Raw genomic sequence first — 57,671 nt, forward strand, 5'->3', positions numbered from 1 at the left:
CCTTTTCCCCAAATCCAATGCCGAGTTAAAAATGCACAAAGCGAGCAGTATTGGGTAGGGGGGGTTTTGACAACCCCTTTCCGGTTATTGCATGAATGCTATCCCTTATAGGACGCTGTTTCAGCGGTCATACATTACATTCCAGGATTTTTCGCTATTCAAACAGATGTAGAGACGTTGCATTGCAACGTCTCTATCAACCATTTTGTGGATAAACGAGGGATCAAAGGGGGTGGGTCAAGAGGCTGCCTCAGCTTCTATCTCAGCAGCAGCGTTGATTTGCGGTGGCAAAACGCTGACAAGAACTCGCTCTGATTCAGCTAGAGGTGTCACACCCTCAGGAAAAGATATATCACTGATATGTAAGTTGTCTCCAATATTCAGGTTAGAGACATCAATGTCAATGAATTCTGGGATGTTCTCAGGCGCACAACTCACCTGCAATTCGGTAACAACGGTGTCTAACACGCCACCTTCTTGCTTAACACCAACAGGTTCTCCCACGAAACGCAGCCGTACTTCTACATTTGTGTCGCCGTGACCCGCAACAGCAAAAAAGCTGAGGTGGTAAGGTGTACCCTTTGCTGGATGAATTTGAAGTTCCCGTATTAGAGCTTTGCCTCGCCAAGGTATATCGGTAATGTTTAAATCAATCAAAGTATTATTGACTGAAGCTCTTTTGAGCAAGCGCTCAACAGTTTTGGCATTAATGGTCAAAGAGATAGATTCTGTACCCTTGTGACCGTATAAATTTGCCGGGATTGCTCCAGAACGGCGCAAGGCTTTGGGCTTGCTACCTTCTGGTCGCTTTTGACATTCGACTGTAATCGCCATAGAAATTGTCCTTTGTCAGTTGTCATTTGTCATTGGGCATGGGGCATCGGGCATTGGGCATTAGGAAGGGGGAAAGGGAAAGGGGTAAGGGGAAAAGGTTAAATTTATCCCTTTACCCTTTACCCTTTACCCTTTAACCTTTTCCCCTACCTCCCCATCTCCCTCATCTCCCCACTCCCCACTCCCTACGCACTGAGTAAGGAAGCGGGTGTGCCGTCGGCGTGCAATAAAGCGCGTTTGGGGCCGTGGATGGGGTCTTCTACGATTATGGTTTGATCGCGGCTGGCTCCTAGTGAAACGATCGCGATCGGGACTTCCATCAATTCTGCTAAGAATTTTAGATAATCCAGTGCCTGTTGTGGCAAGTCTTCCAAGGTGCGGCAGTGACTTGTTGACACTTGCCATCCTGGTAAGGTTTTATAGATGGGGCGACATCTGGCAAATTGACGGGAACTGGTGGGGAAGTGTTGGCTGCGATCGCCATCTATTTCATAGGCGACACAAACTTGGATTTCTGCTAATTCATCGAGGACATCCAGTTTGGTAAGTGCCATACAGTCCATGCCGTTAATTCGCACGGCATAACGACCGATGACGGCATCAAACCAGCCGCAGCGCCGCTTGCGTCCGGTGGTTGTGCCAAATTCGGCACCGCGATCGCACAGTAATTCTCCCAACTCTCCATGCAGTTCTGTGGGAAATGGCCCTTCTCCAACTCTTGTGGTATACGCTTTCGATACCCCAATCACTCGGTCTATCATTGTCGGCCCTAGCCCTGTACCAACGCAAGCCCCCCCGGCTACGGGGTTGGAGGAGGTAACATAGGGATAAGTTCCGTGATCTAAGTCTAGGAGTGTGCCTTGTGCGCCTTCAAACAGAATATTCCGCCGTCGCAGAACTGCATCGTATATTTTTAATGATGTATCAACGACGTAAGGCCGCAAGCGTTCTGCATACCCCAAATACTCCTCTATCACCTCTTGTGGATTTAGAGGCGGTAAGTTGTAAAGCTTTTCTAAAATGACGTTTTTATAATTGATCGTCCACTCTAACTGCTCGCGTAGCCCATTGGGGTCCATCAAATCTAAAACCCGAATGCCTGTACGTTCAGATTTGTCAGCATAAGTCGGACCAATGCCCCGACCTGTTGTGCCGATCTTATGGCTTCCCCGTCGTTCTTCTGATGCCTGGTCTATCAACCGATGATAAGGCATCGTTACGTGGGCTGTCTCAGATATCAGCAGGTGGTCAGTGGAAATATTTAATTCTTTTAGTTGGTCGAGTTCTGCTATCAAAATCTGTGGATCGATGACTGTGCCACAGCCGATAATGCAATCGGTATCTGGATACAAAATACCAGAAGGGATTAGGTGCAGCTTAAAGGTTTGACCTTTAACTACAATTGTGTGTCCAGCATTGACACCCCCTTGGTAACGTACCACAACATCTGCCGAACGGCTGAGCAAGTCTGTTATTTTACCTTTTCCTTCATCGCCCCATTGGGCACCTATGACAATTACGTTAGCCAAGCGTTTATATTATGAGGTAAAGTTTCCACAAACTATAATTATCAACATATTTTGAAAAAAATGTCAAGCTTTTGCAAAATAATCTAGCTGAACTGCCGATTGGATAGTCGCTTTTTTTGCGCGTATTCCACATAGTAAAGCCAGTTTTCACCAAAACGTTTTATCCTACCAGAAAATAATTTTGCAATAGCTCTATTATTTTAGATAGTTGCTCATAAATCTTCTTCAGTTTTTTAGCCCGCACCTACTTTAGAGGATGTTTGAAAAGTATTTTGCTGTGATTTATGCACTTTTTAGATTCCTCTTAGTCTCCTTTTTCAGGAGGATTTAGGGGAATCTAAAACATTTTGCTACCAACAATAGAACTTTTCAAATATCCTCTTATACTGGTGTAAATAAGTAAAGGCAAAAAAAATGTTTTGCACTTTTCCGGATTGTTATAAAATTAAGATGTAGCTCATACGTAGTTAAATTTCTATTATTTGCTATTTCATGCTAAAAAAAAGTATTTATAGATTACCCTATCCGTGTATCACTAAATTATTTGAGAAGTTTTCGGTACATTTAAAAAAAAATTATAACATGACAGTAACTTAACTCAAATACTTAATTCTTTCGTAACAATTCTGTGCCAGCTTTGTCTCACCAAAAGCAAACTAAGCAAAGATAATTTATAAAAAACTAATAGCTAAAAAGCTTATATAGTAATCCTTCCACTTTATCTTATACCTTTATATCAGCTATGCTATATCTACACCGACTTAAGCAGTTATGTTTGAGTTGAGAAGCTTAAATGATGCACCTTATCGAGTTGTAATAACATGGAAGATAAATCGGTTAAACTTTTTATTTCCTACTCACATAGAGATGAAGAACTTAGGCAGCAATTAGATAAGCACTTAGCTTCCCTGAAACGGCAAAAAGTGATAGAAGCTTGGCACGATCGCAAAATTGAAGCAGGAATGGAATGGGCAAAGCAAATCGATAATAATCTGAACAAAGCTGACATAATCTTGCTGTTAATTAGCCCTGATTTTATTTTCTCAAATTATTGCTCTGAAATTGAAATGGAACAGGCAATTAAGCGGCATGAGGCTGGAGAAGCGATAGTCGTCCCTATTATCATAGAACCTTGTGACTGGACATGGCTTGTTTTCAGCAAATACCAAGCTTTTCCTAAGAATGCAAAGCCGATAACTACTTGGACAAATGTAAACGAAGCCTTTTTGGATGTGATTCAGGGGATTCGTACAGTAGCAGAACGTTTATTTGAGCAGCACCAGCAAAAATTAAAGGCGAAGGAAACAGCAAAAGCTCGATATCTAAAAAAGGTTGAGGAAATTTTATCTTTTGATGGAGAAATATCTATCCCTGGACAAGATACTTTAGAAGAACTTCGAGAAGAATTGAGATTGACTCTTGAAGAAGCTAGCGAATTAAAAACCCGCGCTTTTGAGCCTTACAAAACATATAAGGAAAATCTGCAAAGATACAATAAAACTTTTCTGAAGATAATTCAACATGAGTATCCCCTTAGCGATAAAAACAAACAGGCTTTGAAGCTTCGCCAAAGAGATTTAGGAATAAAATCTGAGGATGCAGAGCAAATTGAAAAACAGATTCTTACTCAGGTAAAAGCTAAACATCTAGATAAAGTCGAACAAGAGGATTTCCAAAAACAGCGACAAGGAAAAGCCGAAATAGATAAACAGTTAGATCTAGAAAGAAAACGAGAAAAAGCCAATACTTCTCAGCAGTATTTAGAAGTTAAAGACGAAGATGTAGTCTCCATCCCAGTGAGGGCTATCCAAGAGTCGCAGCAACAGCCAGAGGTTATTTCAAAAAGTATTGAAACTGCTGCCAAATCTCAACCAGCAAGCGAAGTATCTACTCTCTTAGACTCAGCATTTTTACAGAATTGTCAACGAGAACTCGCCCGTTATATTGGGCCAATAGCACGTTTTATTCTTGAGGATACTCTGGCTGAATATCCTCGAATACTACCACAAGAACTGGTTGAGCTACTATCTGCCGAAATCCCCAATCCTCAAAATGCAAAACAGTTCAAGGAACATCTATTATAACTGATTTTGATTGCGATCTACTTTTTTGACAAGCCTCTTGAGCGCAATTTCTAAACTAGTTTTCATGCGCGTAAAAGCATCGGCTAAATGCCCTATTTCATCATTTGAGTGTTTCTTGAATTCAATATCCATTTCGCCTAAACTTACTGCCTCTGCAACTTGGGTGATTTGATTAAGAGGTTGAACAACATATTGTTTCAGCCAGAGGGTTGCTAAGAAGATAGTCACAGCAAAAATTGCGGTAAAAATTCCTATAATCAAGATAAAATTTTCATTGGTAATTTTATATACTTGTTCGGCAGGGATATAAATCATCTTAGTACCGATAATTTTGTTTAATTCCCAGCCAAACCCTTGATTGGCTCCATATTTACCTTGTTCGTATAAAATCTGTAATGATTTAGGAGATTTCTCTAGACTAGTATGACAGATCAAGCAACTACTTTGAGTAATTTTGATAGGACGAGAAGTATAAAATTTCTTTTTTCCATCAATCGTGAGAAAACCCTGAGCTATATTTTGCCCCCCTAATTTATCTTGTTCGCTTAATCTCTCTATAATCTTTATCTCTTCCTCTGTAGCTAGATCGTTGGAATTAGTCGGGTTAATCATCGCATCTTTATAACTATATTCTCCGTACTTATCTTTGTAACTATTAGTCAGAATATTAAATACTTCACTTACAGCATAGGAAGGAATAGACTCTAATAATAATTTCTGTTCTGATTGCTTTTCTAACAGAGGATTCACTTTATCCTGGTTATATTTCCGAATAGAGTCCATAGTTGAGATAAGTACATTAGCTTGTCTATTTAATTCATGCTCTGTATTACTACGAAGAATGTTATAATAAAAAATACTACTAACAATAATCCCTAACAAAAAAATTGCGAACATTAGAGTGGTCAGCTTTTTGCTTAGGTTAAAATTCCTCGGTATTAGTGCAAATATTTTCATTATTTTGAGCCTATCCTTAATTTAATTTGTACTGAATTTGTTTGATGTTTTTAATCAAACTCTAGCCGTGGTTCAATGATAGGTAAGATTCTGATAACAAATTCCCTTTCTTATACATTCTCCTCACGCATAAAAGTATTACGTAAAAAGAAGTAGTAAATTAGCAAACCTAAGTAAGATAATTTTTTTCAGCTTTAAGTTCTGAATGTGCAGGCATTCTGGCTCAATGTTTCTAAATTTTGCTCAGAGGAAATTAGTCTTTTTCCACTTACTGTAAGAGGACGTTTGAAAAGTTGTCTTGTTCAGTATCGAAAAGTTCTAGATCCCGCTAAATCCACTTACTTCCTCATGCTTGAAACCCTGAAGATTGAAGGGGTTTCCTTAAAACATGGGAGCTAAAAGCCCCTAAAATCACAGCAAAACACTTTTCAAACAACCTCAAACCACATTCAGTAAATCAACTGCCCGTTTATTTGTTATCTCTCTACACTTATCATACAGTTATTTTTAGCGATCGCAATATTGTTCACAATTTGTTTGTGATTCAAAACATTAGTTAAATTTTGACAATTTGTTTAACGCTCTAAGCTTGACACAAAAATTTTTTGAAAAGACACTCCACGAGTACAATTCTCTGCGAAGGAATGAAAATATATCTTTCCTAGTGGCCAGCCCCCAATATCCAATCCCTATTTTACAGGCAGGTCTATTGGCGTTAATTCTCTTTTATAAAATTCTGAGTCTGGTTTCCTTGACTCATACTTTGCACTGTCTCATTTACTGAGACAATTAACTACTGAGGAAAAATAATATCAAAAATTAATATCTATTAAAAACTAGCGGTTTTATTTCTAGTTATTGTGTATTGATGATTATAACCAAAAATCAATCAATATGTTTACAACTTGAACAGATTATATTCTCTACTTGTGTTGTGAAAAATTTTCAGATATTTTCAGCATTTATTTTAGTTTTTAATTAATTGTAATTAATGTATGGTAGATGGGCCAACAAGGGTGATCGCATGATAAAAAAATGGTCTGGAGTCCAAAAGCACAAAGCAATATTCATCTTGGCGTTGTCAATTGTATTTACTAATACTCTAATTTCCTATGACAACACTATTAAGTTGATTTATAACCGTCAATTTGTGATACACTCTCACAAATTTATTACTCAATTACAAATTATACAAAGTACACTACAATATACTGAAAATACACAACGTAATTATATAATTACATTTGATATAGAAGCTCTCAAAGCATATAATCGGGGATATGAAGAAAGCGATCGCCATCTCCAAAACCTGAGTAAATTAATTGGTAATAATCCCCAAAAGCAGCAGTGGTTTTCTCTATTGAAGCAAAAAATTAGTAACAGATTCAACACGCTACGGCAAGAAATATACTTAAAAGAAAATCAGGGATTGCCAGCAACTCAAGAGCTAATTTTGTCTAAACAAGACAAAAAAATTGGTAAAGAAATTCAACAGCTAATTGAGGATTCTTTAAAGACAGAACAAAATTTATTACAGCAAGAGTTACAAAAGTCACAAGCAATTTACCAAAAAGCTGTAATTAGATTTTTGATGACCGTTGTTTTACATTTGCTGTTAGTAGCTTTACTGTATAAATTATTGTGTAATTACGTTAAACAACTTCAGCAAGCAGATGAGAAAATTCGCGAACAAAATTTGCTGCTAGATGTAGCGAAAGATGCAATTATAGTGCAAAATATCGACAACAAAATTTTATTTTGGAATCAAGCCGCCCAGAGTCTCTACGGCTGGAAAGTTGAGGAAGCTGTGGGTAAAAATATTAAGCAACTTTTGTATCAAGGTTCGCCACAGATAGAAGATGCTTACTTAAGCGTGATGAATACTGGTGAGTGGCGGGGTGAATTGTATCAAATGACAAAAGAAGGTAAGGAAATTATCGTTGAAAGTCGGTGGGTATTGTTACCAGATGATAATGGACAACTCAAATCTATTTTGAGCGTGAATACGGAAATTACACAGCAGAAACAATTAGAAACTCAACTTTTGCGATCGCAACGTTTGGAGAGTATTGGTAGTCTAACTAGCGGTATTGTCCATGACCTGAATAATCTACTATCGCCGATTTTGATGTCAGTTCAGTTTTTACAGAAAAAATTTCCTGACCCCCAAAGCCAGAAAGTACTACAAACCCTAGAAAATAATGTTAAACGCAGTGCTAATTTGCTCAAGCAAATCTTGACCTTTGCACGCGGTATTGAAAGCAAACGCAGAATTTTTGAAATTCAGCCTCTAATGGCAGAAATTGAGGAAATTATCGTTCAAACATTCCCTGAATCTATTATCTGCCAGATAGATATTCCTAAAAATCTTTGGCACGTGCGGGGAGACGCAACTCAAGTACATCAAGTGCTGATGAATTTAGTAGTCAATGCCCGCGATGCCATGCCTGATGGCGGAATCTTGAGAATCATAGCGGAAAATGTCGTAATTGGCGAACATTCTGCCGAGATTAATATTGATGCGAAAGTCGGTTCTTATATTGCGATCGTGGTGACGGATACTGGTATGGGTATCTCTCCGGAAGTCCAAGAACGGATTTTTGAACCATTTTTCACCACCAAAGACGTAAGCAAAGGTACAGGTTTAGGACTTTCCACCACACTGGGCATCATTAAGAATCATGGTGGTTTTGTCAATCTTTATAGTCAGGTAGGCAGAGGTAGTCAATTCACAGTGTACTTGCCAGCTTTAACATCTAGGGAAACCCCTTCATTTTCCCTAGAACTCGAATCAGTGACAGGAGAGGGTTAATTAATTTTGGTGGTTAAAGTATCACAGACGACAAAAATCCTATCGACCAAAACTTTTTGCCCACGTTGGGTATTCGTTATGAATCCACCATACTTTTACCCTATTAGACTGTGCAGGTGCGCTACCTGACATTGAATACCTGCGGGAGAAAGTGTTTTGCAACTCCTCATCTTATTCTACTAAGCGTATACCACAAATAGTTGTCAATCCCTTATGAGGGAGAAAGTGTTTTGCAACTCTTTTGTTGTAATGCAGCAACAAATTTTAACATCAGCTGGAGAGGGTGAATTGGGGAGTGGGGGGGATGAGAAAGATGGAATTTGGAAGAAATGTTTAGAAAAAATGGTAAAAATTAACGTCAGTAGTTTGCTGTTGTCAGACCAAAATATTGCGGTATTTGCTGACAGTGATATCAGAGGATTTTGTTTGAAACCCTGACTAGAAAAGAGTTTTTACAGGAATAACTACAATATTTAGAATGAATTAAGGTAGAACTACAGAATTTTGCTGGGAGTAGAGATTTTTTTCTCGATGTTTTTGTTACAATTAGTGAAATTTTTTCCCTAAAAATACCACTATGTCGTTATACGCAGAATTACATAGACATCTAGGCGGTTCGGTCGTCCCCCGAGTTTTGTGGCGATATTTCGAGCGACATTCTTCGGAGTTGATTTCCCGCTTTGCTGACTATTCAGAATTTGAAGATTTTTACACTCGCCCACGCAATACTCTAGATGAGTATCTAGAATTGCACACCCTGGTAGAAAGTGTGCAAACTGTAGAAACTTTGCCTTACTTTATCTATCGCTTGCTGCGGGGTGCTTACATTTTTGAAAATTTGGCTTATCTGGAACTGCGCTACACTCCCTATTTACGGACACCTGAGCATCTGAGTCAATCAGACAGAATTGACAAGATGGCAGAAATTGTCCAAGTAGTAGGACAAGCTAGCCACTTGCCAGAATATCCAATTGTTACTAGCCAAATTCTCTGTATGCACACGCGTTTACCCTATGAGGTGAACAAAGCGATTATTGATTTGGCGGCGCAAAATAAGCAGTATGTCTGTGGAGTAGATGTAGCGGGGGGTGATAGCTATTATGCCGATCGCCTCCAAGAATGGATTAGTCTATATGATTATGCGCGATCGCAGGGCGTTAATACCACCGGACATTTATTTGAAACTACCGCTGGTTGTTACCCCCAAATGTTACCCTACCTAATGCGAATTGGTCACGGCATCCAAATTCCTTTACTGTATCCAGAATTACTTAACGATTTAGCTAGACGCGGGCAGTGTTTAGAGGTTTGCCCCACAACTTATTTGAAAACTGGTACTTTACAGGATATACGTCAACTCAAAATAGTTTTTGACCGTTGTTTTGATGCTGGGGTCGATATCGCTATTTGTACTGATAATGCTGGGTTGCATAATGTACGTTTGCCTTGGGAATATGAAAATCTTTTGACTTACGACATTATTAGTTTTGACCAACTCCAAGCTTGTCAGGATGCAGCTTTTCGCCATGCTTTTGCTTGGCCTTACAGGCAACGTCCGGCATCGTTATTGAATAGGTTGCTGAAAATTGAATCACCTAAAGTTTTGGTATTGAGCGAAAATAATTAGAAAACAAGTCAGAATTCAGCAATGCTTGAAGTGGCGATTAACACCTGTTAGTGATTGTTCACTTTTGACCGAAAACGCAAAGGATACAGAGCAACTAAATTTATTTATGGGGATCAAAAATGTTTGAATTTTGAATTTTGAATTTTGAATTTTGAATTCGGAGCGTTCGCCTAGCGTCTCGTAGAGAAGCGACGTGACGTTATAGATATGGCGTTCTGTATGTAAGGCAGATTTGGCTCTGGATGCCAAATCTGCTAATGGAATGGAATTGCCCCAGCGATTCGACCTTGCTTGTAAGTCTGGCGATGGCGCACATCAACAATTATTAAATTTGGTTGACCCCAATCCAAGAGAGGCTTTAAATCATGAGCATTAGCCGCTAATTTAATACTCATCAGCTTTTTTTGCTTAGAATCTCACAAGCGATTTATCAAAAATCTGACTTTTCACGGTATCTGGAAAACCCCTCTCCAAACCTCTCCCCTGCAAGGAGAGAGGCTTTGATTTCTCCCCCTTCCCTAGTAGGGAAGGGGGCTGGGGGGTTAGGTTTTGCGTTAGCTTTTCCACATGACGTGAAAAGTCAGATCAAAAATCGCTTTTTAATTGAGCTTTCTTCATACTTAATCAAAATTTCTGCCAAATTTACTCTCCTAATACCTCTGCCGCCAGAAGCTATAAACTATAACTTATGGCATCTACTATTCAAGCTCTACCAAAAGAAGTTGTATATCTAATTACAGCGGGAGAAGTCATCGACTCTTTAGCCTCTGTAGTGCGGGAATTGGTGGAAAATTCCCTAGACTCAGATGCAACACGAATTGTGGTTTCCCTATGGCCGCAGCAATGGCGAATTCGGGTTGCAGACAATGGTTGTGGAATGAACTTAGGCGATTTGCAACAAGCAGCCACAGCCCACAGCACCAGTAAGATTCGTTCTAGTGCCGATTTGTGGAAAATTAACAGTTTGGGTTTTCGTGGTGAGGCGTTACACAGTCTAACGAATCTGGCAGATTTGGAAATTTTGAGCCGTGCTGTAGGTGGAAAATTAGGATGGCGAGTTGTGTATGGGTATGGCGGCAAAGTTCTGGAAGTTGAAGTAACTGCGATCGCACCTGGTACAGTAGTCACAGTTTCCAATCTTTTCGGTAACTGTTCATCTCGTCGTCAGGGACTGCCCACAACAGCACAGCAAATGAAAGCCGTGCAAGCAACAATTCACCAAATTGCCCTATGTCATCCCCGCGTCACCTGGCAGATTTGGCAAAATGACCGTCAATGGTTCACCATCTCCCCCGCTACCACAACTGGACAACTACTACCGCAGATTTTACCCCAAGTCCGACAGGGCGATTTGCAAGAAGTCAAACTCGAAGTACCCAACCCTCCAAATTCCTCTACAGACGCGATGAATCGCGTCTCTACGGACTCTTGTACAGACGCGATTCATCGCGTCTCTCCCCACTCAGCACTAAACTTAGTAGTAGGATTACCCGATCGCTGTCATCGTCATCGTCCAGATTGGGTGCGTGTGGCGATTAACGGACGGATGGTAAAATCAGCAGAACTAGAGCAAACAATATTATCTGCATTTCACAAAACATTACCACGCGATCGCTATCCAATTTGTTTTCTGCATCTTGCCGTTTCCCCGGATCAAATTAACTGGAATCGTAACCCAGCAAAAACAGAAATTTATCTCAATGAAATCACTTATTGGCAAGAGCAAATTATCGCAGGAATTAACCAAGCACTGCAAATTTCTGCTGCTAATCTCAAAGAAACTGTCCACACAACACGAGTTAGTAAATTACTCAAAGCCGCAGAAGCTAAAGGCGGCTACAATTTCAATCCTCAAAATCCCAATGGGGATGACAAAATTCCTAACTCTTGTACAGACGCGATTAATGGCGTCTCTCCTAACTCCCTGAAAGCTGTGGCGCAAGTGAGTAATACTTATATTGTTGCCGAACATCCTGCTGGGATGTGGTTAGTGGAACAGCACATTGCCCATGAACGGGTTTTGTATGAGCGATTATGCAATAATTGGCAACTAATTCCCGTCGAACCGCCAATTATTCTTTATCAATTGTCGCCAGTGCAAGTGTCGCAATTGCAACGCATCGGTTTAGATATAGAACCCTTTGGCGAACAACTTTGGGCAGTTCGTAACTTACCTTCAATGTTGCAGCAGCGCGAAGATTGTGCAGAAGCAATTTTAGAATTGAGTTTGGGAGGTGACTTGCAAACAGCACAAGTAGCTGTCGCTTGTCGTAGCGCGATTCGTAACGGTACACCAATGAATCTACAAGAAATGCAGACACTTTTAGATGATTGGCAACGCACTCGCAACCCCCGCACCTGTCCCCACGGACGCCCAATTTATTTATCGCTAGAAGAGTCAGCTTTAGCCCGATTTTTCCGGCGTAATTGGGTAATTGGCAAAAGTCATGGAATTTGAATTATTTTGCAACTAGTTAATGTATAGGAATCCGGTTTGATTACTGAAATTATTGGCGTAGATAGGCAAGAGGCAAAAGGCAACAGGCAGAAGGATTCTAGAAGATTAAGTGTACCTAGCTTCTCAAAAATCAAATAGGAGTCCTATATATATTTAAAGTATTAATATGCTAAATATAAATTTAAATAAAGTAGTTCTATTAATGACTGGTAGAAACTTACTTAGATGAAACCTCACTGATTATTTATGCTTGCGAATACGATTCAAATATAATTCCAATTTATGACTCTGAAGGAAATGAGATGGAATTGCTTTGTGATTCTCGAGGGACGAGAATAGATGATAATCGTAGGGTACTTCTCAAAGATGAAAGTTCTTTATCCAATGTTTTAGTAACAAATTTAGGTACTCGGTTTAAATATTCCGAAAAATTAAGTGGAGAGAAAACTTTCAAAGGTCAAATTAATGGTGTTTGGATCTACCAAAATACTATAGGCTAAATTATCTTCAATCAAATTTTTAACACCTCTAGGTCTTGACAGGAATTATCATCATATAGCCATCCTAAATCATTCATGAAAAGTTAGATACCCAGCTTATTAAATAAGTCGGGTATCCGGACACCATAAATTTCATAAATCAAATAGAATTGCTATAACAACGAGTAGCTCAAAACTATATAGCCCATCAAAACCGTATTAAGTCGATATACCTAGAGAGTGATCTTTTTTCTAACTGTAGATAACAACAACTTCATTCTACAGATTGATGTATGCCTTATGGTTTTCAAAGTAAAAATAAAGTCAGTTCGACATCAAATGAAGAACTTGCCAAGAGTACTTGTTCATTAAGCATTTCTCAGTTAATGCACAAATACAATGGTATTTCCTTCAATTTGATTTTTCAGTAGCTTCAAGATTGGAGCATCGCTTACTAGTTTTATTGGTAAAGTTTACCAAATTAAGATCGTAAGCTTTGCCCCTAGAGTAAATGTCTTGCGTAGTTAACGCTGTTATCGAGGATTTCAAATGAAAGTTATTGCTTCTGTTTTATCTATCTTGCGCCCAGTACGTTTTTTAGTTGTGGCTTTTACTTGCGCTTTACTATTGTTATCTAGTGCTTTTCCTGCTTTTGCAATCAGTGGCTCTCCAAGTAGTCCTACCGAAGGTGAAACACAACTGCTTGATATTCAGCGCGAAACTGACAAAGCCGCTAAAGAACCACCAATTGGACTTAAAGAGACTCAAGAGAAGACTCAGGGAGGACTCAATGAAGTTCAAGGAACTGCTGACATTGACAAACAAAAGCGTCCTGAAAATTCACAGAATGCAACCACAGTAGAAGAAAAAGCAAAGAATTTGTTGGACAAAATTACAGGGAAGTAATAAAGTTAATACTTTGCTTTGGTAATTTTTACTTAATAATGGGTGATTCGTAAAAGCAATCACCCATTATTATTTCGTAATTACATAAGTTTGCGGCTGAGTTATGGGTTTGTAGATTTTTGAGCACAAATTTCTTCATAATAGTACCTATTAAGGCATAGGCATAATTACAAATATGGTAATTAATCTCAACTGACAATGCACCCTTTGGTTGATGTAGATGATGTTGAAAATTTGAGATGTTAATAAATAATAAGTTTGTCTAGGGATGAAAAACAATGCGTGCGATCAATATTGGTTTGACACAAGAACAGCGTCAAGGTGTGATTAATCTGTTGAATCAAGATTTGGCAGATGCCTATTTACTGTTAGTAAAAACCAAAAAGTACCATTGGGATGTTGTTGGCCCTCAATTTCGCTCTTTACACCAGCTTTGGGAAGAACACTACGAAAAGCTGACTCTAAATATTGATGCGTTAGCAGAGCGGATTCGTGCTTTGGGTGGTTATCCAGTTGGTTCAATGGAGGGGTTTCTCAAAATTGCTACCCTCAAGGAACATGCTGGTAATGTCCCCACTGCAACAGGAATGGTAACTAATTTAGTAGAAGATCACGAGCAAGTGATTCGCAATCTCAGAGATCATGTCGATCAGTCTGGTGAACAGTTCCACGACCAAGGAACTGCTGACTTTCTGACTGGATTGATGGAAGAACATGAGGAAATAGCTTGGATGTTGCGCTCATTTATTGAAGGGCAAGCACTTGAGGGAGACGGTACACAGCCAGCAAAAGAAACTAAAACTCCTGTAGGTGTGTAACCAATGACGAATTTTAGATTTTAGATTTTGGATTTTTCAGGCAAAACTTAAAATCTAGAAAAGTCTTTTTGCGTAGTTTTTGATGGAATTGTCCGCCAATTTCTTTGTAGAACCAATCCAAAATCTACAATTCTTTACTCAGCGCCATGTATCAAAGTATGGCGCTGAGTAAAATTAAAAATCCAAAATTCTTTAACTATATCTACAGCAAAAACAACATAATCCAAGATAATCCCAGGAGTATTTAAATGCCAGAAGTGTATAAGGCAGAACGTACTATTTCTGTTGTATTCAAAGAACAAAAGCAAATTGATGATGTTATTAGACGTTTATTAGACAGAGGTGTGCCCAGAGATCACATTTCTGTCCTGGGTAGAAATTTTCAGTCGGAAACTCGAATTTCTGGCTTTATTAGTAAAAAGGATGTGATCCTCGGCGGTTTGAGAACAGGGGCAGTTTTTGGTTCCTTATTTGGTTCCTTTCTCAGCTTGCTCACAGGTGTGGGTGTACTATTTATTCCTTTTCTTGGCTCAATTGTGGCAGCAGGGCCAATTGGTGCAGTGTTGTTAGGGGCTGCTAGCGGAGCGATCGCAGGTAGCGCAGGTGCTGGTCTAGTATCGGTTCTGACTACTTTGGGAATGCCAGAAGACAAGGCCGCTATTTACCAAACCCGCTTACAGGCTGGTGAGTTTTTATTGATGGCGGAAGTTCCAAGCGATCGCACCGGCGAATTTCAATTGCTCCTCGAAAGTGCTGGTGGCGAAGAAATTGAGGTAATTGAAAAAACCCTGGCTCGTCCTTGTCCAGGGCTATGCAACAGCCCAGAGGACTTGTCACCTGAAGTTCGCGCTCATCTTTCTAATGAAGCTCAACGTACATTCATTGAGCGCTATAACGCTGTCATCAATGAAAAAAATGACGAGTTTAACGCTGAGCAAGCTGCCTGGGAAGCTGTTCACCAGCAATATGATGAAGATGAAAATGGTGTATGGTCAAAAGCTAAGGTAAGAGCTTAATAGCAATTCACAAAAATTCCATACATATACACTTTTTTGGGGGCACAGCATTGCTGTGCCCCTATGCACGTAATGACCTCTGACAATACGGTTTGGTTAAGGCAAGAGACGCGATAAATCGCCGTCTCTACAATAATTGCTGTAAACACGGCGCCACAATTGAAATAAATCTTCATAAAACTTCTATTCCGATATATCGCGATATATTCCGATATATCGTATAGTAGAGAAAGTTGATTAGAAATTTAGTTATGTTTAGACACTTTCGGTCACGCATTGGGGTACCTGCATGGGCAGGAGTTAGCGAAGATGATTTTTTGTTTGTCAAGTCTCGGTTTGAGCATCGCCAGGAGCATGGTAAACATCATGGCAAACACTCTCGTGATCAAGTCTTTGGTCGTGGTTGGCCAGATGAATATCGGACTCGTCGGGGTGACATCAAGTTCATCTTGCTGGAATTGTTATCCGAACATCCTAGTCATGGTTACGACCTGATTAAAGAGATGGAAAATCGTTATGGTGGTTTCCGTCGTCTCAGTCCTGGCTCAGTCTATCCAACACTCCAATTGTTGGAAGAAGGTGGTTATTTAACCAGCTCGCAAGAAGGCGGTAAGCGGATTTACACCATCACAGATGAAGGTAGACAACTTTTGGCAGAACGTACCCAACAAGAAACTTCAGATTCTCCTTGGGATACCTTCAAAAGTTTCATTACAGGTAAGCCCCAAGAGTTGATTGAGTTGCGGAATGCTGCAACAGAATTAGCTGGTGTGGTAGTGCAGGTTGCCCGCAGTGGCAATGTGGAGCGAATAAATCGAGTGCGTGAGCTTTTAGAGCAAGTTAAACGGGAAATTTACGCGATTTTGGCTGAAAAATAAATAGAGACACCTAATTAGGCGTCTCTAATCTCAAAATTATCAGTTTTGTTTCTACTCAAAAATTAGCAGCGATCGCGGTTAAATCTGTTTCAATAAACGAGTTGAGCAATGTCCACAATTGCAAATCAGTAAAATCTGGAATCGCCATAAATGCGCCGACTTCCCGTAACAGTTGGGGATTGTGGGTAGACGCTATACCGATGGTGCGGATATTTGCGCCTACCGCAGCTCTAATTCCAGAAGGAGAATCTTCTAGAGCGATCGCTTCCTCTGCTTGAATTTCCAACTTGTTTAAGGCAACTTGGTAGGGTGCGGGGTCGGGTTTACCTGCGATACAATCGTCCGCTAAAACAATTGTATGGAAAGCTTCTTTTATCCCCAAAACTTCTAGCATATATTCTGCATTTAATCTAGGGGCATTAGTTACTAATGCACGTTTTAATTGATGTGTATCTGTCCATGCTAGTAGTTCCGAAAATCCACTAAGCGGTTGTAGATTGGAGGCAAGTCTGCGGAAAAGTGCCTCTTTTTCGTCTGCAAATTTTTCTCTTTCTGCTAGTGATAATTGTGGCAGGATATCTTGAACAATTTCTGGATTTAATCGTCCACTAATTTTTGATTTATAAAATGTTTCATCAATTTCTATGCTGAAATTTAGCAGCATTTCTTTCCAAGCTCGGTAGTGTATGGGATCGCTGTTGACAATAGTGCCGTCTAAGTCAAAGAGAATTGCAGCCAGCATAATTTTTGGAGACTATGTAAATAATTGTTAACTTTATTTACATAGTTTACATTGTTTTTGTCCTTTAGTGATTGTTCCGTCAATATAGGGGACTGAGAACTAGGGATTAGGGGCTGGGGAAGAAATTCGCTTACGAAGGTTAGTATCTTAACAAATCTTAAGAGTCATAAATTAATCTGCTAAATCCTAAAATCTATCCTCTATAACTGGATAAGGCATTAAGCTCATCCCACCCGTAAAAGGGTATGGAATTTAACGTTAACTGCCAACAGTATTGATAACCTTCTGTGTAAGAAAATGGTAGCCACTAGAAACTTTTTGCGCGTTGACGATTTATTAGTGCAGATTTACAACTCTGAAGTCGAAATGGCCTTCTCAGTTGCAGAAATCACCCAACAATATTTACAGCAGGTTCTCAACGAACAGGATACAGCGGCTGTATTGTTAGCCACAGGTAACTCCCAGTTGAAATTTCTTGATGCTTTAATTAAATTGGGTGGTGTAGATTGGTCACGGATTACTCTGTTGCATCTAGATGAATATTTGGGAATTAGTGCCGATCATTCTGCAAGTTTCCGCCGTTATATGCGAGAACGTGTAGAGAAACGAATTACTCCTAAGCAATTTCACTATATAGAAGGTGATGCACTGCAACCAGTGGCAGAATGCGATCGCTACACCAAATTATTGCAAGCACAATCAATTGACTTGTGCTGCCTTGGTGTTGGCGAAAATGGACATTTAGCCTTTAACGATCCGGCGGTTGCAAATTTTCAAGATCCTTACAGCGTAAAACTAGTAAAACTAGATAAAGTCAACCGCCAGCAACAAGTAAACACAGGTCAGTTTCCAAATCTTGAAACTGTTCCACAATACGCTTTTACTGTTACTATTCCCGCAATTTGTTCAGCCAAAAAAATTATTTGCCTTGCTCCAGAAACACGTAAAGCAAATGTGGTAAAACAAATGTTGCAAGGAGCTATAACCACAGAATGTCCGGCTTCTATTCTCCGTCAACAACCCCAAGCAACGTTATTTTTGGATGTAAATTCTGCTAGTTTGCTTTAAGTTGTCAGCTCATCTAATACCAATTTGATTAATGATTGCAACACATCCTTGGATGAAGAGGCGATTCATCGCGTCTCTACAGATCTGACTTTTCACGGTATCTGGAAAACCCCTCTCCAAACCTCTCCCCTGCAAGGAGAGAGGCTTTGATTTCTCCCCCTTCCCTACTAGGGAAGGGGGCTGGGGGGGTTAGGTTTTGCGTTAGCTTTTCCACATGACGTGAAAAGTCAGCTGATTAGCTTATTTATAGCGAGAACCTGCTACTTCATTAGGATCGCTATAAGCTCTGGGTTTTTCCCGATTACGAGCCAGGCCTGCTAAACCAGCTAGACCAAGCAAACCTAGCCAACCCCAATTGGAACCGCGATCGCTATTTTCTTGGTAAGTTGTGACACCTGTATTCCGGTTAGTACCTGTGGTGTCAGTGCCATCTGTAGTAGTGCCAGTACCATCACTACCTGTAATCCCAGTACCAGTCCCATCTGTAGTAGTGCCAGTACCAGTACCAGTTGTACCAGTACCAGTTGGGTCGATACCAGTTGTACCAGTACCACCAGTACCAGTTGTGCCAGTGCCAGTACCACCAGTGCCTGTTGTGCCAGTGCCTGTTGGGTCGATACCACTTGTACCAGTACCGCCAGTACCAGTTGTGCCAGTGCCAGTGCCTGTTGTACCAGCGCCTGTTGGGTCGATACCAGTTGTACCAGTACCACCAGTACCAGTTGTGCCAGTGCCAGTGCCAGTGCCAGTTATGCCAGTGCCAGTACCAGTTGTTCCAGTGCCAGTTGTACCAGTTGTGCCAGTACTTGTTGTGCCGGTGCCAGTTGTCCCAGTACCTGTACTACCAGTACCAGAAGTAGTTCCTGAGCTAGTGCCACTACCAGAACTTCCGCTTTGGGCAGAAACAGAAACAGGTAAGGATGCAGAAGCAAAACTGATGGCAAAGAGACTAGCTAAAACAGTTTTAGATAAATCAAAAGGTCTCATGATTATGGTTCCTTGTATGTTCTAGATTGCTGTGGTTTGTTGATTTAGAAAACCGATATTTCCTACTTAACTGCTACTTATGAAGTAGATTTAGACAATGCGATTGATCGGCTTTTCACCTACATAGAAAATGTTAAAAAACATTTAATTGGTATAAATGAAACTCAAAAAAAGCTGTAAAACTTTTTAACGTCATTTTACAGAAAATTTGTAGCTCTATTTTTAAGCATGTTATTTTCTGCGAAAAACCATGCTTTGCTTTTGGCATGATATTATTTCTTGAAAAAATGACGGTAATGCCAAAAAATCATTGTCTTGAGACCCCCGTACCTTTAAATTTACACAACACTTGCTATCGGTTTAATTCATTCTTATTTAGAATATATGCAGTTTTTTTAAAAAACTTCTATCATCAGAATAAAAACAGCTATATCGAAGGAGCTAATTTATTACTAAGTTTACTTGTATTAATGATGAGAACGGAAAAGATTACCGCTTAAAATTAGATAAACATGCCTCAAGATAGACACAATCTTCACATTGGATATTTTGTCCTGGATTCATACATCCACAAGGTGGATTCATGTAACACTCAGAAACATCTTTGGGTGTTGAAGACTTGTCAAATATGAAGTGTAAAGCTGCTTCTCGCAGACAAAAAATTAAATCTTCTACCATATATTTTTTTTAATTTTGTAGTTAATATGACAAATTGGTAGTTACTTTTTATCAAAAGTAGAAAGTTGAAACAACCGAATACTCTTGAAAGTTTATTAATACTACTTTTATATCTTCTTCGATTTAAAAACTTATAACTTCATACTCCAGGGGTGTCTGACTTGAGACTCAAGGAATATTCTTATTTTTGGTTAGGTTGTAACCAAGGATATATGACAATCTACAGAGATTACCAACTTCTTATAGAAATGGGGAATCTTGGTGTTTAATTCTGTTGAATTTAAGCTATTGCAAAACTTCTTTGACTAGATGACCATCTTCCATATGGATTATGCGATCGGCAATATCTAAAATTCTGTTGTCGTGAGTAACCATTAAAATAGCACAATTCTGTTCCTTAGCTAGTTTCTGCATCAGGGTGACAACATCTCGGCCAGTCTTGCTGTCTAAAGCAGCAGTAGGTTCATCGGCTAAAACCAATTTAGGATGACTTACTAAAGCACGCGCAATGGCTACCCGTTGTTTTTGTCCTCCTGAGAGATCGGATGGGTAATAATTAATTCTATTTTCTAATTTAACGGCGTTGAGAATAGCTTCTGATTTGTTGCGAGCTTCCTGTTCAGAAATATTTTTGTGTAATTCAAGCGACATCTGAACATTTTGTCTAGCTGTTAAAAAATCTAATAAGTTGTGAGCTTGGAAAATATAGCCAATATGACGACGTACTTTAACTAATTGCTCATTACTAGCTCCAAAAAGCTCATGACCTAGAAATTTAAGACTTCCCTCTTGAATAGAGCGTAATCCACCAATTAAAGTTAGTAAAGTTGTTTTTCCTGAGCCTGATGGGCCAGTCATAATCACAATTTCACCAAATTTGATATGAAAATTAATATCAAATAATGTTTGGGTACGAATTCTTTTTTCACCAAAATAGTGATTGAGATTTGTGATATCAACAATATATTTTGTTTTCATTTTTTATAAATATACATAATTTAGAAAATATCTGCTGGATCTACTTTTCTGAGTTTATTTGTAGACAAAAAGGCAGAAGTTAAGCACATGAATGTTGCTGATACTAATACTAATATCGCTTTATCAGTACTCATGATAACTGGTAATTTAGTAGCATTTTTGGAAATATCATAGAGACCTATAGATATAATAAAACCTGGGACATAACCTAGAGATGCTAAAATTAGAGCTTGTCTAAAAACCACACTTAATAAGTAGTTGTTTTTGAACCCCATTGCTTTTAAGGTTGCATATTCAGTTAAATGAGTTGAAATATTACTATAAAGAATTTGATAGACAACGATTACACCAACAACAAACCCCATTAACACCATCAAATTAAACACGAATCCAATGGGTGTTCTGAGAGACCAATAGCTTTTTTCAAGAGCAATAAATTCTTTGCTAGTAATAAGTCTTACATCTGGGGGTAAGTTAACTGATAACTCTGCCAAAACTTTTTCGGGATTGGCATTAGGTTTAAGCTTAATTAAGCCTATATCTATCTTTTGTACCGAACGATCTTGAAATATTCTCAAAAAAGTTGAAGAACTAACAATTAAATTTCCATCAACTCCAAAGGAGGGGCCTAGATTAAATAAACCACCAATTTTAACTTTGTAACCAATTAATCCAGAATAGCTATATATTTCAACTTTTACAGTTTTTCCTTGCTCAAAATCTTTAGCGATCGCCCCGAATTCTGGTCGAGAATCGCGGTCAAATAAAACAATATTAGGAATTTTAACTACGTTGAGTTTTTCTTGAATATGGGGAAATTTGAAAATTGATTTAACTGGATCAAAACCAAGCACATAGAGTGGATATTTTAAACCAGTATCTGGATTTTTAAATTTGGCAAATTGCACATATAAAGGGCTGACTGATTCTACACTTTCAAAACCCAGCAATTGATATAAATACGCGCGAGAAAAGCTTTGATTGGATGTCAGAGATTTATATTGGGAACTGATTAAAAATAAATCTCCTTCTAAATTGTTATGTAATTGTGTAGCGCTGTCATAGAGAGCATCTTGGAAACCAATTTGCATAAACATCAGAACTGCAACAAAAGCAATTCCAGCCAAAGCTACAAAAAAGCGAATCTTTTGTCGTGCTAGTTGTAGCCAAGCCAGAGGTATATTGAGAATCATGTAGTCAACCTCAACAAAGATAGGAATGATTCATTAGTCATTTCTTTATATACTCTCTCATCTCCTCCAATCCCATTCGCATTTATCACCAGATAATTAGCAACTTACGTTAATAATTTAAAAGTAAACAGTCAGAATCCAGCTTGAGATGTGAAAATAAACCTACTATAAACAAACTCTTGATTTTCTTATTGACTATTAAGCTTGGTTATCAAAGTATTCTGAATTCTGAATTCTTACGTCAAAGATAAATCATCACTTCTACTTGTAAATCAGTAAAATTAGCGACTTGCTGATTATCTACTGGGTTATCAATACGAATTTTGACATCAACTATTTTGTTATCAGTGTCTGCTTGGATAGTGTTGTTAAAGATATTTTGTTTACCGACTTGCAAACCAATATCTGCGACTTTTCCTCGTAATTTTCCTGGAAAAGCGTCGCTAGTAATAGTTGCTGATTGACCTAGACGCACTTTTTGAATATCAGTTTCATAGACTTCTGCAACGACATACATTTGTTGTGTGCGACCTAAATCAGCTATTCCTGTAGTGCCGATAATTTCTCCAGGCCAAGTATTAATTTTCATGACTTGCCCAGTTATGGGCGATCGCACTACGCTTAAATCCCATTCTGTCTGAGCCTGTTTAACTGAGGCGATCGCACTGTCAACATCAGCTTGTGCTGCTGCCACATCGGTAGGACGAATTTCAGCAATACTCTTGAGTCTGGCTTTACCCTCGATTAACTGCTTTTGCAGAGTTTCGATAGTGCGCTTGAGAGAAGCTTTCGCTTCATTGATCTGCTGTTGAACAGTATCGACTCGCAAACGTTTAGTATCTGCATCGGAAGAGGAAATCGCACCATCTTTATATAACTGCTGATATCGCTGATTTTCGCTTTCAGCATTACGCCACTCTGCCTCTAAGCGGGCAATGGTTGCTTGTTGTGCTGAAGTTTCTCCTTCCAATTCAGCTTCTAAACGAGCGATGGTTGCTTGTTGTGCAGAGATATCTCCGTCTTTTGCCCCCGCCTTTACCTGGTTGAGACTAGCCTGGGCAACTAAGACTTGTCGTTGAGCTTTTTCTAGGGCTGCAAGACGAGGAAAGTAAGTGTCAAGAAGTGCAACTATTTGCCCTTCCCGCACCATATCTCCTTTATTTACCAACAGTTTTGTGACTCGAACACCGGCTTGAGATTCGGGCGCAGACAGACGAATAACTTCTCCTTGGGGTTCTAAACGTCCTAAGGCAGAAACAGCAGTCATTTTGGGAGGACTACTTTGAGTAGGTACAGGCTCTACTTTAGAAGACAACTGAAATTGTGAAAACGTATAAAATGAAACTGCACCAGTAGCTACAGCCATAATCGCTGCCAACATGACCGATGACCAACCTACAACAGGTTTGATGAATGGTTTGATAAATGACTGTTTTTGTTTTGGTACCATAACTATCTTTTCAAGTTACCGAATAAGGTAAAAGAATTGAGAACTCAGAATTCTTATCTATAGGACTAGTATTTGATTTTTGAAATTACTCGTAGAGGCAGGGAACAGGCAATAGGCAATAGGTAATACTGAAAAAGGGGATTAGAACTGTACGGTTTTTTTTCAGAAATCAAACCGGATTCCTATATTTATTTTTATGCATTGGAAAAATTCAGAATTCATAATCAGTGAATTTATGAGGTTTGGATTCACCAATTTCATAATTTACAGAAAATCAAGTAGTTATAATACCCTTGATATTGCGGTGGAGTATCTCCGGCTTTACTCATGAATTGTAAGTCATGAATTCTGATTACTGAATTCTGAATTCTGAATTCTGACTATGCATTTAGCCAGACCTATTTTTATTTGTTTAGGACTGCCTCTTTTTTACTTTTAACGATCGCTAAGTATTCGCTGCGAGTTCCATCTATTCGATAGTGGTCGCAAATTTGGCAGAGTTTCAATATATCCAATCTGCTGAATACTTTTTGATGCTCAATTCCGTTGTCATTTCTCCACCGCCAGAAAGTTGTTCGATCAATGCGGCGATTGCTTTCAGGCCATCTTCGTCGGGATAAAAAATCTACCAGTTCTTCTTCATAAAACGAATAACCTTTTGGTAACTTCAAGAGTTCTTCTCTTAACTCAGTTAGCGGTATGAGTGGATCTAGCTCAGATAGTCTCATGCCAGCAAGCCCTTATATTTTCATGACAGTTCAGTTATGCAGAGCGCTTCATACAACACGGTTCATCGTATAAATCATATTGTAATACTGTCGAGTTAGGAATTTATAGAATGATTGAATAATCAAAGAAATTTATATTTTAATTCTTCCCATTTTCATATCTCTTCTATTTCCTGAACAAACAGCATTGAATTTCACTATTTAATTACATACGATAAACTGAGTGATCCTCAATTGCAATCCATATGCAACACTTTTATTAAGCAATTAGTAACAATATGTTGCATATGTTGAGGCAAGATAGTTAATTGTAACTCTCGATAATTTTTAGATATTTTGATGTAATTGGTGTTACTCAGCATGTGAAAATATGTATTTGTTTTGTGATAGATTTGTTTTTGATCGAGATTTGTCATTCTTTAGATATAGTTGCTAGTGGCTAATTTTACTTAGCGGTAAAATTCATTGTTTGGCAACAAAAATTTATCCAGAAATTAACTGATTGATTAAGACATAAAAATTCTTCAAATAAATCAACTTGTGGATAGATGTAAAAGCTATAGTAGTGATAAAGTATTCTTTCAAAAGAATATACCGACTCATTTGAGAAGTTGGATACAGAACTACTATTTGATTGTTGAAAAAATTATGTATACCTTGAACAGGCTGATTCCTGATTTTTGATTGCCTACTCCCTACCGCCAGCCTATCGGGCTTGCGCTACGCTTCTGTGCGAGACGCTTCTCTACGAGAGGCTTTGCCAACGCGAACACGAACCATGCAAATCATCTCAAAATTAAAGCAGATTAGTATTTTATTTGCTAATTTATTAGTTAACAGTCTAGAGATTGATAACTGATAACTATTAACTGTTAAATTTAGAGATATGCAATTTGTATGCAATTACGGCAAGGTATTTTTGCGATATGAGATACTAATTGAAAAGAGTTTTAATAGTTATGTGAGTGATAGCGATCGCCCTCGAAAAACCCTGGATAAAATGAAACTACAGCGATTCATGCTCTCATTGCCAAGCTTTGATAACCAGCGACTGATTTTTCATGCAGCTCGCCAGACGCTTCGCAAAGCTGAGATGGCCCGCCTTGCGGTGCGTGAATGGCTCAATCAACATGATTGTGAGCTAGAAGAGTGGAAACGTAAAACAGCTTCTGAACTTGGAATTAGTATTAGTAGGCTTGAGCAAAAACTCTTAGCATCTGCTCAGCATCAGGCGATAACGAGTAAAGGAGATGATGATGCTAATTCAGAAGACAATTCTGTATAGTTTTAGGTGTTATTTCTAATGAATTTACAGATTTTTAGTTGTAAATTTACAACCAAACATGCAGTATTGTTAATTGGCAATTACCTAAAAACTATGCACAAAGAACATTTCATCTGGGAATACATCCTTAATTGGATCTAAGTTGCATATCAATTGTCATGAAGACATAATCAGTCTACCATTAACTGTAAACCACAATTTAATACGAATTCAGACTCGGAGAATTCTTACCTACATCTGAATTAACAATTTATGTTGCCAGGTTGAGGCCAAGCTAATGTACTTAAATATTCCACGATTTTCTGTAAAAAACGTCATTAGTCTGAAATCTCAACTAACCTTATTTTTAGAGGTATTAAATTGTAAAGGTTTAAAATCTAGAATTCAAAATTCATAAAAGTTTGATACCGAAGCTTAATCAGTTGAAGAGAACAAGAAGTCATCACACGCTTAATTTAACAATTCCAAGCTGAACTCTGACAATTGACTCTCGGAAGTTTCAATCCCTACGGCAAGCTGCGTCACAGTACCCCTTCTCTACGATACGTTACGCGAATAGAGAACCTCTAAGGTAGTCAGCGCTGGGACTTATTTCTGAATTTTGAGATTAAATCTATCAATACCTCTATATTTCATTAATCCATTAGTGAAGATAAAGTCATGACTGCTTCTAGCATTGAAGCTGTTTTAGCACAATTGCAAGAGGAAGTGAGCAATTGTGAACAGGCTGTACTCAAGCTCATACAGGAGAAAAAAATTATGGTTGAGAATGCACCATTAAATACCAAAATAAATACACAGCGCCAACAAGTTGACATCGCCATCATTGGGATGGCTTCTATATTCCCGCAATCAAAAAATTTACAGGAATACTGGGAAAAAATCATTCATAAAGTTGATTGTATTACTGATGTTCCTCCTTCACGTTGGAACATAGATGATTATTACGATCCTAACCCCAGAACACCCGATAAAACCTACTGCAAAAGAGGCGGATTTATCCCGGATGTTAATTTCAATCCGATGGAATTTGGGTTACCACCCAACATTTTAGAAGTCACAGATATTTCACAATTGCTAGGTTTGATTGTTGCCAAAGCCGCAATGGAAGATGCAGGTTACGGCGAATCTCGGCAGTTTAATCATCAGGCGACTGGCGTAATCTTAGGTGTAGCACTAGGTAGGCAGTTGGGGGTACCACTAACTGCGAGAATGCAGTACCCGGTTTGGGAAAAAGCCCTCAAAAGCAGTGGTTTATCCGATGAGGATACACAAAAAATTATCGAGAAAATCAAAAGTGCATATGTGCAGTGGGAGGAAAACGCCTTCCCTGGTATGCTGGCAAACGTTGTTTCTGGACGAATTGCTAACCGTCTAGATTTTGGAGGGACTAACTGTGTTGTAGATGCTGCCTGTGCTAGTTCATTAGGTGCCCTAAAAATGGCAATTAGTGAGCTAGTTGAACATCGCGCTGACATGATGCTGACTGGTGGAGTTGATACTGACAACTCAATTTTGGCGTATATGTGTTTCAGTAAAACTCCTGCTGTTTCGCCTAGTCAAAATGTCAAACCTTTCGATGCAGAATCCGATGGGATGATGTTGGGTGAAGGCGTCGGGATGTTAGTACTCAAGCGCCTTGCAGATGCCGAACGAGATGGCGATCGCGTTTATGCAGTCATCAAAGGCATTGGTACTTCTAGCGATGGCCGTTATAAAAGCATTTATGCACCGCGTCCAGAAGGTCAAGTCAGAGCATTACGCCGTGCTTACGAAGATGCGGGATTTTCCCCTGCGAGTGTCGGTTTGATTGAAGCCCACGGCACTGGTACTATGGCTGGAGATCCAGCGGAATTTACCTCAATCAAAGAAGTTTTTGGCGAAAACAATCCCAAAAAACAATATATTGCCCTGGGAACCGTCAAATCACAAATCGGGCATACAAAAGCGGCTGCGGGTGCGGCGAGTCTAATCAAAACAGCTTTAGCTTTGCACCACAAAGTATTACCACCCACAATTAACGTCACCAAACCCCATCCTAAATTAGATATTGAAAATTCCCCATTTTATTTAAATACCGAAACCAGACCTTGGATTACTAGTGATGAGCAGCCAAGGCGGGCAGGGGTGAGTTCTTTTGGCTTTGGTGGCACAAATTATCACGTGATTTTAGAAGAATACAAAACCGCAGGCGATCGCCCTTATCGTTTACACAAACCTGCTCAATCAGTATTGTTATTTGCTTCAACACCTGAAGAATTGTTATCCCGTTGTCAAGAAACCAAACATCAATTGCAATTGGATACGGGAGAGCAGCATTATGCAGAATTGATTGCAGCATCTGAATCTTTAGAAATTCCCGTCACAAATGCCAGAGTTGGATTTGTAGCTGATTCTCTCACCCAAGCTTGCAACTTATTGCAAACAACTATTGACTTGCTGAAAAACAAACTGCAAGCAGAGTCTTGGGAGCATCCCCAAGGAATTTACTATCGTAAAACAGGCATAGCCACAGAAGGGAAAGTGGTTGCCCTATTTTCCGGACAAGGTTCCCAATATATAGAGATGGGTCGGGATCTGACGATTAATTTCCCTTCCTTGGGACAGACTTATGCTCAAATTGATAGTCTTTTGGGCGAAGATGGTTTGCAGCCTGTTTCAGAGGTTGTTTTCCCCGCGCCTGTGTTCGATTTGGATCGAAAGACTGCTCAGATGAAACTGTTGCAGCAAACAGAGTATGCACAGCCAGCAATTGGGGCTTTTAGCGCTGGTTTGTACAAGATATTGCAACAAGCTGGGTTCAAGCCGGATTTTGTCGCCGGACATAGCTTCGGAGAAATCACTGCTTTATGGGCTGCGGGGGTTTTGAGTGAGGAAGATTACTTTTTGTTGGTGAAAGCTAGGGGTCAAGCGATGGCGACACCAACAGATTCCCAGTTTGATGCGGGAGCCATGTTAGCCGTGAAAGGGAATGTCAATCAAGTTACAGAATTAATTAGGAGTTTCCCCGAAATCAGCATTGCTAACTTGAATTCCCAAAATCAAATGGTGTTAGCTGGGACAAAAGCTGAAATTGTGAATGTGCAAGAAGCTCTCAAAACTCAAGGATTCTCTACAGTTTTGTTGCCAGTTTCAGCAGCTTTTCACACTTCACTAGTGGCTCATGCACAGCAACCCTTTGCCAAAGCAATTGAGAAAGTTACTTTCAAGGAGCCGCAAATCCCGGTTTACACTAACGTCACCGGCAATCGTTACCCAAATGAAGCGCAGGTTCTTCAAAAAGTCCTCAAAGAACACTTAATTTCTCAAGTATTGTTCAAGCAGGAAATTGAAAATATTTATACTGAAGGCGGTTACTGCTTTGTTGAATTTGGCCCGCGGAGCGTTCTCACCAACTTAGTAAAAGATATTCTTAGCGATCGCCCTCATTTAGCGGTAGCCTTAAATCCCAGTCATCTCAAAGATAGCGATCGCTCTTTGAGAGAAGCCGTTGTCCAGTTGCGCGTTGCTGGATTACCTTTACAAAACTTAGACCCATATCAACTTGAGCAGAAAATCCCGGAAGTTTCCCCGAATAAAGTTTTGAATGTCCGCTTAAATAGCACTAACTATGTGTCAGAAAAAACTAAGCAGTCATTTGAAAAAGCTATCCAAAATGGGCATCAAGTGAAATTTACTGTTCCTAACGGCAATCCACCAAACTCACCAGCACTTTCCCACACAACAGAGAAAGTAGCAGTTAATGGTCAATCCACTGTTAATAATGGCAATAACTATAACTCAGTAACATATAGTCCCTCTCTACCAACAGAGAAAGTAACAGTTAATGGTGGAGTAAAATCTGTGCAGAACGGGCAATCAGAACAACTCGATCTCAAGTCTTTACAAACTAGCGCAGAATTACCTCTGAATTACCTAACGGCTATAGATAATTTAGAGTACACCCTAATAGAAATCAATCGCCATCAACATGACATCTTGCAAGTTCACGAACAATCTTTAAAACATCAAACAGAATATACCAAAACCTTCTTCCAACTCATGGAACAACAACATGAGTTGTGGGGAAATAATAAATTTAACGAATCACCAACGCCAACAAAGGAACTAATAGTCTCTAGTTCAGAGCGTAGCATCATGCGGTTTCACGACCATCAAGGTGAAAGTCTCCGCATCCATGAGCAATATCTCAACTATCAGCAAGAATACACTAATAACTTTTTCCAATTACTTCATCGGCATTACCAACTGCCGTCTTCTCACAATACCGCTCAACAAAGTCTAATCGCACCAGTCAACTATCAAAATAGTCCTACAGTTTCACCATCCCCAGAAGATAATCTGATTCTGAATAATGTGCCTGTTGTTGCACACAATAACGGATTTACCAGCAAATCTGAACCAGTTTTAACTAATGGTAACGGCACAAGTAACGGTGCAAATCATCAAGCAATAGCAGTTCTAGATATTACTGCACCAAACGAAAATCAGACTGCACCAGTAATTCCAGATATTACTCCAGCAATCGAAAATCAGACTGCAACCGTAACGGTAACACCCGCAGCACCAGTAGTTATCGACCAAGTTACCCTGAGTCAAACTCTGCTCAACGTCGTTAGTGATAAAACAGGCTATCCGACCGAGATGTTAGAACTAACGATGGATATTGAAGCAGATTTGGGGATTGATTCCATCAAACGCGTGGAAATTTTGGGAACATTACTAGAACTCTACCCCGATTTGCCCAGGCCCAATCCCGAAGAAGTGGGACAGCTACGCACCCTCGCCCAAATAGCTGAGTATATGGCGAAAATCGCCTTAGAAATCTCAGCTGGGCTTGCACCAGTGATCGCAGTAGACGCTCTGACGCAGGGACAGGGGGACGTGGAGACACGGGGACGCGGGGACGTTTCATCGATTGACTCAGCAGAACCAGAACTCACTAACAATTTCCTTAAGGTCGTTAGCGATAAAACAGGTTACCCAACCACGACGTTAGATCTGTCAATGGATATCGAGACAGATTTGGGAATTGATGGCGTCAAACTTGTGGAAATTCAGGGAGCATTGTTAGAACTCTACCCCGATTTGCCGAAGTTAAATGCAGAAACATTAGCTCAAGTGCATACCCTGGGACAACTTCTTGGATATGTAGAAGAGGGACTGGGGACTGGGGAAGAAGCAGGGGAGCAGGGGAGCGACTGCGGTGTTGGGGTCTCCCCAAGTCGAGCAAGTGGCGTAGCAGGGAGCAGGGGAGAAGAGTTTTCCCCAATCCCCAATGCCCAACCCCAAATTCTTCGCAGTCCCGTCAGACTGAAATATCTTCCCGAACCTGATGTTTTAGATTTCACTTTGCCTAATGAGCATATCGCTTTGCTTACCGATGATGGTTCTCTGACGACGGGGAAACTTGCCCAGATTTTGTACAAGCGTGGTTGGAAAATTGTTGTCTTAACTTTTCCCCAAAGTCTGGTTGCTCAACAATCGCCTTTACCCGAAGGGATTAATCGCGTGGTGCTTGCAGATTTGAGCGAGGAGCATTTGCAAGAACAGTTAGCAGCGATCGCTACTAACTATGGTAAAGTTGCTGCATTTATCCATCTCAATCCCTCAAGTCATGAAGTTACAAGTAATCAAGTCCGCTATCTGGAATCAGAAAAAGCTATTCTTCGCCACGTCTTTTTGATTGCCAAATATCTCAAAGAACCACTCAATCAAGCAGCGACTCAAGGACGCAGTTGTTTTGTAACTGTGGCTCGTCTTGATGGCGAGTTCGGACTGGGACAAAAAACTAACTTTGGTGCAATTGGCGCTGGATTATTTGGACTGACCAAAACTTTGAACCAGGAATGGGAAAGTGTATTTTGTCGAGCCATCGACCTCAGTCCTAATTTAGATCCTCAAACATCAGCACAACATATCTTCGCTGAACTTCACGACCCGAATTTATTAGTCGTGGAAGCCGGATATAGTTCACAAGGACGAGCGACGTTAGTACAGGGACTGGGGACTAGGGACTGGGGACTAGGGACTGGGGAAAAGTTTTCCCAATCCCCAGTACCCAATCCCCAATCCCAAGTTTTTCTAGTCAGCGGTGGTGCCAAAGGGATAACAGCTAAGTGCGCCATCGAGCTAGCGCAGCGTTATCAATGCAAATTTATTCTGCTAGGTCGTTCTGCTCCCGATCCTCAACCTGTGTGGGCAGAAAACTACTTGAGTGAAGCAGATTTGAAAAAGCAGATTATGGAGGATTTCCTCGCTAGAGGTGAAAAGCCGACACCTGCAATGGTGCAGAAAAAGTTTAACGCTATTTCATCGAGTCGGGAAATTGCCGCAACCTTACAAGCTATTGAGCAGGCGGGTGGACAAGCTGAATATTTGAGCGTTGATGTAACTGATGCGATCGCTGTTTCTGAAAAAGTTGCTAGTGTAGTTGAGCGTTTTGGTGCGGTAACAGGAATTATTCACGGGGCTGGTAACCTCGCTGATAAGCGGATTGAGAAAAAATCAATCCAAGATTTTGAAACAGTTTACACTGCCAAAGTTAAAGGTTTAGAAAACCTATTGCGGTGCGTATCACCGAATCAATTGAATCATTTAGTCCTGTTTTCTTCTGTAGTTGGTTTCTACGGAAATGTTGGACAATCTGATTATGCGATCGCTAATGAAATCCTCAACAAATCAGCCCACCTTTTCAAACTCAATTATCCCCATTGTCATGCTGTAGCAATTAATTGGGGCCCTTGGGACAGTGGTATGGTTTCTCCAGAATTAAAACAAGCTTTTGCTGAACGCAATATCGAGACTATTCCGGTTGAAATTGGCACAAAAATCTTAGCTGATGAACTAGCTAACGCCAATAAAGAAACAGCGCAAATCTTAATCGGTAGTCCACTGGTATACATACCAGATAAATTACCAAGCGAGTTGAAAACTTTTCGTATCCATAGGCATCTAACATTAGCAGCAAATCCATTTTTACAAGACCACGTAATTGCCGGTTATCCAGTTTTACCAGCAACTTGTGGACTACTATGGATAGCTAATGCTTGCGAACAACTCTATCCTGGTTTCAAAGCCTTCAGTTGTACAAACTATAAAGTTTTGAAGGGACTAATTTTTGATGAAAATTTACAAAACGAATACACTTTAGATTTGCAAGAAATTGCTAAAAATGGTATCTCTGAAATAGACTTTGATGCCAAAATTTGGAGTAAAACCCCCGAAGGTAAAATTCGTTATCATTTCAGTAGCCAAATGAAAATAAAGCGGCAAATTCCTGATGCTCTAGTACACGAATTTATTAACTTAAGCCAGGATCATAAAATTACCGCCACCGCTTCATCACTTTATCAAAACGGGGCAACTACTTTATTTCACGGAGCGACTTTTCAAGGTGTAAAATCCGTCTTAAATGCCAATCTGGACAAGATCGCTATAGAATGCTACTTGCCAGAACCTACAGAAAGACAACAAGGACAATTCCCAGTCCAAACATTTAATCCCTATATTGCAGATGTGGAGATTCATGCATTCTGGATTTGGGCGCAACACTTTTATCAGGTAGCTTGTTTACCTTCAGAAATTACAACCTTTGAGCAGTTTGTACCTGTCCCATTTGATGAAACATTTTACGTTTCTTGTCAAATCAAATCCAAGACAGAATCGAGTTTAGTTGTGGATGTCATTGCCCATAATCAGCAAGGAAAAATATATACCCGAATGCTAGGAGCCAAAGGAACTATTTTGCCCAAGCAGTTAGATGAAATTTAAATAGAATCTGCAACTAAAAAACGGAGGTTGCTGAATCTCTCTCCCTCTGCGTGACCGATTCAGCAACACCAAAAAATCTATAAATCAGCTTGAGGAGGTAGGTGATGGAAGAATTTGCCAAAAATAAAGCTCCTAAAATAGCAATTGTGGGAATGGATTGCTATTTGGGTGGCGGTTGTAAAGGATTAGATACCTTTGAACGCAGTATTTATGAGGGAACTCAGCATTTTACTTCCATACCTCCTGAGCGATGGCAAGGAATAGAAACACAAGAACACTTGCTGAAAAACTCTGATTTTGACCAAAATTTAGCACCATTAGGCGCATACATCAAAGATTTTCAAATTGATGCTTTACGTTTACAAATTCCACCAGAACAAGTAGAGAATTTTAACCCTCAAGAATTGTTAATGCTTGAGGTAGCCGATCGCACTTTGAAAGATGCACCACTTCCTCAAGGAACAAGAATAGCAATTATTATTGTTACTGCTACAGAATTGACTCTAGATCGACCTCCAAAAACAAACATTCAAAAAGACAGTGAATATTCAAGTTCCATAGAAAAGGATTTGGCTAATTATATTTCCAAATTGTGGAATTTTGCTGGCCCTGCGTTTACATTAAATGCCAAAGAAAACTCTGTTTTCACAGCCTTGGAACTTGCACAAAAACTACTCGCCATTAGAGAAGTAGACGCTGTTTTAGTTGGTGCAGTCGAGCTTGCTGGGGATGGCGCTAGTGTATTATTAAGAAATCAAATCACAAAAGTCAACACAGGCGTCAATACTCTCAGTTACGATGAAAATGCCAATGGCTGGATAGTAGGCGAAGGTGCAGCGGCTGTAGTATTGAAGCTCCACGAAACAGCAAAACAAGAAAACGATCGCATTTATGCAACGATTGATGCCCTCAGTCTCGTAGAGAATTCAAAATTTGAAATTGATGCTTTGAATTTGCCAATTTCTGAAGCAGTAACACAAGCTTGTCAGGTGGCTTTTGAGCTAGCAAATATCAAACCAACAGATATCAATTATTTAGAAGTTGTTGGTAGTGGAATTGCAAAGGAAGATGAATCAGAAATTCAAGGTTTGATTGAGGCATATCGCACATCTGAAGTCAATTTAACTTGTGCGATCGGAAGTGTCAAAGCCAATATTGGTCATACCTATGCTGTATCGGGAATAGTTAGTTTAATTAAAACAGCATTATGTTTATATCACCGCTATATTCCCGCAGTTCCCCAATGGTCTAAACCAAAAATGCCAGAGGTTTGGCAAGATAGTCCATTTTATGTTGCTACTGAATCAAAACCTTGGTTTTTAGAAAAAGGCGGTATTAAAAGAATAGCTGCCATTAATGGGATGGAGCTAGATGGAACTTATGCACATGTAATTTTGTCCGAAGAACTATATCACAAACATCACAGCAGCAAATATTTAGAGCAAATGCCTTATTATTTATTTGCGATCGCTGCTGATAATCAATCAAATCTATTAGAAGAAATCCGCAATCTTCAAGAAATTATTAAAAATTGTTCTTCTCTATCTACTGCTGCAAGCCAGACTTTTGCAACTTTTCAACAGCGTCAACAGGCTACTTATGCAGTAGCAATTCTCGGACACAATCAAGATGAATTGCAGCGGGAAATTCAGCATTCCCTCAAAGGTATTACGAATGCTTTCGAGACAGGAAAAGATTGGCAAAGTCCTTTAGGCAGTTATTTTACAGCAAAACCACTGGGACAAAGAAGTAAAATCGCTTTTGCTTACCCAGGTGCTTTTAGTACTTATCTGGGACTTTGCCGAAATCTGTTTCGTTTGTTTCCTCAACTTTATGACGATCCGTTTATCAGCACCATTTATAAGCGTGTCGCCAACGTAGAAAAACTTATTTATCCCCGGAGTTTAGAAAAATTATCAAACAGGCAACTAGAAGTTCTTGAAAAGCAATTGCTCAATGATTCAGTAGCAGTACTTGAATCAGAAATGGCCTGCGCTGGACTGATGACAGCAATTTTGAAAAATTATTTTCAAGTCAAGGCTCAATGTGCTTTTGGTTATAGCTTGGGCGAAATTAGTATGATGTTGGCTCAAGGTATTTGGACTCAGTTTCAAGAAGGTAGTGACGGCTTTAATTCATCATCTTTACTGAAGACAAGGCTATCTGGCCCGAAAAATGCTGTGCGGGAGTATTGGGGATTATCTCAAACAGAAGATGATAAAGGTGAAGATTTTTGGCGTAACTATATTGTTATGTCTCCAGTATCTCGGGTGAGAGAAGCAATTAAATATGAAAAGCGAGTTTATTTGCCTTTAATTAATACTACAGAAGAAGTGGCGATCGCTGGTGATATCCAAGCCTGCCAACGGGTAATTACTAATCTAAATTGCGATGCTTTTTCTGCTCCCTTCACCCATGTTATTCATTGCGAACCAATGTGTTCTGAGTACGATGAACTTGTGAGATTAAATACATTACCTACTCAAAACGTACCAGAAACTATTTTTTATTCCGCAGCTGAGTATAAACCCATTAAACTAGACAGCCATTCTGTTGCTCACAATATTGCTAAAAATCTCTGTCAGCAGCTTAATTTTCCTCAGTTAATTAACCGGGTTTATCAAGATGGCTTCAACATATTTATCGAAGTAGGTGCAGGTAGTAACTGTTCTAGATGGATTGATAAAGTCCTCAACCAGAAAGAACACGTTACAGTAACTCTTAATAAAAGAGGTGTAGACGATCATACTTCTTTGATTAAAGCTTTAGCAAAACTACTTAGTTATAGGGTTAATCTAAATTTATCGCCACTATTTTCTCAGATAAAAGAAGTTGACCACGACACTGAGTCTCGAGTTAAAAATATAACTTTAGACAGCAATAAGATTAATTACACATCTTTGAGTAAGAACAATCCAAAAATTACTCAAGATATATCTTTACATCCCATCAAAAATCTGAATCAACAGGAATTTACACCAATGAATTCTACTTTTACAGAATCTAATATCCAAAATTCTGAACAAGTCTCTAACAAACTAGAGAATATCCCAGAGCAAATCAATCTTCAAAATACCAGCAAAACCGCTCACTTATTGCTAAAGGAACGCAGTTTTAAAACTATAGAGCAATCACAACCTAACGAAAGTTGGACAACAGAACAAGAAAAAAATCAATCCAATTTGACAACTTACAGTGTTGCTGAAAAATCGCATTTGCTTAACTTACACAGTCCTTTTTATCAAAAACTGAGTGAGAATGCTTCCCGCATGACCAAAGCCCATGCTGTTTTTTTACAAACGCGACAGGAGTCGCTCAAGCAAATCAGCGCCATGATTCAGCTACAAATAGCTTATTACCAAAAGCTATTTGAATAATCAAATTTGCATACTTTTATTCAGCTACATTATCTGACCAGAGGGCTAAAAATATGATTGGCACAAACAATATACTAAATAAAAGTAGTAATTACCTAAGATTTTCAGATAATTACTATCACCATCAAATTTGGGAAGGTGTTTTAGATTCTGTATCCTTTAACGAAACAGGCATAAAATCTAAATTGCTAAATTTAGATAAACCTTGTTATATTATTAGAGTCGAAGGAAAAATTGGCGCAACTAACGAAGGTTATCCGTATTCTTATAACCAGGAAAAAGCTCAACAAGCAGAAATACTAATAGCTGTTCCACCAATATCAACTCAGCAGTTAGGCGATCCAAATTTTATCAATTTTCATGGTGTAAAATATGCTTATGCCACGGGAGCAATGGCTCAAGGTATTGCTTCCGAAGAACTGGTAATAGCTCTTGGCAAAGAAAGAATATTAAGTTCATTTGGGGCTGGTGGTTTGTCTCCTGCTCGCGTTGAAGCAGCCATTAACCGTATTCAACAAGCTTTACCTCAGGGCCCTTATGCTTTTAACCTACTCCATAGTCCCAGTGAACCTGCAATTGAGCGTGGTGTAGTTGATTTGTATCTTAAATATCAGGTAAGAACAATAGAAGCTTCTGCTTTCTTAGATTTGACTGATAACATCATCTATTATCGGGCTGCTGGACTGAGTTTGAATGCAGCTAATCAAATCGAAATCAAAAATAAAATTATTGCCAAAATTTCTCGCAGAGAAGTTGCAATTAAATTTCTTCAGCCTGCTCCCACAAAAATATTAAAACAATTAGTTGACGAAGGTCTAATCAGTGAATTACAAGCAAGGCTAGCTGAAAAAATTCCTGTAGCTGATGATATTACTGTAGAAGCTGATTCTGGTGGTCATACAGATAATCGTCCTCTGGTTTGTCTGTTACCTTCTATCTTGGAATTGAGAGATGAAATTCAAAAAAAATATTCTTATGAAAAACCAGTTAGAGTCGGAGTAGCAGGGGGAATTGCTACACCACAATCAGCCTTAGCTGCCTTTATGATGGGGGCTGCTTATATTGTGACCGGCTCAATTAATCAGTCTTGCGTTGAAGCTGGAACTTCTGAACATACTAAACATTTGTTGGCTCAAGCCGAGATGGCTGATGTGATGATGGCTCCAGCAGCAGATATGTTTGAAATGGGGGTAAAACTCCAAGTTCTTAAAAGAGGGACTCTCTTTCCTTTACGAGCGCAAAAATTGTTTGAATTATACAAAAACTATGAGTCAATTGAAGATATTCCATTAGCAGAAAGAGAGAAATTAGAAAAACAAATTTTGAGAAAAAGCTTAGAAGCAGTTTGGGAAGAAACAGTTACTTATTTGTCTCAACGCAATCCTGAGAAATTAAGCAAAGCTGTTAACAATCCCAAACTAAAGATGGCTTTAATTTTCCGCTGGTATCTGGGATTATCATCTCGTTGGTCTAACTTTGGTGAAAAAGGTAGAGAAATGGATTATCAAATCTGGTGTGGTCCAGCGATGGGCAGCTTCAATGACTGGGCTAGAGGTTCTTATTTATCTGATTCAAAAAATCGCTATGTAGTTGATGTTGCTAACCACATTATGACTGGAGCAGTATTTTTATACCGGATTCAAAGTTTTAAAATTCAGGGTTTACAAATGCCAGCTTCTTATAGTGAATATCGCCCATTTAATTTTCAATAAAGGAGAAAAATCACATGAATAGTGTCCAAATCGATAGCAGAATCCCTAAGATTCAAAACAAGCTTTTTGAACAAGCACATACTCATTCCTTAGAATTAAAGCCTGTTGCTATAGCTATGAGCAAGCAGGGGATTAAAGGAGAAAAGCTCTACTCTCATCCTGGAATGCTTCCGTTACCTGTACCCATTTGTGAGTATTTATTTTCTTTCAATGCTCGTCAAATGTCAATTTTATCTGCGACATTCTTTGCTAACTTTTATAAGTATGTTGCCAATAGCGAATATCAATCCTTGATATCCAATATGAGCATTGCTGAAAAAGTTTTTGCTCCCTACTCAGACGAATTTATGATTCTTCATCAGGAAACTAATGAAGAAATGGATCATATTTGGTCTTTTAGAACCGTATATAGTATGGTCTGCCGAGAAATAGGAATTCAAAGCTCCTTTGATGAACCTAGCTTTTTCTATGGAACTGTTGGTGCAGTAACCCAGTCAGATTTTGAAAAATTCGATACCCGTTTTAGTTTTGATGAAAACCTGAATACAATTCTGTCTCATCTCCAGAAGGGGAAAAGCTTTTTCAAAAAGATAGTGGAACAGACTCAGCAGCAAGATACAAATTCCACATATCGAACTTTACGGTTTATGATTGGGGATGCTATGAGAATGCTACCCGCCGAAAAAGTTCAAGAAAGTGGCTTGGGTAGTTTGGCTTTACTGTATCGGTACATGGCTAATATAGAGTTAAAAAAAAGCGAAGCATTTTTATTTGATTCTCCGGAAAACTTTGATTATGAACCATTAGCTTTTGAATTGAATCAGGGTCACTTAACAGATGAAGCACGTCACTACACAACATCTTTTGAATTAGGAGTAGAACTGTATAAAGCAGCTCCTCCAGAAGCTCAAGATTTCGTTAGACATTTCCTACAGATAATTGTAGAAGACTACATTAATGCTAGTTTCACAACTTATTTGGAGAAGTTAGATATGACTGCCCAAGGAATGCTCCTAACTGATACTAGAATTGGCCTGAATTCACTACGTATGTCTCTGCATCATCCTGAATTAGCTGATAAGCAGGTAGATATAAATCAACTAGTTCATTCTTGGAGACAGGTAAGTTCAAAGTGGCGAAATATAATTGGTTACATCGAGCAAAAGAGTTGGCAATATAAATCTCAACAGCTAGAGCGTTTGATAAAAGAACTGCGATTAGAGTTAAATACAACTAAGTTAGGTAATCGCTATGAGCGTTATCAGGATGCTCTGGCAATTAAAGAGATTCAAAAGGTTGTTGAAGTTGCCTAATAGTTGGTAAAAAATCAGGAGTCAGAATTCAGAATTGTAAAAGCATCAGAATAAAATTTGATGAACGAATCTACCAATAATATTAAATTTCTGAAAATCTCTGATTTCTGATTTTTTAGTGCTAAATACTTCTGGATATTAGCTACATCTATTAACTTTGTTTCGGAATCAGGGTGAATCTAGAAATGATAGTATCTATTCATTTTGAAGATGATGATAAAACAGTGCAAGTCGAAGGAAAACAACGTTTAACTAAGATTTGTGACGATCATCCTAGTTCAATTTTTTTTGGTTGTCGTAGTGTTGCTTGCGGAACCTGCCTCATAGAAGTTGTGAGCGGGATAGAAAATTTAGCTCCTGTCATGGATGAAGAACAGATTTTACTTGATGTGTTGGCTCCAGAGAATCCTAATGTTCGCCTAGCTTGTCAATGCATAGTAGAAGGTGATATTCGGATTCGGGTAGCTAATTAATTGATAGTTATTTATAGCCAAATATGTGTTTGGCAAAGATGAAATAGATGTAATTTGGGTACGTATTGCTACAACCAGGAAAATAGAGGTTTTTAGCATGGATAGAGAGTGCCCAAACTCCAAAAATAGAGAGATGAAACGATAGCAAAAGCTAAATCTATTTTCTGATTAATTTAAAGGTGTGAAAATGAGCCAGCCTATTCCCGAAACAACAAAAAAGCAGTCTTATACCGCAGAAGAAATTCAAGCTTGGTTAGTCTCTCATATTGCGGAGCAGCTAGGAGTTGAACCTCAAGAAATAGATGTCCGACAGCCTTTAGATAGCTACGGTTTAGAGTCAGCACAGGCAATGTTTCTTGTTAGCAAAGCGGAGAAATTATTTGGTTTTGAGCTATCTCCAATATTATTGTGGCACTACCCCACTATTGAAACATTATCTGTGCGCTTAGCCGAAGAATCTAAAGCTTCACAGTCAGAAATTTTTGAGATTTAAACGTCAAAGCTGTTCTTGAACAGTCATCAAAAATAAAAATGGTTTACAACAGAAAGCTGGGACGCCTTGAACAGGCTATGGAAATTTTAAATAGCCGTGCTAAAACCTGGAACATAGTAACTATTAGTCGGATCAACGGCTATATCTATCAAGAAACTATGAGAGAGGCTTTAGACATGATTCAGTGTCGGCATCCTCGTCTGAATTCTCGAATTGTGCGTTTTAAGAATAGTCTCAGCTTTCAAACTCAAGAAACAGCAAATATTCCTCTATCCCTTATCAAAGTCTTAGATAAAGATCAGTGGCAAGAAGTTGTTTCTGAAGAGATGAATAAGGGAATTGATAGTAGTGAAAGCTTACTACGGGTCGTTCTTGTCCATCTTTTAGGTGATGAGCATATAAACTATTTGATTACAACAGTACACCATGCGATCGCAGATGGTTTATCATGCATCCGACTTCACTCAGAAATCTTAACTTTTTGCCAAAACATTGTCTCAGGCAAACCAATTAATTCAGTTACTAGCTTAACTCCACTTCCGCCCATTGAAGAACTAATGCCTCAATGGGCTAAGGGGTTCAGAGGTAGGATAAACAGCACAATTTTTTTGTTACAGCTTGGGTTACAAGAAATCTGGAATCGACCAAAAACATTAGGTTTTGAAAAGTATCTGCCTATTGCCAAGCGTAGTTCCAATATTATTCACAGACAGCTTGACCAAGAGTTAACCCAAAAGTTTGTAAATTGTTGTAGGCAAGAAAATACGACAGTACACAATGGGTTATCTGCTGCAATGATGTTGACAGTAGCTAGAACAATAACTAAAGGTCGCAGAAAAGATATACGAGTAAATTGCTTATCCTATCTTGATTTAAGAAGACATTTAGAACCTGCAATTAGTGATGAACATCTGGCTGTATTAGCCTCTTCTATCACGGAATTTCACCTTATAAAGCCAAACACTTCCTTCTGGGAATTAGCTAGAGAAGTGAAACATAAGCTGGAAGCAAGTAAAAAGTATGGCGATCTTTTTAGAATGGTTTTAATTGCTAAGGATCTTATAAATATTTTTTGTATTTACCCCCAAAAAATAGCTGCCACAGTGTCTGTTTCTAATGTTGGTAAAATTAATATTCCCAAGAACTACGGTAAATTTGAACTCGAAGAAATCAGTTTCATTAGTTCTAATGCTTTTTTTGCAGGTGTTTTTGCAGTTCATGTTTCTACATTCCAAGGAAAAATGCTGTTAAATTTCGCATTTTCTCAACCTTCAATTAGTCAAAATACTATGGAGCATATTGTAGATAATCTCATGTCCTATATTTGTGATATTTGCAATTTAAATGATAATTCTTCTTAAACATCAAAAATATTGCATAGTAATAGTCCACAGCAATGATAACTGATAACTTATGACCGATTACGAATTCTGCATTTATTTTTAAATCCCGCAACTCTTCTTGAGAGACTGACAAAACAAGATTAAAAAATCAGGAGATTATTAGACTATGAACGTATCAGAACTTGTAACAAACCTTACACAACAGGGCGTTAATTTGTGGGTTGATAACGAAAAATTAAAGATTCGGTCACCAAAAGGAGTAATCACACCAGACATTCAGGAAAAAATAGTTGCTTACAAAGCAGAAATTGTGGCATTTCTGCAGGAGATGGATGTAGCTACAGATTTAGAGTCTGTTCCTTTAACTCAGGGATTAAATCTACAAACTATCGGCCGTTTAATTGGTGGATTTGCTCAGCAATCATCTGTGGAATATAAACCACCGATTATCGATCCGAAAATTATGGCTCAAAAGCTAATAGTTACATTTAAGCCTTTACCTAGTAGTTATAATAATCAAGAAATTCTGAAATTCCGCCAAGAATTGCAAGAGAAACTGAAATATTACGGTGTCAAAATTTTATCTTGGGAAGAAGCGATCGCCGAATTTAACTATGACCTAATACTTCCAATAATTAACAAGAAGAAAAATTTTAAATTTAAGGGAGTTAAATCAGAAGTTAATGCAATTATCGATGTAGAAATTCCTCCTTCTTTTATCAGGAAATTGGGTATTTTTGCAGCAGAAACTGTCTATCAAATTTATTCTACTTTAATCTTAAACGATCGAAAAATTCCTGTGATTAAAATAGCTAGGTTAAGTAGTTGGGCTGAAGATTATGCAGCTAAATATGTTGATAATCCTAGCAAAACACAAGTAATTGTGATTACGAATATAGACCATGATTTTATCAATCCTTTGATTCCATATAAACAGAAAATAAATATAGGCTTAAATACTTTAATTAGAACATTTTCCGAAATTGTTATTGGAGTATCATCTGATAAAATTTCAATATTAAATATGAATCTTTCAAATTCCATTTTTACAAGAAATGAAATTAGTAGTTTTGTTTTAAAATCACTGATTCCTAAAGTTTTTGTACCAATTGCTCCACTTTTGTTAAGTAGATTTGAGGTAGAGCAGTATAATCCTCAAGAATCTACTTATGCTGCAAAATTAGTCACATTAGGTCAGGAGTTGGCATCAACAGGTTTATTTCCTCCTGGTTTTAAGCTGGATAAAGTTATTAAAAGGAAATCCCATAGAGATATTGTCAGTATTATTATAAATGGGAGGACAGGTGTTTCTTATGGCTTTGTTGCTTATGTTGAACCACCACAATATTTTGGAGAAATAGAAATCACAAAAAATCAATGGGAAAACCTATTACCTGTTCAAGGATTTAGTAATAATGAAATTCGTCAAAATGATAAATGTAGACGTTATGCCAAAATCAAAAAATTAGAAGAATATGTATTTAGGCAAATACCCGATATTTGGCTTGTAAGTTCTCGCTCAGGCTCTAATAAAACAGACTTGAATATCGCTGATGATGTTATCAGAATTGGTTTGAAAGAAAAGCTATATCTCCAACTACCTAAAGTGATTCGTTCGGAGCTAGTAGACATGAAACCTTCCTATGATATCTATGTCATGCTTGCTATCAGTCTTTCTGCTGCTTTATATACACCAGAATTAATCGAAAACGGTGCGCCAATTGTTCATTTTCATGGCTATCCAGCATTTGATTGGTTTAAACCAAATGAATACTGCATTGGAGTTGATAATCCTTCTGTACCTTGTGGAACTTATGAGTCTGGTGTATTCAATTTTTTAGGTATTTCTAGCTTGGCTAATCAACAACCAAGCAACATATCTTTAGTTAGTTTGATAGAACCAGATCATGGTGCAAATTTTATAGCTAATGATTTGGAATATTTAGTTCAAAGACTGAAAGATGGGTGTACACAAGGACAAATTGAACTAGGTGGAAAACATTTTAGTTCTCTAAAATCTAAGATATAAAAATGCAGAATCTAAAATTACGCAACCAAATCTAATAATAATTTTCATCTAAAAGGCACTGGGGATTAACTAAAAAGTGGAAAAATGATGTAATTTTCTCTAACCCCTCCCAAATTTGTAAATGCTTTATAAGTATAAATAAAGCTCCGTAGCTTGGGTTTAGTTCCTCAACCCAACATTCAATGTCAATTGTTTGGTTTGGTTTAAGCCAACTTATTATAGTAACTCTATATGAGTTGTGAAAATTCAAAGCTACAAAACCCCGGCTTCTCAAATAAGTCGGGGTTTTTGTTTACATATTTCTTCAATTGATAATCACTGTATGTGATGAGTTGCATATGAGTTGCAATTGAGTATCTCGCTGGGATAATATGCTTATACGTCAGAACTGGACGGGTTAATTGAGCAATTTAAACACTGCTTTGACAGCAATAATATGATTGTTAGTAGACACTAGCTTTAGGAAACTTGTGTTTTCATATGTCTGCAACCTGATAGCTGATTTTGAACTCAGTAAAACCTAAATTCGTATTGCTGATAGCAAAAATTTATTGAGCTACCGCAGTTGCTTTAAAGACTTTCAATATTAATTATTAAACCATTAGGTATAGATACCAAGTATTAGACCATGAATAAACAACATGGGTCTGACCAAATACTGTGCATTGTTAATTAATGACTATTATGAACCTGATCCGTCTATTATTACGTACTTCTTCTCTTCACCTCAGTCTTGCAATCCTAGCTGGTATTTTAAGCGGTGGTACTGCTGCGGGTTTAATTGCCCTGATTAATACGACATTGAATCAAAACCAGCCATCAAAAACTATACTATTTTGGAGTTTTGTCACTCTCTGTTTACTACGGCTAATTGCTAATTTTATTTCTCAAATCTTGTTAATTCAAATTTCACAAAAAGCAATTCTAAACTTACGGATACTTTTAAGCCGTCGCATTTTAGCCTCACCTTTACGACAGCTAGAAAAAATTGGCGTTCATGCTCTTTTAGCTGTTCTAGTTGAAGATATTCAAACAATCTCTAACACAATTATTATTATTCCATTTTTGTTTATTAATATTGCTATTGTGGTTGCTTGCCTCATTTATTTGGGCTGGTTATCCAAACTTATTTTCCTTATAGGTATTAGCTTTATGTTCGTAGGAATATTCAGCTATTCACTACCAACAATGAAAGCCATGTCTTTTTTGAAACTGGCTCGTGAACAGGAAGATAAATTGTTTAAACATTTCCGCACTATAACCCAAGGCACGAAAGAACTCAAACTACATTACCGACGACGGCAAGCATTTTTCTCAGAAGACCTGCATAAGACTGCTCTATCATCTCGCCATCATAATGTTGTGGGTATGAGTATATTTGCTGCCGCTGCAAGTTGGGGACAAATTCTATTTTTTGTTGCCATTGGTTTGCTTTTATTCACTATACCTACGATTAACAAAATTCATCCTACTATTTTATCTGCATATGCTCTAACTATTATTTACTTAATATCACCTCTGGAGTACATTATGAGTACAATGCCGAATATAACCAGAGCCTTAGTTGCTTTAAAAAAAGTCGAGTCTTTAGGTCTTTCATTGGCAAATTATTCCAAGGAAATTGCTGATGATACCTTGGTATTATCACATGATTGGAAATGTTTAGATCTGGTAGATATTACTCATAATTATTACCATGAACAAGAAGAAAGTACTTTTATACTTGGGCCTATTAACTTAAAATTCCACCAAGGAGAGCTTATTTTTATTCTGGGAGGCAACGGTAGTGGTAAGTCTACTCTTGCTAAATTAATTACCGGGCTTTACATGCCTGAAACAGGAAATATTTATCTAGATGGTAAGCTCGTCAATAACCAAAATTTAGAATGGTATCGTCAGCAATTTTCTGTAGTATTTTCTGACTTTTATCTTTTCGATCGCTTCCTGGGTTTTGATAGTAATAATCTCGATTTTCAAACTCAAAAATACCTTGTTAAATTACAACTTGACCACAAAGTTAAAGTCAAGAATGGTGTACTTTCTACCACAGACCTTTCTCAAGGACAACGCAAGCGCCTTGCTCTGCTTACTGCTTACCTCGAAGATCGTCCCATCTATATGTTTGATGAGTGGGCATCAGATCAAGATCCTGTATTCAAGGAAATTTTTTATACTCAGCTTCTTTTAGAGCTAAAGAAAAGAGGAAAAACTGTACTGGTTATTAGTCATGATGACCAATATTTTTACTTAGCAGATCAAATCATCAAGCTGGAATACGGCCAAGTGAAAACTGAACATTTAAATATTGGAAAGGAGCAAATTAATGCTTTTGAATAGTTTCTTCAAAACATCTGATGAGTCGATAAATTTGTTGAAAGAAGAAAAAACAACATTACGAGAAAAACAAAACAAAACTTTAGAAGCAGATGTAAAATCTGTTCTGGATTATAGAGCTTGGATTCAGGCTAAAACTAATTGTACTTTTGACAGTAACAGAATATTAGGAATAGTTGCTGCTACTAAAGGAGCCGAAAATTATTTACCTTATACTATTCCTAAAATCATTCAACAAATCTCAGAAATAGGGATGATGGCTGATATCATCATTGGTTTAAATAATGGCTTTGAATGTCCGACTGTTATTGATCGTTTTACTTTGATACAAAATATACAAATTATTCATTTATATACTGGAGAAAAGTTAGCAAACAATATTCCAGCCCCAATATTTGACAATATAATGTGCCAAGGTAAACCATATTGTTTCGCTAACATTGACCCTAAGCAATGCAGACATAGAATATTTGTTGTTCATCAAAAACAGGGGCAATACTCAGCAGGTAAAATTCGAGTTTTGGGAGATATTTATGGCTCATTACTGCTCAAGAGTATTGAAGATGGATGGATACCACCTGCTATTTTAGTGACTTTTGATGCTGAATCTCAGTTTTTAGTAGCGCATAATGATTCAGTTATAGATCTAGAGTCTAATGGTTTAAAATTAATACTAAATCAACTACAAACTCATCCTGAAATTGATATTTTGGGTACAAGAAATAAGTTCGCCGTTTACCAAAACACAATATTAGATGGGATTGAAGTTTTACTGCCTGATTTTAGTGCAGAACTGCCTCCTATCCAATGGTTTATAGATATTGTTCATGGTAGATTCAGCGGCTTTCAGTGTAAATGGGGAGGAGGCACATTTGGTAAAACTGATGTGATAGTTAGTTTGTTAGTAGTGATTTCTATAAATTATCCAGGCATCAGAACTGAAGATACTCAACTCACTATCTTAGCCAAGTATGCAGGCTTTATAGGTGACATATTTTTAGATGTGATTTCTACAAACAGAACTCCCAGTACGACAGATATGACAACGGAACAGCTACAAAAAAAAGCTTGGGTAGAACAAATTTATAGATGGTTAGCTTCTGTTGAAGGATTAAAATTACTTTATGGAGAACATAATATTAAAATGTTAGTTAATCACGGGTTTCCTTGGTTTACATTGACTAGTCCAATTACATTTGTGAAGCTATTATTTGAAAACAGAAGTACCAATTTTTATGAATTTATTAATAAAATTAAATTGATTGCCTTGAGTTTTTTGTATTATCAAAAAATCAAAAGTCATACCAGTAAAAGTCCTGATATATTACAAGGAACTAAAGCAAAAGCTTATTGGTAAAAGGATTAAAAGTTTTACAAAATATGGTGTAGTAGCCGAGTCTATTTAATTGAAATTATTGAGCTATTAATCATAAAAAATACTAGCAAAATAGATGTAAATTATTTATTAATAAAGCTGTTATATAGAGCTTTAATTTTTCAAAAGATGTGACAACAACAGAATCAAAATTCAGGTGTTTATCATGACAACTTTAGCAACTAAAACAGTACTTATAACAGGTGCATCGCGCGGTTTGGGAGTATACATTGCTCACGCTCTAGCTAGAGAGCAAGCAACTGTGGTTTGTGTTTCTCGCTTTAAGTCAGGATTAGATACAACATGCGCTCAAATCAAAGCTTTGGGTGGGAAAGCGATAAGTATTCCCTTTGATATTAAAAACGTGACAGAATTATCAACTCTCAAACAGCAGATTAATAAAGTTGTTGGTCCAGTAGATATTATAATTAACAATGCTGGCATAGAAATTTACCGAGATTTTGTTGATTATTCTCTAGACGATCTCCAGTCAATATTGACAATTAATCTACTTGCTGCTGCTGAATTAACCCGTTTGTTTCTGCCAAGCATGTTGGAGCGGCGTAGCGGTCACATTGTTAATATTGCCTCTTTAGCTGGTAAAAAGGGAGTCCCTTACAACAGCATTTATTCTGCGAGTAAAGCTGGTTTGATTATGTGGACTGATGCTATGCGACAAGAATTAGCTGCTACTAATACTAATATCTCTGTAATTTGTCCAGGATATATCTCCGAAACTGGTATGACTGTTAACAGTCGGATACCTGCTCCTTGGTTAGCAGGTACATCTACACCAATAGATGTAGCAAATGCAGTAATAAAAGCTATCAAACAAAATAAAGCAGAGATAATTGTTAATCAAAATCTGCTAACAGCAAATATGACTAAACTAATGTTTGCTATTGGGCAATTTTGTCCAGAATTTGTAGATAGAGTTTACCATTGCTTGGATATAGTTAAGCTGAACCGGAAGCGTACAAATGCGAAAAAATTTTCTAATGATTATATCACTGCACCAGTTCGTCATTATGGAATATGTCATAAAAAGAGTTAAGTCCTGTTAATAATTTGCTTCCAGATAGCTCAAGAAATTTCCAGCAGTATTGTACTTTTAGGGTACTTCGATGTGTAATGGCGATCACTCTGGTAATAGTTCGACCCCTATCATCTCACTTTTATTAAAGAAGCGATCGCTATTTATTATCGGTAAGCTATCAACAATCTAATTCAGATGCTCAATTTCAATACCAATCTCAGACATATAACTTTCTATAATCAGATTAATCGAGGATATTAAGTTAATGTATTTTCCTGAAGAACCAATTACAATTTTTACTGTACCTAAAGCCTTTAAAGGACATATTGGTATTATCCAGCAAAACGCGCTCAAGAGTTGGAAATTACTTTCTCCTCAACCACAGATTCTTTTATTTGGTAACGACGAAGGCATCGATGAAATTGCTCAAAAATTGGATGTGATTCACGTGCCAAACATTCAGTTAAATGAATATGGTACACCTTTGTTAGATGGTATATTTCAACAAGCTCATGAACTTGCAAAAGGTTCTATTCTGAGTTATGTAAATACTGACGTCATTTTATTAAATGATTTTTTGGTAACTGTCAAACAATTACAAGCCGAATCTTTCCATCATTTTATAATGATTGGACAACGTACCGATGTGAATATTACAGAACCGCTAAACTTTGATCTGCCTGATTGGGATAGGGAACTTCGTCACTTTGCTTTAGAACAAGGGGCATTAGCATCAATTGTTTGCATGGATTATTTTGTCTTTCCCAAGCCACTGTATGCCGAGATTCCATCTTTTGCTGTTGGAAGGGGTCATTGGGATCATTGGATGGTTTATTATGCTCGTCAATTGGAAATCCCTGTTGTTGATGCCACAGAAGTAGTTACAGCCATACATCAGAATCATAGCTATAGTCACTTATCAGGTGGTCGGGGCGAAGCTTATGTCAGAGGAAATGAAGCTAAACAGAATGCTAAGCTAGCTGGAAATGTGCATATGGCTAATGGGTTTGTTGCAACCTGGAAGCTAACATCTTGTGGATCTAAAAAACGTAATTCATTATCCGCTCTTTTCTCATTTGTAATTGATATGCCTCGTTTCGTGAAGTTGTTAAAGAGGTTAATTTAACTTGATTGCTCATGATGCAGTCCTTAACCGCAAGTTAACCAAAGACTATACGTTCAATTTTTTCAATTTGATTACTAAGAAAGGTTTGTAAAAAAAGATGTATAAAATTCCTATTTATCAACCATGTCTATCCGGTAATGAAAAAAAGTATGTAAACGACTGTCTTGATTCTAATTGGATTTCTTCCAAGGGTAAATATGTTTCTTTATTCGAGAAAGAATTTGCGAATTATATTAATGTAAAACATGCTACAGGTGTTTGTAATGGGACAGTTGCCTTACACTTAGCTTTACTAGCCCTTGGTATAAGTAGTGGTGATGAGGTAATTGTTCCAACGCTAACTTATATTGCTTCAGTAAATGCGATTGTTTATACAGGTGCTACCCCTGTCTTTGTTGATTCTCTTGCTGATACATGGCAAATAGATCCTCTAGAGGTTCGTAGAAAGCTCACTAAAAAAACTAAAGCAATTTTGGCTGTACATTTATACGGTCATCCTTGTGAAATGTTAGAACTTAAAGAGATAGCTGATGAACATAAGTTATTTCTGATTGAAGATTGTGCTGAAGCTATAGGTTCTAAATATGAGAGTCAGAATGTAGGTACTTTTGGTGATGTGGCTACTTTTAGTTTCTATGGTAACAAGACTATAACAACTGGTGAAGGGGGAATGGTAATTACCAACGATCAAAGTATCTTTGAACGAACACTTCATTTCAAAGGACAAGGTTTAGCTAAGTATCGAGAGTATTGGCATGATGTAGTTGGTTACAATTACCGCATGACTAATATTTGTTCAGCTATCGGGTTAGCCCAACTAGAAAGAATTGATGAGATTCTCCAAAAGAAGCGCAAGATTGCCGAACTATACAATGAATTATTAAAAGATACAGAGTTAAAAGTTCATCCTGAAATTGGTGATGTTTTTCATTCATACTGGATGGTTTCTATTCTCACTCCTCAGGTAAATCAACGCGATCACTTGAGAGCATATTTAGCTAAGGCTGGTATTGAAACTCGACCAGTTTTTTATCCAGTTCACACCATGCCTATGTATTCTCAAAAATATCAACGTCATAAAATTGCTGAGGATATTAGTTGGTGTGGTATAAATCTTCCCAGTTATCCCAATTTAAATGATGGAGAAGTTAAATATATATGTGATAAATTAAAATTTTTTAATTTTAATTTATCCAACACTGAAGCTTTATAAAAGCATTTTTAAATCATTTTTAGGATAAACTTAGCTACGAAAAAACAGGAGTTATGTATAATATACACCACCAAAAATTCATCGAGCAAGATAATAAAAAAAATCAGATAAAAATGCATAATATTAGCTTTAGAATGATGACTATTTATGATGCGACAGCCATAAGTCAGTTATTATTAAATAGTCCTGAAGTTTATATAAAATATTTTAGCCCTTTTGATTTTCAAGTATCTTCAATACAAGATATTTTAAAAAAAGCTGTTAAAGATAAGTTTTTTGGAGTAGATTTAAAATCTGAATATTCTTACGAAAGTGAGTTAGTTGGATTTTATATGTTAAGAGGACTTGATGAAGGTTATTGTCATCCTATGTATGGTGTTTTTATATCTCATCAATATAGTGGAAAAGGAATAGCTAGTCTAACTATTAGACATGCAGAGTTATTTTGTAAAGTTTGTAATTATGAACAACTTTTATTAAAGGTTCATTCCAAAAATCTTAGAGCAAGAAAACTATATGAGTCTGTAGGATTTAAATTTTTAAGAGAAGAAAATTTAATAAATAATTTAGTTTTGTATAAAAAAATACAGGAAATTTGAAATTGTTCAACTACACAATATAAGCCTCAAACCCTAGTCTAAAGCGTGTTTTACTTCCCAATTATGACTCCTGAATTATGCATTCTGCTGTATATACATTGGAAAAAACAAAATGAAAATAGGTTATCTGTTAGGTGATGCAACTATGCATAGTGGTGGTGTTGCTCCTTATGCTTGGCGTATTCTTGAACTTTTGTTAAGCCAAAGTCAATTTGAAAAAATTGAAATTATCGTTTTTTGCTCTCCTGAACTAGAGACAAGTTGTCTTGACCTGATTAATAAGTATCAAGCTAAAGCAAAGCCATATTTAATTCCATATAAATTTAGTTTCCTTAATACAGTAGTTAGTCGATTCACTAACTTTATTTCTCAAGTATTAGTCAAATTTAATATTTCTAGCCAAGGAATTAAAAACCTTCATGACTCATTTTTATCATTTCTCTCATTTCTGTGGTTCGTATCCTTAGATATTGATTTACTTCATGTACCTTATCAAATTTCACCATGTTACAATTTACTATATCCATTAATTATAACTATGCATGATGTTCAAGAATTACACTATCCTGAGTTTTTTACTCCTCGAGAGCGAGCTTGGAGAGCAGAGCATTATTGGAAATCACTGGAACAATCTAGTCTAGCTATTGTTTCATTCAATCACGTCAAGGAAGATTTGATTAAATACTTCCAGTTAGATGAGCAGAAAATTCATGTTTCTCCTCTACCTTATCAAAAAATTTATTTGCAAGAACCTACTTTGGAAGAACAGTTAACATATAAGAATAAATATGCTCAATGGGGTGGTTTTTTACTTTATCCTGCCCAAACTTGGCAACATAAAAATCATCTGTCTTTAATTAAAGCAGTAGAATACATTAAAGATAAGTTTGGTAGAGTGATATATGTTTTATGTACTGGCAAGAAAAATTTAAGTTTTTTCCCAGTAATAGAAGACTATTTAAAAAAATCTGAGGTTGCTGAGCAGATCCATTTTCTAGATGTTGTGCCGGAAACTCAATTATATTGGCTATACAAAAACTGCTCGCTAGTTGTAATTCCAACATTGTATGAAGCAGGTAGTTTTCCGCTTTTAGAAGCTATGTCTTTGGAAACTCCAGTTATATGCTCATCTGTAACTTCTCTTCCCGAAATTATTGGCGATTCACGCTTTATATTTAATCCTTTTGACATTAATCAAATCGCTAACTTAATTTTACAGATGATAGATAACTCAAATCTTCGGACTGATAATATACTCAATAGTAGAATTAAAATCCAACAATTTCACAAAATTGATTCTGCATCTAAATTGATTCAAGCCTATCATAAAGTTTTAGAGTAAGTATTCAGGTAAGAAAAAAGCAAACCATAAAGTACTTCGTCAAGGCTTACAGAATTTAATTGCATATGTTATGAAGAAAGTAGTTATTACTTACCTATAGAAACTCTCAAACAAATCTCAATGAAAAAACTTGGTCTGGACAAAGGTTTCAAATTTTGCTCTGGTAATAGTAATAAAAGAATATTAACGGAGATCACCACACTCAGGCAGTGTGGTCTTGAGGGTTTTCATCATGAATAACTACCGAACCCAAAGGGTCTTAGGTGTCCAGCAATTCTATTAATCAGGATTGTATAAATATGAACTTTACTCTGAGTACATGGAGTTTCGTCTTCGCTGCTAGCATCAATACTTGCATTGGAAATTTGTTGTTGAAGCGATCGCGTCTTGAAGCTCCCGATCCTGGTCTAGTATCATTACTATTGTCCCCTTGGTTTATCAGCGGACTGGTTTTCTATAGCATAAACGTTGTGCTATTTGGCAAAGCATTAGATAAATTACCAGTTTCAACGGCTTACCCTGTCTTCGCTGGGCTAGGATTTGGACTGATTGCTATTACTGGGAGTTGGTTTTTTGGAGAACGCCTTGGCCTCAACCAATACCTTGGACTAGGAATAATTTTGATTGGCATCATTGTCATGTCACGTTCTTAATTCATTAATCTGAATTTGTGATAATTGCAAGCCGTAGAACCTCGACTTTTTACCAAAAGTCGGGGGTTTTATTTTCGTCAATAATTCTGGATTGCTATATATAAATGGTTGATTTCAGAAAATCTACGGTAACAATCATCAAAGCGATCGCGGTATTTTAATTTCAATAAATCTTAAATTATCAGGTTAAAAAATCAAAAAGTATGATGAAACAAGGATGTAGAAGCCCTAGCTAACATCCAGCCATACTCGAGCCTGGACTACAGCTTGTGTTTGATACTACAGCAACACTCTGACGAATGCCGACCGTATTCTCTTCTAGAATGTGAGAAGCCACACTCTAGGCGTCTTGGCGTCTACGAAGCTAGGTAAAAAACCTCTTTTTTCACATTCTGGCTTCGATGAGGACTTGTGCAGTGTATAGGTTTCGATGATGGAATTTTTAAATAATTTTTTCTCTGCTAAACAGTTTATTCCCCACGGACATTGCTACCTCTGGAAACCAGAACTGGTATGGTTGCATTTGCTTTCAGATGTGTTAACTGGACTTGCTTATTATTCAATTCCAGTAATGCTAGTTTATTTTGTTCGCAAACGGCGAGATGTGCCTTTCGGCTGGATGTTCCTGATGTTTAGCACATTCATTGTTGCTTGTGGGACAACCCATTTAATGGATGTGTGGACGCTTTGGTATCCTACCTATTGGGTGTCAGGCTTAATCAAAGCTATCACTGCTTTTGTCTCCGTAGTTACGGCCTTAGAACTTGTGCCATTAATCCCCCAGGCATTAGCTTTGCCCAGTCCTGCTCAACTAGAGGCGGCCAACTACCAACTAGCAAAGGAAATTGCTGAACGCAAACGGACTGAGGAAATTTTAAGACAAAGTGAACAACGCTGGCAATTAGCTTTGCGTGGCAATAATGATGGAATTTGGGACTGGAATGTTAAAACTAATGAAGTTTTCTTCTCCACTCGTTGGAAGGAAATGCTCGGTTACCAAGACCACGAAATTTCTAACCATTTAAATGAAATGTTGACACGAGTACATGCCGACGATCTCGATTGGGTAACACAAGCATTTCAAGATCACTTTGCCAAGAAAACACCTTTTTACATTACCGAGCATCGAGTTTTATGTAAAGATGGCAGCTACAAATGGATTTTAAATCGAGGTCAAGGACTGTGGGATGAAAACGGTAATGTTGTCAGAATGACAGGCTCACATACCGATATTACTGAGCGCAAGCAAGCAGAAGAGACACTCAGTAGTCTACTTAACAAACTAGAAAGCATAGTTGAGGAACGGACAGCAGAGTTAACAAGAATTAATCAATCACTACAGACAGAAATTACTCAGCGCCAACGAATGGAAGCTGCATTGCGGGAAAGCGAACAGCGATTCCGGAGTGCATTCCATCAAGCGGCTGTCGGTATTGCCCATGTGGCAATAGATGGAAGGTGGTTATTAGTTAACCAGAGGCTTTGTGATATTGTTGGTTACACACTCGAAGAACTACAATTGCTAACTTTTCAAGATATTACCCACCCAGACGATCTTGAGGCTGACCTGAAATATGTTGAAGAGATTTTAGCAAATCGTATTCAAACTTATTCAATGGAAAAGCGTTTTTTCCGCAAAGATAATTCCATTGTTTGGGTTAACCTCACGGTAGCTTTGATGCGTGAATCTAGCACAGAGCCAAAGTATTTTATTTCTGTGATTGAAGATATTAGCGAGCGCAAGCATTCACAAGAGCAAATCAAAGCATCACTCTTAGAAAAAGAGGTATTATTAAAAGAAATTTACCATCGTGTCAAAAACAATTTACAGGTGATTTCCAGTTTGCTAAATTTGCAATCTGCCTATATCCAAGACAAACAAGATTTGGCAATATTCCAACAGAGCCAGCAGCGAATTGCTTCAATAGCTCTGATTCACGAAAAGTTGTATCAATCTCAAGATTTAGCGAGGATTAATTTTAGGGAATATACTCTAGATTTAGTAGCCAGTTTATTTACTGCATACGAAGTCAATGAAGATGCGATCGCCGTAAATATAAATATTGACGAGGATGTTTTACTAGGTTTGGATACAGCTATTCCTTGCAGCTTAATTATCCATGAACTCATATCTAACTCCTTAAAATATGCATTTCCCGCAGGTAGAAATGGTTCAATTTGTATTGAACTTAATCGAAGTCATGACAATAATTTTATCCTGATAGTTAGTGATGATGGCATTGGTTTACCTTCAGACTTTGATTTAAAAAAAATAGCATCATTAGGTTTACAGTTAGTAGATGCGCTTACCTATCAATTAGCAGGAGCTATCAAGATAACAGGCGAAAATGGAGTAGAATGCCAGTTGACATTTCCATTTATATAAATTACATAAAAAGCCTCAAATATGACAAATGCAAAAATTTTAGTTGTAGAAGATGAAGCTATTGTTGCTAAAGATTTACAGTATCGATTAAATAAGTTTGGTTATACTGTTCCTGCCATAGCTTCTTCTGGAGAAGAAGCTATTAATAAAGCAGTAGAAATATCGCCAGATTTGGTGCTAATGGATATTAGGCTCAAAGGTAAAATGGACGGGATAGAAGCTGCTCAAGAAATTTCTAAACAGTTGGATATTCCTATAATTTATTTAACTGCTTATGCAGATGATACAACATTAGAAAGAGCCAAGATAACTGAGCCGTTTGGTTATTTACTCAAACCTTTTAAAGAAAAAGAACTACAAACTAATATTGAAATAACTTTGGTTAAACACGGTTTAGAAAAGCAATTGAAAGCAAATAAAAAATGGCTGGATGCACTGCTAAAGAGTATTAGCGATGGTGTAATTGCTAGCGATTTGCAAGAATTGATAACTTTTATGAATCCTGTAGCTGAAAATTTGACTGGATGGAAACAGGAAGAAGCTTGTGGTCGAAATTCATCAGAAGTATTCAATATTGCTAATGCACAAACTCATCACCCTATTGAAAATCCGATTTTAAAAGCCCTTCAAAATGGTACTATTGTCAATCTACCAACAGAAACAATTTTGATTGCTAAAGACGGCGTAGAAATACCAATTGATGATAGTGCTGCACCAATTAAAGATGATAAAGATAAAATTACGGGTGCTGTGTTGATATTTCGGGATATTACTGAGCGCAAACGAGCCATCGAAGCTCGTCAAAAGCAAGTTGAGCAAGAGCAACTTGTGAGCCAATTAGAAGAAATAAATCAACTCAAAAATGAATTCTTGAGTTTAGTTTCTCATGAATTGCGATCGCCTCTGAGTAATATCAAAGTAATGATTCAAATGTTACAAATGTCTACTGATATTGACGAAACTCAGCATTATCTAGAACTGATGGATGCCGAGTGCGATCGCGAGTTAGAACTAATCAACGATTTACTAGACTTACAACGCCTAGAAAGCTCATCCTACTTAATAATCACACCTGATGCATTGCTCTTACAACAGTGGCTAACTTGGGTGATTGAGCCATTTCAAACCCGTATTCAAGAACATCAGCGAACTCTACAGATAAATCTTCCTGGAAATCTCCCCCCACTTTCCTCAGACGGCACTAGTCTAGAACGAATCTTAGTAGAATTGCTCAATAATGCCTGTAAATACACACCGACTGGTGGTGAAATTCTCCTTACTGTACGTCACAATTCTTCGGAAACACCCCCAAAAACTATTATTAGTATTAGTAACTCAATCGAAATTCCCAAAACAGAATTACCACGAATCTTTGAAAAATTCTATCGGCTTCCTCATGCAGACATTTGGAATCAAGGTGGCTCAGGATTAGGTCTACCCATAGTACAGAAATTAGTCGAACAACTGCAAGGAACTATTCAAGTAGAAAGTACCAATGGATGGACAACATTCACCCTGACGTTACCTGATTTATAGTTTTTTTGCTTCTATCAGTTGCAAAAACTGAGATAATTAAAATTCAGAATT

The 57,671-nt window shown here is 37.8% G+C and carries 40 protein-coding genes and 1 pseudogene; 30 read left to right on the forward strand and 11 right to left on the reverse strand.

From position 1 onward, the window contains the following. Positions 1 to 237: 237 nt before the first annotated feature. Positions 238 to 834: a 50S ribosomal protein L25/general stress protein Ctc gene (locus ACM0OY_RS16955; RefSeq protein WP_414570012.1), complete on the reverse strand. Its 597-nt coding sequence runs from the start codon at positions 832 to 834 to the stop codon at positions 238 to 240. Positions 835 to 1,019: 185 nt separating this feature from the next. After that, the gene (locus ACM0OY_RS16960; RefSeq protein WP_414570013.1) at positions 1,020 to 2,363 is read right to left on the reverse strand and encodes an adenylosuccinate synthase; all 1,344 of its coding nucleotides are present in this window, start codon (positions 2,361 to 2,363) and stop codon (positions 1,020 to 1,022) included. Positions 2,364 to 3,184: 821 nt separating this feature from the next. Here ACM0OY_RS16960 and ACM0OY_RS16965 point away from each other — a divergent pair. Next, positions 3,185 to 4,447, forward strand: a complete 1,263-nt coding sequence (locus ACM0OY_RS16965; protein WP_414570014.1) for a toll/interleukin-1 receptor domain-containing protein — start codon at positions 3,185 to 3,187, stop codon at positions 4,445 to 4,447. On the opposite strand, the gene ACM0OY_RS16970 is transcribed toward ACM0OY_RS16965, so the two are convergent. After that, positions 4,442 to 5,404 (reverse strand): c-type heme family protein, encoded by a 963-nt coding sequence (locus ACM0OY_RS16970; RefSeq protein ID WP_414570015.1) that lies wholly within the window; start codon positions 5,402 to 5,404, stop codon positions 4,442 to 4,444. The two genes, ACM0OY_RS16965 and ACM0OY_RS16970, sit on opposite strands and share 6 nt — an antisense overlap. Positions 5,405 to 6,428: 1,024 nt before the next feature. Between ACM0OY_RS16970 and ACM0OY_RS16975 the strand changes: the two genes are divergently transcribed. The 3 genes from ACM0OY_RS16975 to ACM0OY_RS16985 all read left to right on the forward strand — a co-directional run bounded on the left by ACM0OY_RS16975 (position 6,429) and on the right by ACM0OY_RS16985 (position 9,843). Further along, positions 6,429 to 8,216, forward strand: a complete 1,788-nt coding sequence (locus tag ACM0OY_RS16975) for an ATP-binding protein (RefSeq protein ID WP_414570016.1) — start codon at positions 6,429 to 6,431, stop codon at positions 8,214 to 8,216. A gap of 249 nt (positions 8,217 to 8,465) precedes the next feature. Then, entirely contained in the window at positions 8,466 to 8,654 is a 189-nt protein-coding gene (locus ACM0OY_RS16980; protein ID WP_414570017.1) for a hypothetical protein, read from the forward strand. A gap of 139 nt (positions 8,655 to 8,793) precedes the next feature. After that, on the forward strand, positions 8,794 to 9,843 hold the full coding sequence (locus tag ACM0OY_RS16985) for an adenosine deaminase (RefSeq protein WP_414570018.1): 1,050 nt from the start codon (positions 8,794 to 8,796) through the stop codon (positions 9,841 to 9,843). A gap of 254 nt (positions 9,844 to 10,097) precedes the next feature. On the opposite strand, the gene ACM0OY_RS16990 is transcribed toward ACM0OY_RS16985, so the two are convergent. After that, positions 10,098 to 10,238, reverse strand: coding sequence for a rhodanese-like domain-containing protein (locus ACM0OY_RS16990; protein ID WP_414570019.1), 141 nt, complete (start codon positions 10,236 to 10,238; stop codon positions 10,098 to 10,100). 293 nt (positions 10,239 to 10,531) lie between these two features. On the opposite strand from ACM0OY_RS16990, the gene mutL reads away from it, so the two are divergent. From mutL to ACM0OY_RS17015, 5 genes are all read left to right on the forward strand, one after another. Next, on the forward strand, positions 10,532 to 12,301 hold the full coding sequence (gene mutL, locus ACM0OY_RS16995; RefSeq protein ID WP_414570020.1) for a DNA mismatch repair endonuclease MutL: 1,770 nt from the start codon (positions 10,532 to 10,534) through the stop codon (positions 12,299 to 12,301). A gap of 1,028 nt (positions 12,302 to 13,329) precedes the next feature. Next, on the forward strand, positions 13,330 to 13,686 hold the full coding sequence (locus ACM0OY_RS17000) for a hypothetical protein (RefSeq protein WP_414570021.1): 357 nt from the start codon (positions 13,330 to 13,332) through the stop codon (positions 13,684 to 13,686). Between the two features lie 278 nt (positions 13,687 to 13,964). After that, positions 13,965 to 14,504 carry a Dps family protein gene (locus ACM0OY_RS17005; protein ID WP_414570022.1) on the forward strand — a complete coding sequence of 180 codons (540 nt, stop codon included), beginning with the start codon at positions 13,965 to 13,967 and terminating at the stop codon, positions 14,502 to 14,504. Positions 14,505 to 14,752: 248 nt separating this feature from the next. Continuing rightward, positions 14,753 to 15,520, forward strand: coding sequence for a ChaB family protein (locus tag ACM0OY_RS17010; protein WP_414570023.1), 768 nt, complete (start codon positions 14,753 to 14,755; stop codon positions 15,518 to 15,520). 251 nt (positions 15,521 to 15,771) lie between these two features. After that, complete coding sequence (locus ACM0OY_RS17015) at positions 15,772 to 16,398, forward strand: PadR family transcriptional regulator (protein ID WP_414570024.1); 627 nt, start codon at positions 15,772 to 15,774, stop codon at positions 16,396 to 16,398. 55 nt (positions 16,399 to 16,453) lie between these two features. Here ACM0OY_RS17015 and ACM0OY_RS17020 read toward each other — a convergent pair whose 3' ends face one another. Continuing rightward, a complete protein-coding gene (locus tag ACM0OY_RS17020; protein ID WP_414570025.1) occupies positions 16,454 to 17,140 on the reverse strand; it encodes an HAD family hydrolase in 687 nt (228 codons plus the stop codon). A 297-nt stretch (positions 17,141 to 17,437) separates the two neighbouring features. On the opposite strand from ACM0OY_RS17020, the gene ACM0OY_RS17025 reads away from it, so the two are divergent. Then, complete coding sequence (locus ACM0OY_RS17025; RefSeq protein WP_414570026.1) at positions 17,438 to 18,208, forward strand: glucosamine-6-phosphate deaminase; 771 nt, start codon at positions 17,438 to 17,440, stop codon at positions 18,206 to 18,208. A gap of 240 nt (positions 18,209 to 18,448) precedes the next feature. Here the strand turns inward: ACM0OY_RS17025 and ACM0OY_RS17030 are convergent, their stop codons facing one another. The 6 genes from ACM0OY_RS17030 to ACM0OY_RS17055 form a co-directional block, all read right to left on the reverse strand. Then, complete coding sequence (locus ACM0OY_RS17030; protein WP_414570027.1) at positions 18,449 to 19,195, reverse strand: WGxxGxxG-CTERM domain-containing protein; 747 nt, start codon at positions 19,193 to 19,195, stop codon at positions 18,449 to 18,451. Between the two features lie 489 nt (positions 19,196 to 19,684). Then, positions 19,685 to 19,873 (reverse strand): hypothetical protein, encoded by a 189-nt coding sequence (locus ACM0OY_RS17035; RefSeq protein ID WP_414570028.1) that lies wholly within the window; start codon positions 19,871 to 19,873, stop codon positions 19,685 to 19,687. Positions 19,874 to 20,158: 285 nt separating this feature from the next. Further along, a complete protein-coding gene (locus ACM0OY_RS17040; RefSeq protein ID WP_414570029.1) occupies positions 20,159 to 20,851 on the reverse strand; it encodes a DevA family ABC transporter ATP-binding protein in 693 nt (230 codons plus the stop codon). A 20-nt stretch (positions 20,852 to 20,871) separates the two neighbouring features. Continuing rightward, complete coding sequence (gene devC / locus ACM0OY_RS17045; RefSeq protein ID WP_414570030.1) at positions 20,872 to 22,044, reverse strand: ABC transporter permease DevC; 1,173 nt, start codon at positions 22,042 to 22,044, stop codon at positions 20,872 to 20,874. Between the two features lie 241 nt (positions 22,045 to 22,285). Next, positions 22,286 to 23,494, reverse strand: coding sequence for an ABC exporter membrane fusion protein (locus ACM0OY_RS17050; RefSeq protein ID WP_414570031.1), 1,209 nt, complete (start codon positions 23,492 to 23,494; stop codon positions 22,286 to 22,288). 404 nt (positions 23,495 to 23,898) lie between these two features. Then, the gene (locus tag ACM0OY_RS17055) at positions 23,899 to 24,222 is read right to left on the reverse strand and encodes a hypothetical protein (RefSeq protein ID WP_073640979.1); all 324 of its coding nucleotides are present in this window, start codon (positions 24,220 to 24,222) and stop codon (positions 23,899 to 23,901) included. Positions 24,223 to 25,240: 1,018 nt separating this feature from the next. On the opposite strand from ACM0OY_RS17055, the gene ACM0OY_RS17060 reads away from it, so the two are divergent. From ACM0OY_RS17060 to ACM0OY_RS17155, 20 genes and pseudogenes are all read left to right on the forward strand, one after another. Further along, complete coding sequence (locus tag ACM0OY_RS17060; protein WP_414570074.1) at positions 25,241 to 25,507, forward strand: hypothetical protein; 267 nt, start codon at positions 25,241 to 25,243, stop codon at positions 25,505 to 25,507. 660 nt (positions 25,508 to 26,167) lie between these two features. Beyond that, the gene (locus tag ACM0OY_RS17065; RefSeq protein WP_414570032.1) at positions 26,168 to 33,280 is read left to right on the forward strand and encodes an SDR family NAD(P)-dependent oxidoreductase; all 7,113 of its coding nucleotides are present in this window, start codon (positions 26,168 to 26,170) and stop codon (positions 33,278 to 33,280) included. Positions 33,281 to 33,384: 104 nt separating this feature from the next. Further along, on the forward strand, positions 33,385 to 36,657 hold the full coding sequence (locus ACM0OY_RS17070; protein WP_414570033.1) for a PfaB family protein: 3,273 nt from the start codon (positions 33,385 to 33,387) through the stop codon (positions 36,655 to 36,657). 53 nt (positions 36,658 to 36,710) lie between these two features. Then, entirely contained in the window at positions 36,711 to 38,369 is a 1,659-nt protein-coding gene (locus ACM0OY_RS17075; RefSeq protein ID WP_414570034.1) for a PfaD family polyunsaturated fatty acid/polyketide biosynthesis protein, read from the forward strand. Between the two features lie 14 nt (positions 38,370 to 38,383). Next, positions 38,384 to 39,682: a hypothetical protein gene (locus ACM0OY_RS17080; protein WP_414570035.1), complete on the forward strand. Its 1,299-nt coding sequence runs from the start codon at positions 38,384 to 38,386 to the stop codon at positions 39,680 to 39,682. Between the two features lie 185 nt (positions 39,683 to 39,867). Next, positions 39,868 to 40,155, forward strand: coding sequence for a 2Fe-2S iron-sulfur cluster-binding protein (locus ACM0OY_RS17085; RefSeq protein WP_414570036.1), 288 nt, complete (start codon positions 39,868 to 39,870; stop codon positions 40,153 to 40,155). Between the two features lie 187 nt (positions 40,156 to 40,342). Continuing rightward, positions 40,343 to 40,648, forward strand: coding sequence for a phosphopantetheine-binding protein (locus tag ACM0OY_RS17090; RefSeq protein ID WP_414570037.1), 306 nt, complete (start codon positions 40,343 to 40,345; stop codon positions 40,646 to 40,648). Between the two features lie 38 nt (positions 40,649 to 40,686). Next, positions 40,687 to 42,009: a phthiocerol/phthiodiolone dimycocerosyl transferase family protein gene (locus tag ACM0OY_RS17095; RefSeq protein WP_414570038.1), complete on the forward strand. Its 1,323-nt coding sequence runs from the start codon at positions 40,687 to 40,689 to the stop codon at positions 42,007 to 42,009. Between the two features lie 148 nt (positions 42,010 to 42,157). Further along, positions 42,158 to 44,020: a hypothetical protein gene (locus ACM0OY_RS17100; RefSeq protein WP_414570039.1), complete on the forward strand. Its 1,863-nt coding sequence runs from the start codon at positions 42,158 to 42,160 to the stop codon at positions 44,018 to 44,020. 684 nt (positions 44,021 to 44,704) lie between these two features. Further along, the gene (locus ACM0OY_RS17105) at positions 44,705 to 46,357 is read left to right on the forward strand and encodes a cyclic peptide export ABC transporter (RefSeq protein ID WP_414570040.1); all 1,653 of its coding nucleotides are present in this window, start codon (positions 44,705 to 44,707) and stop codon (positions 46,355 to 46,357) included. Then, positions 46,344 to 47,711, forward strand: coding sequence for a hypothetical protein (locus ACM0OY_RS17110; RefSeq protein WP_414570041.1), 1,368 nt, complete (start codon positions 46,344 to 46,346; stop codon positions 47,709 to 47,711). The genes ACM0OY_RS17105 and ACM0OY_RS17110 overlap by 14 nt, the downstream gene beginning before the upstream one ends. Before the next feature lie 184 nt (positions 47,712 to 47,895). Next, on the forward strand, positions 47,896 to 48,783 hold the full coding sequence (locus ACM0OY_RS17115) for an SDR family NAD(P)-dependent oxidoreductase (protein WP_414570042.1): 888 nt from the start codon (positions 47,896 to 47,898) through the stop codon (positions 48,781 to 48,783). A 247-nt stretch (positions 48,784 to 49,030) separates the two neighbouring features. Beyond that, positions 49,031 to 49,891, forward strand: coding sequence for a hypothetical protein (locus tag ACM0OY_RS17120; RefSeq protein WP_414570043.1), 861 nt, complete (start codon positions 49,031 to 49,033; stop codon positions 49,889 to 49,891). A 97-nt stretch (positions 49,892 to 49,988) separates the two neighbouring features. Then, positions 49,989 to 51,104 carry a DegT/DnrJ/EryC1/StrS family aminotransferase gene (locus tag ACM0OY_RS17125; RefSeq protein WP_414570044.1) on the forward strand — a complete coding sequence of 372 codons (1,116 nt, stop codon included), beginning with the start codon at positions 49,989 to 49,991 and terminating at the stop codon, positions 51,102 to 51,104. Between the two features lie 53 nt (positions 51,105 to 51,157). Continuing rightward, positions 51,158 to 51,703: a GNAT family N-acetyltransferase gene (locus ACM0OY_RS17130; RefSeq protein WP_414570045.1), complete on the forward strand. Its 546-nt coding sequence runs from the start codon at positions 51,158 to 51,160 to the stop codon at positions 51,701 to 51,703. Positions 51,704 to 51,815: 112 nt separating this feature from the next. Then, positions 51,816 to 53,045 carry a glycosyltransferase gene (locus ACM0OY_RS17135; RefSeq protein WP_414570046.1) on the forward strand — a complete coding sequence of 410 codons (1,230 nt, stop codon included), beginning with the start codon at positions 51,816 to 51,818 and terminating at the stop codon, positions 53,043 to 53,045. A 299-nt stretch (positions 53,046 to 53,344) separates the two neighbouring features. Beyond that, positions 53,345 to 53,698, forward strand: a complete 354-nt coding sequence (locus tag ACM0OY_RS17140) for a DMT family transporter (protein ID WP_414570047.1) — start codon at positions 53,345 to 53,347, stop codon at positions 53,696 to 53,698. Positions 53,699 to 54,128: 430 nt separating this feature from the next. Continuing rightward, positions 54,129 to 54,962 (forward strand): annotated as a pseudogene (locus ACM0OY_RS17145) (PAS domain-containing protein); the annotation flags it as partial. Positions 54,963 to 55,064: 102 nt separating this feature from the next. Next, positions 55,065 to 56,084 (forward strand): PAS domain S-box protein, encoded by a 1,020-nt coding sequence (locus tag ACM0OY_RS17150; RefSeq protein ID WP_414570075.1) that lies wholly within the window; start codon positions 55,065 to 55,067, stop codon positions 56,082 to 56,084. 21 nt (positions 56,085 to 56,105) lie between these two features. Next, positions 56,106 to 57,620, forward strand: a complete 1,515-nt coding sequence (locus tag ACM0OY_RS17155) for an ATP-binding protein (protein ID WP_414570048.1) — start codon at positions 56,106 to 56,108, stop codon at positions 57,618 to 57,620. Positions 57,621 to 57,671 lie beyond the last annotated feature (51 nt).

The organism is Nostoc sp. CCY 9925, from assembly GCF_963920935.1.
GTDB lineage: Bacteria > Cyanobacteriota > Cyanobacteriia > Cyanobacteriales > Nostocaceae > Nostoc.

What these genes read in the sequence shown, in the direction of transcription:
- ACM0OY_RS17010 (WP_414570023.1), top strand. Translation starts at nt 14,753, where the DNA reads ATGCCAGAAGTGTATAAGGCAGAACGTACTATTTCTGTTGTATTCAAA.
- ACM0OY_RS17040 (WP_414570029.1), bottom strand. Translation starts at nt 20,851, where the DNA reads ATGAAAACAAAATATATTGTTGATATCACAAATCTCAATCACTATTTT.
- ACM0OY_RS17090 (WP_414570037.1), top strand. Translation starts at nt 40,343, where the DNA reads ATGAGCCAGCCTATTCCCGAAACAACAAAAAAGCAGTCTTATACCGCA.
- ACM0OY_RS17135 (WP_414570046.1), top strand. Translation starts at nt 51,816, where the DNA reads ATGAAAATAGGTTATCTGTTAGGTGATGCAACTATGCATAGTGGTGGT.
- ACM0OY_RS16965 (WP_414570014.1), top strand. Translation starts at nt 3,185, where the DNA reads ATGGAAGATAAATCGGTTAAACTTTTTATTTCCTACTCACATAGAGAT.
- ACM0OY_RS16985 (WP_414570018.1), top strand. Translation starts at nt 8,794, where the DNA reads ATGTCGTTATACGCAGAATTACATAGACATCTAGGCGGTTCGGTCGTC.
- ACM0OY_RS17060 (WP_414570074.1), top strand. Translation starts at nt 25,241, where the DNA reads ATGCTCTCATTGCCAAGCTTTGATAACCAGCGACTGATTTTTCATGCA.
- ACM0OY_RS17035 (WP_414570028.1), bottom strand. Translation starts at nt 19,873, where the DNA reads ATGGTAGAAGATTTAATTTTTTGTCTGCGAGAAGCAGCTTTACACTTC.
- ACM0OY_RS17140 (WP_414570047.1), top strand. Translation starts at nt 53,345, where the DNA reads ATGAACTTTACTCTGAGTACATGGAGTTTCGTCTTCGCTGCTAGCATC.
- ACM0OY_RS17155 (WP_414570048.1), top strand. Translation starts at nt 56,106, where the DNA reads ATGACAAATGCAAAAATTTTAGTTGTAGAAGATGAAGCTATTGTTGCT.
- ACM0OY_RS17085 (WP_414570036.1), top strand. Translation starts at nt 39,868, where the DNA reads ATGATAGTATCTATTCATTTTGAAGATGATGATAAAACAGTGCAAGTC.
- ACM0OY_RS17120 (WP_414570043.1), top strand. Translation starts at nt 49,031, where the DNA reads ATGTATTTTCCTGAAGAACCAATTACAATTTTTACTGTACCTAAAGCC.
- ACM0OY_RS17150 (WP_414570075.1), top strand. Translation starts at nt 55,065, where the DNA reads ATGGAAGCTGCATTGCGGGAAAGCGAACAGCGATTCCGGAGTGCATTC.
- ACM0OY_RS17115 (WP_414570042.1), top strand. Translation starts at nt 47,896, where the DNA reads ATGACAACTTTAGCAACTAAAACAGTACTTATAACAGGTGCATCGCGC.
- ACM0OY_RS16970 (WP_414570015.1), bottom strand. Translation starts at nt 5,404, where the DNA reads ATGAAAATATTTGCACTAATACCGAGGAATTTTAACCTAAGCAAAAAG.
- ACM0OY_RS16975 (WP_414570016.1), top strand. Translation starts at nt 6,429, where the DNA reads ATGATAAAAAAATGGTCTGGAGTCCAAAAGCACAAAGCAATATTCATC.
- ACM0OY_RS17070 (WP_414570033.1), top strand. Translation starts at nt 33,385, where the DNA reads ATGGAAGAATTTGCCAAAAATAAAGCTCCTAAAATAGCAATTGTGGGA.
- ACM0OY_RS17125 (WP_414570044.1), top strand. Translation starts at nt 49,989, where the DNA reads ATGTATAAAATTCCTATTTATCAACCATGTCTATCCGGTAATGAAAAA.
- mutL (WP_414570020.1), top strand. Translation starts at nt 10,532, where the DNA reads ATGGCATCTACTATTCAAGCTCTACCAAAAGAAGTTGTATATCTAATT.
- ACM0OY_RS17055 (WP_073640979.1), bottom strand. Translation starts at nt 24,222, where the DNA reads ATGAGACTATCTGAGCTAGATCCACTCATACCGCTAACTGAGTTAAGA.
- ACM0OY_RS17105 (WP_414570040.1), top strand. Translation starts at nt 44,705, where the DNA reads ATGAACCTGATCCGTCTATTATTACGTACTTCTTCTCTTCACCTCAGT.
- ACM0OY_RS17095 (WP_414570038.1), top strand. Translation starts at nt 40,687, where the DNA reads ATGGTTTACAACAGAAAGCTGGGACGCCTTGAACAGGCTATGGAAATT.
- ACM0OY_RS17000 (WP_414570021.1), top strand. Translation starts at nt 13,330, where the DNA reads ATGAAAGTTATTGCTTCTGTTTTATCTATCTTGCGCCCAGTACGTTTT.
- ACM0OY_RS17065 (WP_414570032.1), top strand. Translation starts at nt 26,168, where the DNA reads ATGACTGCTTCTAGCATTGAAGCTGTTTTAGCACAATTGCAAGAGGAA.
- ACM0OY_RS17050 (WP_414570031.1), bottom strand. Translation starts at nt 23,494, where the DNA reads ATGGTACCAAAACAAAAACAGTCATTTATCAAACCATTCATCAAACCT.
- ACM0OY_RS17080 (WP_414570035.1), top strand. Translation starts at nt 38,384, where the DNA reads ATGAATAGTGTCCAAATCGATAGCAGAATCCCTAAGATTCAAAACAAG.
- devC (WP_414570030.1), bottom strand. Translation starts at nt 22,044, where the DNA reads ATGATTCTCAATATACCTCTGGCTTGGCTACAACTAGCACGACAAAAG.
- ACM0OY_RS16990 (WP_414570019.1), bottom strand. Translation starts at nt 10,238, where the DNA reads ATGAGTATTAAATTAGCGGCTAATGCTCATGATTTAAAGCCTCTCTTG.
- ACM0OY_RS17110 (WP_414570041.1), top strand. Translation starts at nt 46,344, where the DNA reads ATGCTTTTGAATAGTTTCTTCAAAACATCTGATGAGTCGATAAATTTG.
- ACM0OY_RS17100 (WP_414570039.1), top strand. Translation starts at nt 42,158, where the DNA reads ATGAACGTATCAGAACTTGTAACAAACCTTACACAACAGGGCGTTAAT.
- ACM0OY_RS16955 (WP_414570012.1), bottom strand. Translation starts at nt 834, where the DNA reads ATGGCGATTACAGTCGAATGTCAAAAGCGACCAGAAGGTAGCAAGCCC.
- ACM0OY_RS17020 (WP_414570025.1), bottom strand. Translation starts at nt 17,140, where the DNA reads ATGCTGGCTGCAATTCTCTTTGACTTAGACGGCACTATTGTCAACAGC.
- ACM0OY_RS17075 (WP_414570034.1), top strand. Translation starts at nt 36,711, where the DNA reads ATGATTGGCACAAACAATATACTAAATAAAAGTAGTAATTACCTAAGA.
- ACM0OY_RS16980 (WP_414570017.1), top strand. Translation starts at nt 8,466, where the DNA reads ATGCAGCAACAAATTTTAACATCAGCTGGAGAGGGTGAATTGGGGAGT.
- ACM0OY_RS17130 (WP_414570045.1), top strand. Translation starts at nt 51,158, where the DNA reads ATGTATAATATACACCACCAAAAATTCATCGAGCAAGATAATAAAAAA.
- ACM0OY_RS17030 (WP_414570027.1), bottom strand. Translation starts at nt 19,195, where the DNA reads ATGAGACCTTTTGATTTATCTAAAACTGTTTTAGCTAGTCTCTTTGCC.
- ACM0OY_RS17025 (WP_414570026.1), top strand. Translation starts at nt 17,438, where the DNA reads ATGGTAGCCACTAGAAACTTTTTGCGCGTTGACGATTTATTAGTGCAG.
- ACM0OY_RS17015 (WP_414570024.1), top strand. Translation starts at nt 15,772, where the DNA reads ATGTTTAGACACTTTCGGTCACGCATTGGGGTACCTGCATGGGCAGGA.
- ACM0OY_RS17005 (WP_414570022.1), top strand. Translation starts at nt 13,965, where the DNA reads ATGCGTGCGATCAATATTGGTTTGACACAAGAACAGCGTCAAGGTGTG.